Here is a 56,615-nt window from a genome sequence, read left to right as displayed (position 1 = left end):
GGCCCGCGCGGCCAAGGCGGACGGCCGCACGGAGATCGGCGGCGAGGACGCGTTCAAGCTATACGATACGTTCGGCTTCCCGTTCGACTTGACGGAGGACTACGCCAGCGAGAACGGCCTCGGCGTCGACCGCGGCGGCTTTGACCAGGCGATGGAGGCTCAGCGCAGCCGCGCCCGCGCGGCGCGCCAGGAGACGGGCGGCATGAGCGTGCAGGGCGGCGCCCTGTCGGAGTTCACGGAGCCGAGCGAGTTCATCGGCTACTCCCGCCTCGTCGGCGACGCCGTCGTCACCGGCATCGTCCTGGACGGCGAGCTTGTCGACATCGCCGGCGAAGGCAGCCGCGTGCTCGTGCTGCTCGACCGCACGCCGTTTTATGCCGAGAGCGGCGGCCAGGTCGGCGACAAGGGCCTCCTGCAAGCGCCGGGCCTGAAGCTGCAGGTCGAGGACGTCACCAAGGCACCGCACGGCCAGCCGGTCCACCATGCGCTCGTCGTCGAAGGCGCCCTGCGCAAGGGCGGCCAGGTGGCGGCCGAGGTATCCTCCTCCTCGCGCGGCGACACGGTCAAAAACCATACCGCGACGCATCTGCTGCACAAGGCGCTCAAGGAAACGCTCGGCGGACATGTCAACCAGGCCGGCTCCCTCGTCGAGCCGGACCGGCTGCGCTTCGACTTCTCCCACATCGGCTCGATCTCGGCCGCGGAGCTGGCGGAAATCGAGCGCCGCGTCAACGAGCAGATCTGGGCCGGCACGCCGGTCGTGATCGAGAGCAAGCCGATCGCCGAGGCGAAGGCGATGGGCGCGATGGCGCTGTTCGGCGAGAAGTACGGCGACGTCGTGCGCGTCGTGCAGGTCGGCGACTACAGCATCGAGCTGTGCGGCGGCTGCCATGTGGAGAACACGTCGCAGATCGGACTGTTCAAAATCGTCGGCGAGACCGGCATCGGCTCGGGCGTGCGCCGCATCGAGGCCGTAACCGGCCGCAGCGCCTACGCGTATCTCGAAGGCCGGCTCGAGCTGCTGGAGCAGGCGGCGAGCCTGCTGAAGGCCGGCGCGGCCGACGTGCCGCGCCGCTTGGAAGCTCTGCTCGGCCAGGTGAAGGAGCTGCAGCGCGACAACGAATCGCTGCAAGGCAAGCTGTCGCGCATCGAGGCGGGCCAGCTGGAGAGCGGCGTCAAGACTGCGGGCGACGTCTCCGTGCTGGCGGCGCAGGTGAGCGCGCCGACGATGGACGCGCTGCGCGGCATCGCCGACGAGCTGCGGCTCAAGCTGCCGGCGGCGGTCATCGCGCTCGGAGCTCCGGCGGACGGCAAGGTCAACCTCGTCGTATCGGTGCCCCAGGAGCTCGTCAAGAAGGGCTTCCACGCCGGCAAGATCATCAAGGAAGCGGCAGCCGCTTGCGGCGGCGGAGGCGGCGGCCGTCCGGACATGGCCCAGGCGGGCGGCAAGGATCCGTCGAAGCTCGGCGAAGCGCTGCGCCTTGTCGAAGAACTGGTTCTCGCCCAGGCAAATGTGATATAGTGAGGATGTATCTTTAATCGCGCCCTTACGATCCGGGCCAGAGGAAAGCGAGGTGCTGGCGGTGAGCTCCATGGACAAGACAATGAAGTTCGACGTGGTTGCAGACGGTCCTGAGGCTTCCTCCAAGGAGATCCTGCTGACGGTGTATGACGCGCTGGTCGACAAGGACTACAATCCGATCAACCAGATCGTCGGGTATCTGCTATCCGGAGATCCCGCCTACATCCCGAGGCATAACAACGCACGAAGCCTGATCCGCAAGAAGGAACGAGACGAGCTGATCGAGGAGCTGGTCCGCTCGTATCTGGCCGCTCACCGCTGATCAGGCCCGCGACAGGAGAATGCAGACTGACTAGACTTATGGGCTTGGACTACGGCGACCGCCGCATCGGCGTTGCCCTCAGCGACCCGATGGGCTGGACCGCCCAAGGGCTCGAGGTGCTGCAGCGCAAGGGCGGCGGCGAGCTGCAGCGAATCGCGCAGCTTGCCGCGGAGCACGAGGTGTCCGAGATCATCGTCGGGCTTCCTAAAAATATGAACGGCACGATCGGTCCGCGTGGCGAAATTTGCATCGCATTTGCCGAGGAATTGAGGCAAGCAGTCCACTTACCTGTACACCTATGGGACGAACGACTGACGACGGTATCCGCGCAGAGGACGCTGCTCGAAGCGGATGTCAGCCGCAACAAACGCAAGCAGGTCGTCGACAAGATCGCGGCCGCGCTGATTTTGCAGAATTATCTCGACTCTAAGATGAAAAGGTGAGGGTAAACGATGGCAAAGGACGACATGCAGTTTGAAGAGCCGGAAATCATCTACATTCCGGACGAGGAAGGCAACGAGGAAGAGTTCGAGGTCATCATGAAGTTCGAAGTCGACGGCTCGGACCAGAAATACATGATGGTCGTTCCGCTCAGCGCGGAGGAAGGCGAGGACGAAGAGGAAGACGAAGTCTACGCGTTCCGCTACGAGGAGGACGGCGACGACCTCAAGCTGTACACGATCGAGGACGAGGAAGAGTGGAGCATGGTCGAGGAGACGTTCAACACGCTTCTCGGCGAGCTGGAGGACGGACAAGGCTGATGAGCGCAGGACTTCCGCAGCGCGTGTCGCTGCTCAAGCAGGCTTTTGGCCGCGAAGTGCTCCTCGTCGACGAGGACGGGGCTGAGATCGCCTTTGTCATCCTTGCCGAATTTGAGCTGGACGGCTCGCATTACGCGGCGCTCCAGTCTCCGGCCGGACGCAAGGAAGGCGAGGTCGAGATGTTCCGGGTCGCCGCGCATGGCGGCGAGCCGCAGCTCGAGACGATCGAGGACGACGAGGAATGGGAGCTTGCCGCCGAGGCTTACGACGTTTTGCTTTTCGAAGAATCGGGCAAGGAATAGCAGGCGGGTTGGGGCGGGCAATTGCCGCCCCTTTTCTACTGCCCGGGCGCGCCGCGAGGGCGGGCTGCGGAATTCAGGTACAGTCGGAAGCGGGGGACAGAAGCCAGATGCGAAGGAACGATCGAGTCGAAGGGGACGCGCAGCAGCCTGCAGGACCTTCGAGAAGCCGGATTACGGTATGGGTATTGCTGACGCTCGTCACGCTGCTGCTGCTTACGGCAGCGGGGCTGGGCGGCTATATATGGAACGGCCTGAGGCCGGCGGAGGCGGGCGAGGCCAGGCAGGTCGCCATCGAGCGGGGCATGTCCCCGAACCGGATCGCCGACCGGCTGGAGCAGGAGGGCATCATTCGCGATGCCTTCATTTTCAAGTACTACCTGAAATTCCGGGAGCAGGGCGGCGCGTTCAAGGCCGGCACCTACGAGCTGTCCCCCGGCATGGAGCATGACGCCATCATCCGCAAGCTGAACGAAGGCGATACGGTCAAGGAGGAGACGATCCGCTTCACGATTCCCGAAGGCTTCACGCTGCTGCAGATCGCGGACAAGCTGGCGGCGGAGGGCTTCATCGACAAGACCCGCTTCCTTGCCCTTGCGGACGAGAAGAGGGACTGGGAGGCGGAGGCGGTCAAGTCGATTCCGGACGACGCCAGGCTGCGCCACCGGCTGGAGGGCTATCTGTTCCCCGAGACGTACGAGCTCAAGAAAGGCAGCACCGAGGAGGACATCCTGCAGCGGATGCTCGCCGAGACCGACCGCAAGCTGGCCGAGCTGGGCGAGATCGACGAGCCGCTGGCAGAACGCGGGCTGACGCTGCATGAGCTCATGACCGTCGCCTCCCTCGTCGAGCGCGAGGTCGTCGTCGACCAGGAGCGCGCGGCCGTGGCCGGCGTCATCTACAATCGGCTCGCCAAGCCGATGCGGCTGCAGATCGACGCCACCGTCCAGTATCTGCTCGACAAGCCCAAGGAGCGGCTGTTCGAGAAGGATCTGGAGGTCGAGAGCCCGTACAACACCTATCGCAGCGACGGGTTGCCGCCGGGGCCGATCAGCAGTCCGAGCCTGAAGTCGATCGAGGCGGCGCTGCAGCCGGAGAAAAACGACTTCTATTACTATGTGACGAAAAAAGACGGCTCGAGCGAGCATCTGTTTGCCGTCACCTATGACCAGCATCTGAAAAACATCCGCGAAAGCGGCAAGCAATAGAAGCAGGAGCAAGGAGGAATCAATGGTGGCGACAAAACCGGAATTGCTGGCGACGGCCGCTTCCCTGGAGGAGCTTAGCCTGCTGGCGGACGCCGGCGCGGACGCCTTCGTCATCGGGGAATCCCGATTCGGAGCCAGGCTGCCGGGAGAATTCGGGCTGGAGCAGATCGGCGAGGCCGTGCGGATCGCTCGCGGCTCGGAGCGCCGTCCGCGCATCTACGCAGCGGTCAACAACCTGATGGACAACCGCACGGTGGGCGAGCTGCCCGCTTATCTGGGCCGGCTCGCGGAGATCGGCGTCGACGCGATCGTTTTCGGCGACCCGTCGGTGCTGATGGCAGCGCGCGAGGCGGCGCCGCAGCTGCGGCTGCACTGGAACGCCGAGATGACGTCGACCAGCTACGCGCAGGCCGACTATTGGGGTAAGCGGGGGGCGTCGCGCATCGTGCTCGCCCGCGAGCTGAACATGGAGCAGATCGTCGAGGTCAAGCAGCGCACGTCGCTGGAGGTCCAGGTTCAGGTTCACGGCATGACCAACATCTACCACTCCAAGCGCTCGCTCGTGGACAGCTACCTCGGCCATCTGGGCAAGGCTCCGGAGCAGGTGGACAGCGCGCTCGGGCAAGGCCTCTTCCTGATGGAAGCCGACCGCCGCGACGAGCGCTATCCGATTTACCAGGACGCGTACGGGACGTACATGATGAGCTCGGACGACATCTGCATGATCGAGAACCTGCATGAGCTGCTGGAGGCCGGCATCGACAGCCTGCGCGTCGAAGGCCTCATGAAGACGCCGGCGTACAACGAGACGGTCGTGCGGGCCTATCGCGCCGCGATCGACGCTTATGCCGCCGATCCGGCCGGCTACCGCTTCGACCCGTCCTGGCTCGCCGCGATCCGCCGCGTGCAGGATTCGTCCCGCGAGCTGAGCTACGGATTTTTCTATAAGGAGCAGGTCTATTGACGGCCGAGCTTCAGGAGGTGAACGAACGATGGGCATGACGATGAACAAGCCCCGCTATCAGGGGAAACGATACCGGCTCGACCGGCCGGAGCTGCTTGCGCCCGCAGGCAATCTGGAAAAGCTGAAATTCGCCGTCCATTACGGCGCGGACGCCGTCTACATCGGCGGACAGAAGTACGGCCTGCGCTCCGGCGCCGACAACTTCAGCTTCGAGGAGATGCGGGAAGGCGTCGAATTCGCCGCCCGTTACGGCGCCAAGGTGTTCGTCGCGACGAACATCTACGCCCACAACGAGGACATCGACGGCCTGGAGGCTTATTTGCGCAAGCTGGAGGAGGTCGGCATCGCGGCGATCATCGCCGCCGATCCGGCGATCGTCGAGACGGCGCAGCGGGTCGCTCCGGGCCTCGAGGTGCATCTGAGCACCCAGCAGTCCGTGCTGAACTGGCGGACGGTGCAGTTCTGGAAGGAGGAAGGGCTGCCGCGCGTCGTGCTGGCGCGCGAGACGAGCCTGGAGGAGATCGCCGAGATCAAGTCCCATGTGGACATCGAGATCGAGGCGTTCATCCACGGCGCGATGTGCTCCTCCTTCTCCGGCCGCTGCGTGCTGTCCAACCACTTCACCGACCGCGACTCCAACCGCGGCGGCTGCTGCCAGTCCTGCCGCTGGAAGTACGACCTGTACGTCGACGGCGACACGATCGCCGAGGGCGAGGAGCAGATGTTCACGATGGGCTCCAAGGATCTGTGCATGATCCGCCACATCCCGGAGCTGATCGACGTCGGCGTGGACAGCTTCAAGATCGAGGGCCGGATGAAGAGCCTGCATTACGTCGCGACGGTCGTCAATGCGTACCGCCAGGCGATCGACGCCTACTTCGCCGACCCGGACGGCTACGAGCTGCGGCCGGAATGGCTCGAAGAGGTCCACAAGGCGGCCAACCGTCCGCTCAATACCGGCTTCTTCTTCGATACGCCTGGCACCGAGGACCACATCTACGAGCCGGAGGAAAAAGCCGCGCCGTACGATTTCGCCGGCGTCGTGCTGGAGTATGACGAGCAGACGGGACTTGCCGTCGTCCAGCAGCGCAACCACTTCAAGCCGGGCCAGGAGATCGAGTTCTTCGGCCCGGGCGGCACGTTTTTCAAGCAGACGGTCGACGAGCTGCGCGACCGCGAAGGCAATCGGCTCGACGCGGCGCGCCATCCGCTGCAGGAGATCGTGCTGCGCGTCGCCGAGCCGGTGCGCCCGATGGACATGATGCGCAAGCGCATCCGCTGATCGCCGAAGCGAGACAGTCCGGACCTTTACACAGGTCCGGGCTTTTTTTTGCGCGATTGAATACGGTTACATGAATTTCGATTGATTTCTTTATTGCCTTATCTCGTTAACGAGTGAAAGAAAATATCGCAATCACTGGATAATGGAATTAAAATCCAAAATAATTCATGAATATAAAGCTGACATAGGCATAAAGGACCATCTCGGACGATCCGATACAAGGGAATACAAGGATACTAGCAAACGGATGGAGTGTGGCTGTCATGCGGAATGGATGGAAGAGCCGATGGGAGCGGGCGAGGAGCAAAATCAAGCCGGACGATGGACGCGAGCAGATCGGGGAGGCCGAGCGGCATCAGGCCGTCGCGGGCCGTCCCCCGTCCGTTTCCCCGCCCAGGCGGACGCTGTCGATCGGATTGAAGCTGTTCCTGACGGTATTCGCCAGCATCCTCATCTGCGTGCTTGCGATGGGGCAGCTGTCCTACAGCATCTCCAAGTCGATCATCGAGCAGCAGGCGACGGACTCGTCCAGCCGGACCTTGAAGCAGCTGGCCGAGAAGCTGGAGCTCGTCTTCGGCAAGTTCAACGACATCGCCGTGCAGTTCGTCTCGGACACGACGCTGCAGAACATGATCGGCAGCACGCTTTACGCGAGCAGCGAGACGGCGCTCGCGAACGCGCAGCGGGAGCTGAACAACAAGATCCAGAGCATGGTCATCGGAATGTCCGGCGTCGAGAATCTGAACCTCATCCCGCTGCGGGAAAGCCTCGGCAGCAAGGTGCTCGGAACGGGCAGCCTCGACAAAGCCAAGCTGGAGCAGCTGGACTGGTACCAGGCGGCCGTGAAGACCGAGAACAAGTCGATCTGGATTCCGACGCAGACCGCCGGCTTCCAGGACGGCGGCAAGCCGACGATCGGCCTGGCGCGCGCGCTGCGGGAGCCGGGCGGCACGGACGCGGTCTACCTGCTGCTCGTCGAAATTCAGGATTCGGCGCTGCAAGATCAGCTCAAGGGCGCCGAGCTGGGAGAAGGCAGCGGCATCTCGATCGTCGACGAGACGGACCGGGTGCTGCTGGACAGCTCCGGACGGGAAGCGATCGGCAAGCAAGCGCGCGTGAAGGTGGCGGCGGAGGCGGCAGCCCGTCCGAGCGGCTCGCTGGTCAAGGAAGAGGAAGGCGGAAAGGCGCTGGCGATCTACGACCGGCTTCCTTCCAACGGCTGGGTCCTGACCGGCGTCGTTCCGGTCGGCCTGCTCGTGCAGGAAGCGGACGCGATCTACCGGATGACGTTCCTCGTCTCCGCGGCGGCGGCCTTGCTGGCCGCGCTCATCGGGCTGTTCGTCATGCGCCTGGTCGGCCGCCCGCTGCAGCGGCTGCGGAGCTTGATGCAGAGGGGCCGCGAAGGCGATCTGACGGTACGGGCGCAGCCGCGCAGCACCGACGTGATCGGCCAGACGGAGACGAGCTTCAACGATATGATGGCGCAGATTACGGAGCTGGTCCAGCAGGCGCGAAGCGGCTCGGTGCAAGTGCTGAGCACGGCGGGCGAGCTTGGAGGGGCCTCGCGGCGGACGGCCGAGGCGGCGCGAGAGATCGCGACCGCATCGGAGGAGATTGCCGGCGGAGCGACCAGCCTGGCGGCCGACGCCGAGCGCGGAAGCGATCTGACGGCCGACATGAGCCTTGGGATGGAGCAGCTGCGGCGGAGCAACAGCCAGATGGGCGAGACGGCCGCTCTGGTGGAGGCTTCCAGCCGCCGCGGGACCGAATGCATGACGCAGCTCGTCGAGAAGACGGCGCTTACGGAATCGGCGACAAGCTCGCTGGCGGCGCAGGTCGAATCGCTGCAGGAGAGCACCCGCTCCATCCGCCAGATCATGGACGTGCTCGGAGGCGTCGCCAAGCAGACGAACATCCTCTCGCTCAACGCCTCCATCGAGGCGGCCCGCGCGGGAGCGGCCGGCAAAGGCTTCATGGTCGTGGCGGCGGAGATCCGGCAGCTGGCGGAGCAGAGCCGGCAGTCGATCGCGCTGGTCGAGACGATTACCGGACGGATCCAGCAGCAGATGGCCCAAACGGCCGCTTCGATCGGCGAGGCGAAGCCGATGTTCCAGGAACAGATCCAATCGGTCAAAGAGACGAGCCAGATTTTTCTGGAGGTGCAGGGCCGGATGGGCGAGTTCACGGAGTCGCTCGACCGCGTAAGCGAGTCGGTCCGTCTGCTGGACGACGTCCACGCCCAGCTGAGCGAAGCGATGAGCAGCGTAAGCGCCGTCTCGCAGCAGGCATCGGCTACATCCGAGGAGGTGGCCTCGCTCACCCAGGAGCAGCAGGGCGTGAGCCAAGGCCTGGTCGAGCTGTCCGCGCGGCTCGAAGGCGTCTCGCAGTCGCTGCAGGCCGCGCTGGAGCGTTTCCGCACCGAATGATTCGATCCCGCAAGCCCGAGTTGACGAAGCGTCCCGCCGGCCCATGCAGCCGGCGGGACGCTTTCGTTCGCTCCGCTCGGAGGAGGGGGAGGCGTCTCGATCCGTCGGAACGAGGCTTGTCAAGAGCCGTCAGCCTTGTTTATTTTTAAGATGGGTTAAACTTCGTCGCCGCAGACTCCGATATGGATAGGGAAAGCCTTCATGAGTAGAGGATGGTGTATACAGATGCAGAATCCATTCCAACGCCGTATGCGCAAGTCGGGCGGCGGAACAAGCACGGAGCCTTCCCTGTCGGACAAGCCCTCCGGCGCCAAGGCAGATGCGCGGGCCCGGCTCCGCAATCCGCTACATCTTTTAAGCGTGAGGCTGTTCCTGATCGTTTTCGTCAGCATCGTCGCCTGCGTCGCCGTCGTCGGCACGCTCAGCTTCCAGATCTCCAAGGGCGTCATCGAAAAGAAGGTGACCGCCGCTTCCAACGAGACGATCGATCAGATCCGCGGCAAGCTGGATCTGATTCTGGGCAACTACGAGAACTTCTCGATCCAGTTCATTACGGACAAGTCGCTGCAGGACAACATCCGTGAGCTCGGGAGCAGCGCTTCCGACGAATACGCGATTTTCGAGAATCAGCGCGCTTTGTCGACCAAGCTGAGCGCGATGGCGATGTCCAACGCGGAAGTCATGAACGTCAACTATATTCCGCTGCAAGAGAAATACGGAACGAACGTGCTCGGCACGGGCAATCTGAAGTACGAAACGGTCAAGGACGCGCCTTGGCTCAAGCAGGCGGTCGAGCTGGGAGGCAAGTCGATCTGGATCCCGATCCAGGAAAAGGGCTTCCAGGGCAACGACCAGAGGTCGTTCGGCCTGGCCCGGACGATCCGGGATACGTCGGGCAGCTACGCGTACGCGCTGCTGATCGAGCTCAAGGCCTCGCTGCTCGAGCAGCAGCTGCAGAACGTCAAGATCGGAGAAGGCAGCCGCATCCGGATTCTCGATGTCGACAATACGATCCTGATCGACAATATCGAGTCCGGCCTCGCCGGGGAGAAGTCCGTCATCGACTTCGCCGGCAGCGGCGCGTCAGCCGATAGCGGCAGCTTCATCACGGAAAGCAACGTCGGACAGGTGCTGGCCGTCTACCAGACGCTGGAGACGGTCGGCTGGAAGGTGCTCGGCATGATTCCGACGTCAGAGCTGGTGCGCGATGCCAAAGAAATCGAGAGAATGACCTGGCTGATCGCCGCGGCTGCCGCCCTGATCGCGATCCTCGTCGGCGTCTATGTCGTCGCGAGCGTCGGCAGGCCGCTGCAGAAGCTGCGCAATCTGATGGGGGAGGCCAAGGACGGCAATCTCGCCGTCCGCTCCGACATCCGCTCGCAGAACGAGATCGGCCAGCTGTCGGAGAGCTTCAATGACATGATGGGCCAGATAACGGCTCTCGTCGGCCAGACGAGGGACAACGCCCAGCATGTCCTGCATACCGCCTCCGAGGTCGGAGAAGCCTCCCGTAGGACGGCAGGAGCGGCGCGGGAGATCGCGGTCGCGACGGAGGAGATCGCGGGCGGAGCGACCAGCCTCGCGATGGAAGCCGAGCGAGGCAGCGATCTTGCCGGCGGCATGGATCAGAACATGCGCCAAGTGAAGGCGATGAGCGACGAGATGCGGCTGTCGGCCGAGCAGGTCGACCAGGCGAGCCGGCAGGGCACGGAGCATATGGCTGCGATGATCCAGAAGACGGGAGAGACCGAGCAGATGGTCCGCGACATGACCGAAAAAGTCGGCCGCCTCCAGGAAAGCACCAGCTCGATCCGCAAGATTCTGGAAATGCTCGGCGGCGTCGCCAAGCAGACGAACATCCTCTCGCTCAACGCGTCGATCGAAGCCGCCCGGGCCGGCGAGGCCGGCAAAGGCTTCATGGTCGTCGCCGGAGAGATCCGCCAGCTGGCGGAGCAGTCCCGTCAGTCGATCGGCATGGTAGAAAGCATCACGACGACGATCCAGACGGAGATCGAGGAGACCGTCGAGGCGCTCGGCAAGGCGCAGCCGGTATTCCAAGAGCAGATCGGTTCCGTGAAGGAAGCGAACGGCATCTTCCATGAGGTCCAGGCTCGCATGAATTCGCTTGCGTCGACGCTAGAGAACGTAGCCGAGTCGATCCGTCTGCTCGATGAGTCGCAGCAGCAGATCGGCTCCGCGATGGGCAGCGTCAGCGCCGTAGCGGAGCAGTCGTCCGCCACCTCCCAAGAGGTCGCCTCGCTCAGCAGCGAGCAGCTCGGCGTAAGCGAAAGCCTCGTCGGACTCGCCGGCCAGCTCGAGCAGGTCTCGCAGTCGCTCCAGCGATCGCTCGACCGCTTCAAGGCATGACTTCTGACTCCTTCCTGCTTCGACCCAGCCCCGCCTCCGGCGGGGCTTTTCGCGTGTAGGCGGGGAGCGGCAGGGGAATACTGGATTCCAGAACAACCGCGACATCTGGAACCGAAGGAGGAACGGCCCATGTCCGCTTCCCGAATGAAGACGGTGGCGGCTCTGATCGCCGCTTTGCTGCTTGTCGCTCTGCTCCGCCTCGGCTGGGTGATGCTTTGGCCGTGGAGTCCCGCTTCCTCGGCCCGCCATGCGACAGCGTCCGAGACAGCGGTTAGGCAGCGCAGCCACCGCCTGCTGCTGGACGCCGGAAGAGGCGATTTCGTCGACCGCTCCGGGCTGCCTTTGACAGGCTTCGCTTATGAGGCGCTGGCGATCTTTCCGCATCCGTCCGGCCAGCCGCGCGGCAGCGGCCGGGACATGGCCGAGCTGGCGCGAGTGCTGCAAGCCGGCTCCGAGGAGCTGCGGCAAGAGCTGGAGCGGAGGAAGGAGCCGGGCTTCTGGATGGATGCGAAAAGCGGCCTGCCGCTGCGGCTCAGTCCGCGGCAGCGGACCGAGCTGGCGGGCCTGAAGCTGGAAGGCGTGGCCATCCTGCCCTACCGCGCCCGCCGCGATCCGTCGTCCGCTGCCGTCCAGGCGATCGGATATGTCAGCGAAAATCCCGAACGGATCGCCGCCGCATACGGCAAGCGGCTGGCCGCAGGCAAGGCGAGCCTGCGCGACGCAACGGGAGGCGGCGGTCTCGAGCTGTCGCTGGACGGGCTTCTTCGGGGGACGGGGCCGGCCTATGCCAGCTATATGACCGATGCGGCCGGCCTGCCGCTCAAAGGGCTCGGCCTGACCGTGGAGCGCCCGGCCAACCCGCGTTATCCGCTGCAGGTGCGGACGACGCTCAGCCTGCCTCTGCAAGTCGAGCTTCAGCGGTATGCGGGCGAGGCCGGGCTGAAAAAAGGCGCGGTCGTCGTGCTGGATGTCCGGAACTCGGACATTTTGGCGATGGTCTCCAAGCCCGACATGGAGCTTCCGGCACGAGGAGAAGCTTTTTTTGACGGAGCGGCCAATCGGGCCGTGCGCGCCTATGCGCCCGGCTCGATCTTCAAGCTTGTCACCGAGGCGGCAGCGCTGGAGGCCGGAGCGGCCGAGCCGGGCGAGGAATTTTATTGCGGAGGCGAATACGGCCATCATGGCCTGTCATGCTGGAAAGAAGGCGGCCACGGCCGGCTCACGCTGGAGCAAGGGCTGGCGCAGTCCTGCAACATCGTGTTCGCCGCTCTGGCGGAGCGGCTGCGGCCGGATGAGCTCGCCGCGGCGGCGGACAAGCTCGGTCTCGGCAGGCGCATCGGCTGGCATCTCGAGGCAGGCCGCAGGGAAGGCGCGCTGTCCGGACCGCTGCGCCTGATCGGCGAGGAAGAAGCGGGCACGGTATTCGGCGCGGCAAGCCCTTGGAGCCGGCTTGAGCTGCTGCGCAGCGGCAAGCTGGCCCGCAGCGGCATCGGGCAGGAGGATGTGCGGATGACGCCGCTGCAGGCGGCGAACTTGACGGCGACGATCGTTAATGGCGGCAGGGTGGCCGAGCCGGCGCTCGTAAAGGAAATCGACTTTGCCGACGGCCAGCGTCTCGCCGCGCTGCGCAGCCATGCCTCGCCCTCCGCGCACGGGCAAATCTCGCCGCGCACGGCCGCCATGCTGAGGAGAGGCATGGAGCAGGTCGTAGCCAGCGGAACCGGACGCGGCCTTCACCGAGCCGCCTGGCCGCTGGCCGGCAAGTCGGGGACGGCGGAAAGCGGCAGGCCCGGAGCGGGGAACAGCCAGTGGTTCATCGGCTACGGGCCTGCCGACCATCCCCGCTATGCCGTCGCCGTCCTGGCCGAGGAACGTCCGGAGGGAAGCGCCAACCTGGCGGCGCGGCTGTTCGGCGGCGTCATGGATCGGATCGCGGCCTGGGAGCGCGCCGCCTTGGCCTCGTCCGCCCAAGAAAAGTGAAAAAGAGCCCTTTGTTAATAAAAATATCCCCTCTACGTTCCGATAGGTATAAAGACACCCCTTTTTCGGAATTGGAGGCGATTTCAATTGAATCAATTTGTTTCGAAGTGGATCCTTCGCCCTTTTCGCCTCATCAGCGTAAAGCTATTCCTGATCATTTTCGCCAGCATCGTCGCTTGCGTGCTCGCCATGGGCTTCATCTCGTACGGAATCGCCAAATCGGTGATCGAGCGCAAGGTGACGGAATCGACGGTGGAGACGGCCAATCAGGTCGCGGATCGGCTGGACATCGTGCTGGACGACTACCTGCGCTTCTCCATGCACTTCCTGACGGACAAGATCGTTCAGGAATCCGTCAGCGAGCTGGTATTCGCCAATAAGGAAGACAACGTATTCGAGCGCTTCAAGGCGCAGCGGACGCTGTATGACCGCATCTCCTCGATGGCGATGGCGAACAAGACGATCCGCCATATCGCCTTCATCCCGATCGACGACCGGCTGCAGACTGAAGCGGTCGGCACGTTGACGCTCGACGTGAAGCTGGCGAAGGAGGAGGCCTGGTACAAGGAGGCGGTCAGCCTGGACGGCAAGCCGTATTGGACGCCTTACCAGCCGGGAGGCTTCGATGCGAAAAGCCCGCCGTCGATCGGTCTGGCGAGAGTCATCAAGTCGATCTCGGGCGATCCGGCCTTTCTGATGCTGCTGGAGCTGGATGCTGACTTCGTCGGCAGCCAGCTGGAGGGCATCCGGCTCGGATCCGGCGGCGAGATCAGCCTGATCGACGAGCGGGGAATCGTGCTTTCGGATTCGAGCGGAGGCCAGCGGGCCGGCCAGGCGAGTCCGCTGCAGCTCAAGGGCTCGGAAACGCCCATCCATTATTGGAGCGGCTCGCTGCTCATGATCGAGGATCATCTCAAGAACAGTCCATGGACCGTGGCGGCCTCGATTCCGGGCGGAGAGCTCGTCAAGGATGCCAAAAGCATTTTCGTCATGACGGTCTGGGTCGCGGCGGGAGCCGCCCTGCTGGCGGTGCTCGTCGGCGCGTTCGTCGTCTGGAGCGTCGGCAGGCCGCTGCGCAGCCTGCGCTCGCTCATGCGGCGGGGCAAGGACGGGGAGCTGAGCGTCCGGTCGAGCCACCGCTCCAAGGACGAGATCGGCCAGCTTGCGGCGAGCTTCAACGGCATGATGGAGCAGCTCGGCCAGCTTGTCGGCCAGACGAGCCGCATGGCCGCCCAAGTGCTTGATACCGCCGGCCAGATGGCCGATCAGTCTCGCCGAACCGCCACGTCCGCGCGGGAGATCGCAGCCGCCACGGACGAAATCGCGGCCGGAGCCTCCAGCCTCGCCGTCGAGGCCGAGAAGGGAATCGAGCTGACGGAAAAGATGGATGAAGGCATGGAGCGGATGAAGCTCAGCACGGACGAGATGCGCGCATCGGCCGGCCAAGTGGAGTCCGCGAGCCGGGAAGGGACCGGCCATATGGAGAAGATGCTCGGCAAGACGGAGGAAGCGGATCGGATCGTAAGCGACATCTCCGCCAAGATCGCCCGCCTCTCCGACAATACGCGCTCGATCCGCGGCATCCTGACGCTGCTGTCGGGCATTGCCAAGCAGACGAACATCCTGTCGCTCAACGCTTCGATCGAGGCGGCCCGCTCGGGCGAGGCCGGCAAGGGCTTTGTCGTCGTCGCCGGCGAGGTGCGGGAGCTGGCGGATCAGTCCAAGGCTTCCATCCAGCAGGTCGAAGCCATTCTCGCCGCGCTTCAGAGCGAGGTGGGCGAAACGGTCGAGACACTGGCGACGGCTCGCCCGGCATTCCGGCAGCAGCTCGATTCCGTGCAGGAGGCGGGCAGCCTGTTCCTCCAGGCGCAGTCCCGGATGGCGCTGCTCGGGGAGAGCCTGGCGCGCGTCGACGAGGCAATCGTCGAGCTCGGTGCTACGCAGCTGCAGATCGGCCAGGCGATGTCCGGCGTGAGCTCGGTCTCGGAGCAGTCGGCCGCCGCCTCCCAGCAGGTCGCTTCGCTGAGCAGCGAGCAGCTCGGCGTGAGCGACAGCCTGGTCGGCTTGTCCGCCCGCCTGGAGGAAGTCGCCTCGTCGCTGCGCGCTTCGCTGGGGCATTTCCGGCTGGAGGAGGAAGCAAGCCCATCCTTCGGCAAGGACGGACCCGCCGCCGGATAGGTGGGATAAAGCAGGCAAAGGGCCGCATCCGCTGTCGTCATGACAGCGGATGCGGCCCTTTGGGCTTGGCGCGAGGCAGGAACGGCGTCAGCCCTTCTCCGCCAGCTCGACGTCGTACTCGTCCTTGGGAGGAGTGATCCAGCGGCGGAAATAGCCCTGGTCGTACAGCGCCTTGACGAGAATGACGAGCACCGGAGAGAGGATGACGCCGGCGACGCCGAACAAGGACAGCGAGATGACCATGAATGCGAGCATCGTGAAGGCGGAGACGCCGAGCGTGTCGCCGGTGATGAGCGGCTCGAGAATTTGCCGGGCGGCGACGATGACGAGGAACAGGATGCCGAGCCAGATCGCCAGGTTGTAGTCGCCGACGACGAGCAGGTAGGCGATCCACGGGACGAACACGGTGCCGACGCCGAGCAGCGGCAGCACGTCGAACACGGCGGCGATGGCGGAGATCGTCAGCGCGTTGTCGACGCCGAGCGCCAGCAGCGAGACGAAGATGACGACGAAGGTGATCGAGATGAGCTTCATCTGGGCTTTCAGGTAGCCGACGATGCCCGAGAAGACGTTTTCGCGCAGGAAGACGAAGGCTTTCTTGAACGTGCGGGGCGTCTTGCTCGCGGCGATCCGCTTCCAGTCGGCGATCTCGATGCTCAGGAAGTACGCCAGGATGACGCCGAGCACGAAGTTGAACATGAACGTGGAGACCGAGTTCAGGTAGCCGGCGGCCTTCATCAGGAAGCCTTCCGCGACCTTTTGCCCCCAGCGGGTCAGGGCGTCGATGTAGTCCTGGATCTTGTCCACCGTATCGGGCGGCAGCGCGCTCGTCTTGTCCTTGAGCCAGGTGGACCCTTGGGCGAGCTGCTCCTGCAGGATCGCCTGGTATTGAGGCAGCTTGTGGGCGATCGAGTTCGCTTCCCGCACCATGATGTAGCCTGCGCCGAAGAAGATGCCGAGCACGATCGCGGAGAAGAGCAGGATCGAAAGCGCCGAGGCGATCGACTTCTTGAGGCCGAGCCGGTGGAGCAGCCTCGCGAGCGGCTCGATGACGGCGAAGATGAGCAGGGAGAGGAAGATCGGAGCGGCGATGGAGTAAAGGAAGCTGAACGCGAGCATAATGAGGTACACGGTCAGAGCGATGAGAGCGATATCGAATGCGGTGCGCCAATATTTGCGGTAAAACATCAGCATGAGGGAAATCCGGCTCCTTTGCAGCGTCAATTGGAAATCGATTCATATTTCCGCTTTGATTGTACTATAGATTTTAAAGATGCAGGCGGTTTTTTGAAACTCGTTTATGCTACAATGGGTGGTAGACTTCTAGAGAATATGGTGGGGAACAGAAACATGGAGAATTTGCTCGTCTGGGGATTCTACTTCCTATCGCTCTATGCGTTTATCCCGGGACTGATCAGCCGCCTGTTCGGCTTCCGCGTGTTCAAGCGCGGACTCGCGGACAAGGAGATCGCGCTTACCTTCGACGACGGCCCGGATCCCGTCTACACGCCCATGCTGCTCGATCTGCTCGCCAGGCATCGCGCCAAGGCGACTTTTTTTGTCGTCGGGTCCCATGCGGAGCAGCATCCGGAGCTGCTTCGGCGGATGAGGGACGAGGGGCATACGGTCGGCATCCACAATTACGTGCACAAGAGCAACTGGATCATGCGGCCGAAAACCGTCAAGCGGCAGATCGCCCTGACGAGCGCGGTCATCGAGCAGGCGATCGGGGAGACGCCCGTTTATTACCGGCCGCCCTGGGGAATCGTCAACCTGTTCGATTTCTCCAAGAAGGGCCAGTACAAGATCGTGCTCTGGTCGGGCATTTTCGGCGATTGGAAGGCTCATGAAACGTCCGACAGGCTGAAAAGGCGCCTGCTCAAGAAGCTTCGTCCCGGCGAGGTGATGCTGCTGCATGACTGCGGCCGCACGCTCGGAGCGGACGAGGACGCGCCGGCCCAGATGCTGGAGGCGCTGGAGGTGTATTTGGAGGAGGGCGGCCGCAAGGGCTTCCGCTTCGTCGGCGTGCCGACGCTCATGGAGCTGACCGAGAAAAACAAGGCGAAGCGTCCGACGGCGTTCAACCGTCTGCTGGCGGGCGCCTGGCTGCAATACGAGAAGCTGTTCCATCTCGTGTTCCGCTTGAAGCCGGTCGCCAGCGAGAAGGGCGGCAGGCCGGTCTTTCACTATCGCAAAGTCGCCTACAACGGTCCGCCGATCGAGCTGAGCGAAGGCGAGCGCATCGTCAAGGGAGATCCGCTCGCCGAGATCCATCTCGACAATGAGATGCTCCGCCAGGCGGCGGTCCGCTCCTCCTCTCCGCTCGCGGTCATCATCCGCCTCCTGCGCGAGATGGAGTCGGCTCTCCCGGCCCTGTCCGCCGCGGTGCTGAACGATCCTGCGATGGACAAGGTCAAGGCGCTCTACGGAGTGACGATGATCCACAACGGAACCGACAAGCTCGGCTTCCAGGTGTTTGACCTGCCGGAGAACCTGTTCGCCAAGGCATCCCGCATTTATTTGAAGATCCTTTTCCGAATTCTATCCGCCAAACCGCGCGCCAAGTCCCGCAAGCCTCGCGGAGCGCAACCGCGCGGCGAGGCCAAGCCGATGTATCCGCGCATGCTGTTCCTCTCCCGCAGAGACATGGAAAGCTATACGAGCACTTCCGCCCCGGCTCCGCGCCAGCCTGTCGCGGCCAAGCCGGAAGCCGCTTTGGCCGCTCTGGCGAGCGAGCCTGCGGCTGCTCCGGGCATGCTGTCCTGACCTTGCCGGCCGGTCCCCTTACGGGAGGACCGGCTTTTGTTTTTGCGGCGGATTGGACTTTTATCCCCTAGGGGATATGATAGATAGGAAGGGAGAGGAACACATGACCGAGGCAGACTGGGAGGAGCATCTGATGCTTCAGATCGCCTCCCGGAGCAGCGATGCGCTGGAGAAGCTATACGATCGCTACGAGAAGCCGTTGTACTCGTTCGTCTACCGAATCGTGAAGGACAGCATGGCGGCGGAAGAGATCGTTCAGGAGCTGTTCCTCAAGCTCTGGAACCATGCCGAGGCGTATGTATCGAACGGCCGCTCCGGGAAGGTCAGCACCTGGATCTTCACGATGGCGCGCAACGGCGCGATCGACTGGCTGCGCAAGCGCGACCGCCGGCCGGCCGCCGGCGGCCAGGACGGCATGGATGAGCTGCGCGACCCGGTCACGACGGAGCTTACCGTCGAGAACCGGATGCTGGCGGAGCAGATGAGGCAAGCTCTGTCCGGACTCAGCCAGGAACAGCAGCAGGTGATCGAGTGGGTTTATTTCGGCGGGTATACCCAGCAGGAAATCGCGGACAGGCATGACATCCCGCTAGGCACGGTCAAAAGTCGGATCCGCCTCGGTCTTCGCCAGCTGCGCAGTCAGCTGGGCGAATCGTGGAGGGGGGAGGTTCGATCATGAGGGAAGGACATGAGGAGGAAAATCGCAAGCCATGCTCGGACATCGATCTGTATGCGATGGGCTTGCTGGAAGGCGAAGAACGAGAGCGCATGGAGCGGCATATCGCAGGCTGTAGCGATTGCCGTGAGGAGCTGGCCCGGATCGAGGAGCTGCTCGGCCTGCTGCCGCTAGCCGCCGAGCCGGCCGAGCCGCCGCAGGGAATGCGCGAGCGCGTGCTGGGCCAGGTGCTGGGCCGTCCTCAGGCGGACCGCTTGGAGGAGGACGCGGCCGAGCGCTCCGAGCCGGCGCTGCCTCCGGACGTTTTTGCGCTTCGCCAAGACGAGGACGGAACGGACGCGAGGCAGCAGCTTGCGGACCGCAACGAGCGTTCGTCGGCCGCGCCGCTCTCCGGAGCGGACCGGACCGAGCGCCCGGCCGAGCGCGCGCAGGAAGCGCCAGCCGCGGAGGGGACCGGGAGGAGAAGGCGGCTCGCGGTCGGAGCGCTGGCCGGTGCGGCAGCGGTCATGCTGCTCGTGACCGGAGTGCTGGCCCAGCGCATGGACAGTCTCGGGCGCGAGAACAAGCGGCTCTCGGCCGAGCTGCATGCGTCGACGCAGACGCTGGACAGCACGATCGAGCAGCTGCGCAAGACGGAGCAGCCTTTTGCCGGCGCGATGGTCAGCCAGATCGTCTCGCTCAAGCCGGTCAAAGATCTCGTCGCCAGAGGGCAGGCCTATCTCGTCGTGGACGATCGCGGCACCCATCTGATCGTGCAGGCGAGCCGGCTTCCGGAGCTGAAGGACGAGCAGGCGTTCCAGGTGTGGCTGATCAAGGGCGACAAGCCGGTCAATGCCGGCACGTTCATGCCGACGGGCAACGCCGGCGCGGTCACGTTCACGTTCCCCGGCGGCTCGTACGACCAGGTCGCCATCACGCTGGAGCCGGACGCCTTCGGCCAGGAGCCGCGAGGCAGCATCGTGCTCGCCGGAGCTCTCAAGACATAGATGGACAGCACGGCGACAATTCAACCTGTAAACCAAAAGCTCCCCGGCGCTTCGAGCGCTGGGGAGCTTTTTGGGTAAGGAATCAGATCTTCATGACGCCGCCGGTGCTGGCGGAGGTGACGAGATGAGCGTAGCGGGCGAGGTAGCCGCGCTTGATCTTGAGCTCGAAGCCGGTCCATTCGGCGCGGCGCTTGGCCATCTCCTCGTCGCTGATCTCGAGCTGGATCGTGCGGTTGTTCATGTCCAGCTCGATGATGTCGCCGTCGTGGACGAACGCGAGCGGACCGCCGTCCGCCGCCTCCGGCGAGATATGGCCGATGCTGATGCCGCGCGAGGCGCCCGAGAAGCGGCCGTCGGTGATGAGGCCGACCTTGGCGCCGAGGCCCATGCCGACGATCTGCGACGTCGGAGCGAGCATCTCCGGCATGCCGGGGCCGCCCTTCGGCCCTTCGTAGCGGATGACGACGACATGGCCTTCCTTGACGAGGCCTTTGCTCAAGCCTTCCAGCACGGCGTCCTGCGAGTCGAAGCAGATCGCCGGGCCGCGGTGGTAGCCGCCCACGGACTTGTCTACGGCGCCGACCTTGATGATCGCTCCGTCCGGAGCCAGGTTGCCGAACAGGACAGCGAGGCCGCCGCGCTCGGAGTGCGGATCGTCGATCGGGCGCACGACGTCGCGCCGCTTGATTTCCGTATTTTCAACGTTCTCGCGGATCGTCTTGCCGGTGACGGTCATGCATTCGGTATGCAGGGCGCCCGGCTTGTTGAGCAGCTCGCGCAGCACGGCGCTGACGCCGCCGGCCTCATGCACGTCCTCCATGTGAAGGTCGGACGCCGGAGCCAGCTTGGACAGATGCGGCACGCGGTTGGCGACTTCGTTGATGCGGGCGATCGGGTACTCGATGCCGGCTTCATGCGCGATCGCGAGCGTATGGAGGACGGTATTGGTCGATCCGCCCATCGCCATGTCGAGCGCGAACGCGTTGTCGATCGCCTCCGCCGTGACGATGTCGCGCGGACGCAGGTCCATCTCGATCAGCTTCATGAGCTGGCGGGCGGACTCCTTGACGAATTCCTTGCGCTCCTCCGCTACGGCGAGGATGGAGCCGTTGCCCGGCAGGGCGATGCCGAGCGCCTCGGCGAGGCAGTTCATCGAGTTGGCGGTGAACATGCCGGAGCAGGAGCCGCAGGTCGGACAGCCGAACTGCTCGAGCTCGGTCAGGCCGACCTCGTCGATCTTGCCGGCCATGAACTGGCCGACGCCCTCGAACACGCTCGTCAGCGAGATCGCGCGTCCGTCGCTCGTGCGGCCGGCCTTCATCGGGCCGCCGCTCACCATGATGGACGGGATGTTGACGCGCAGCATGCCCATCATCATGCCGGGAGTGATCTTGTCGCAGTTGGGGATGCACACCATGCCGTCGAACCAGTGGGCGTTGACGACCGTCTCGACGGAGTCGGCGATGATCTCGCGGCTCGCCAGCGAGTAGCGCATGCCGATGTGGCCCATCGCGATGCCGTCGTCGACGCCGATCGTATTGAACTCGAACGGCACGCCGCCCGCTTCGCGGATCGCTTCCTTGACGACCTTGCCGAATTCCTGCAGGTGGACGTGGCCGGGGATGATATCGATATAGGAATTGCAGACGGCAATGAACGGCTTGTCGAAGTCTTCTTCCTTGACGCCGGCAGCGCGCAGCAGGCTGCGGTGCGGGGCTCGGTCGAAGCCTTTTTTGATCATGTCAGAACGCATCTTCTTCGGTGCCATGCTTGTCCCTCCCAGGATTAACATCATTCCAATTAGTGTACCATATGTGCCCTGGATTGACTACCGATTGCCGCATTCCTGCATTAAAGTGGAATGAATCCTATCGGCATCGCAACTTCTTGATATCGTCAGCGTTTAAGTCGTTCGGGAAGCGGTTTAATGAGAATCAAATCCGCTCCGAGGAGGCATGTTCATGAGTACATATCGAAGCAAGAAAGCGGCCGGCCTGCTGCTGGCCGGCATCCTGATCGCCGGCGCGGCCGCGCCGGCCGCAGAAGCCGCCAAGGAGGCGCCGAAGGTGCTGGTCAACGGCGTGAATTACGCGCTCGACAAGGAGCCGCTGGTCAAGGACGGACGCACGCTCGTGCCGCTGCGCGGCATCTTCGAGGCGCTCGGAGCGACGGTCGACTGGAACCAGTACGAGCAGACGATCACGGCGACGCGCGGCAAGAACGAGATCTTCCTGCAGGTGAACAAGACCAAGGCCAAGGTCAACGACATGGAGATCGAGCTGTCGGTGCCGGCGCAGAACATGAGCGGCACGACGATGGTGCCGCTGCGCTTCATCGCCGAGGCGCTGGGCACGTACTGCGTCTACTATGCCGACCAGAACCTCATCACGATCACCGATCGCGTGGAAAGCTAGCTTTCCCGCAAGACGCGGCGCTGCCCCCTTCCGGCCGGAAGGGGGCTTTTCGCGCCTCCGGCTTCGGAAAAAGCCGGTCCGGCGCCGGCTTTTCTGAAGAAAGCCTGAAGATTCCTTAAACGGCCCTTTCGATCGGGCGCGCGCGCTTCCAAGGCCGGCGGCCGTGCGGTATAGTGGCTGTAAGGAGTGGTAATCGGTGAAAAAGCTGCTGATCGTAGACGACGACCGCGAGATCGCGGAGCTGATCCAGATCTATCTGGCCAACGAGGGCTATGCGACCGTGCTCGCCCATGACGGGGAGGAGGCGCTCGCCATGGCCGCCGCGGAGCCGTTCCATCTGATCGTGCTCGACATCATGATGCCCAAGGCGGACGGGCTTGAAGTATGCCGCCAGCTGCGCCGGGAGGGCTCCGCCCAGGTGCCGATCCTCATGCTGAGCGCCAAGGCGGCGGACATGGACAAGATCATGGGGCTGATGACCGGAGCGGACGACTATATGGTCAAGCCGTTCAACCCGCTGGAGCTCGTCGCCCGCGTCAAGTCGCTGCTGCGGCGGGCCTACCAGTTCCCCAAGGCGGGCGGCGGGTCCGACGCCGGCGGGGCGGTGGAGCTCGGGCCGATCGTCATCGACAAGTCGACCCATACGGTCACCTGCCGCCAGGACGGGCGGCAGCTGCATCTGACGAGCACGGAGTTCGGCATCCTCCATCTGCTCGCCTCGCATCCGGGCAAGGTGTTCAGCGCGGAGGACATTTTCCAGCAAGTGTGGAAAGAAAAATTTTACGAATCGAACAATACCGTCATGGTGCATATCAGCAAGCTGCGGGACAAGCTGGAGCAGGAGACGGGAGACAAGTTCATCGTGACGGTGTGGGGGGTCGGCTACAAAATTGAAGGATGACAACGTCGTCAAGGACATGACGTTCCGCCTGCTGCTCCATCTCGCGCTGAGCGCCGCGCTCTCGGTCATCTCGTCGGTGCTGCTCGTCGTCGTCGCGGAGCGGCTGGCGAGCGAGCTGCCCGCGCTGCGCTGGATCGCGCATCTGCTGATCGACCAGTTCGGCGACTTCACGCTCGTCATTCTCGCGATCGGGCTGTTCCTCGTCTTCCTGCTGCTGCTCCAGCAGCGCCAGTTTCGCTATTTCCGCGACGTCAGCCGCAGCGTGCGGTACATCGCCGACGGCAACTTCGACTACCAGGTGCCGGTGCGGCAAAAAAACGAGCTCGGCGATCTCGCCGCCTACATCAATTATCTCGTGCACAAGCTGCAGCTGTCGCTCGACGACGAGCGGCGGGCCGAGCAGACCAAGAGCGAGCTCATCACGAACGTCTCGCATGACCTGAGGACGCCGCTCACCTCGATCATCGGCTATCTCGGCCTGATCGAGCAGGACCGCTGCCGCGACGAGGTGGAGGTGCGCCAGTACGTGCATATCGCTTATGAGAAGTCGAAGCGGCTCAACGTGCTGATCAACGACCTGTTCGACTATACGAAAATGCGGTACGAGACGTCTCCGCAGCGCATCCATACGTTCAATCTGACCGAGCTGCTGCGCCAGCTGCTCATTCAATACCGGGTGCCGCTCGAGGAGGCGGGACTCGTCGGCGCGCTCCATGCCCCGTCCGGCAAGCTCGCCGTCACCGGCGATCCGGACAAGCTCGTGCGCGTGTTCGAGAACCTGCTCGCCAATGCGATCCATTACGGCAAGGACGGCGGCAAGGTCGATCTCCATGCCTCGGCGGAAGGCGAGGAGGCGGTCGTGGAGGTCGTCAATTACGGCGAGATGATTCCGTCGGTCGACCTGCCGCATCTGTTCGACCGGTTCTACCGCGTCGACAAGGCGCGCGGCCTCGACAGCGGCGGCTCCGGCCTCGGCCTGGCGATCGCCAAGAGCATCGTCGAGCAGCACGGGGGCGGCATCTCGGCCGCGAGCGATCCGTATCTGACTTCGTTCCAGGTGAGGCTGCCGCTGGCGCAGGATCACGATCTTTAGACTTTCTTAAGGTTTTTTTAGGATTGCTTTACGGCATGAACGATCCGTCCTGCGGTACAATGATCCTATCGAAACCAAGCGGAAGCGGAGGGACGTCCATGAGATACCTGTGGATGATGGTCATGGCATGCGCAGTGATGCTGATGGCCGTCTTGCTGATCGGCAGCCAGGAAGGGGAGTCCGCCGGACTCGTCGACCTGCTGCTGCGCATCTGGTAGCGCCGGCTGCCGGCGCCCTTTTTCCCGGACCCTGTTCCGACTCGCCTGCCCCGTCGTCCTTCTGGACGGCGGGGCTTTTTTCGCGCTTCCCGGTTGCTTTATGTCAGATAATCTCACATAACTCATTTACTTTCCTGCGGCAGCGCGCCTATAATGGAGCTATTCCGGAGAAGAGGTGAAGGGCATGCAGTTGACCGAACGCGAGAAAGAAAAGCTGCTCATCACGGTGGCGGCCGACGTCGCCCGCCGCAGGCTGAACCGAGGCGTGAAGCTCAATTATCCCGAGAGCATCGCGCTGATCACGTCCGAAATCATGGAGGGCGCGCGCGACGGACAGACCGTCGCCCGCCTGATGGAATACGGCACGCGCATCCTGACCCGCGACCAGGTGATGGAGGGCGTGCCGGAGATGATCCACGAGGTGCAGGTGGAAGCGACCTTCCCCGACGGCACGAAGCTCGTGACGGTGCATCATCCGATCGGCGGCTAGAGAGAACAGGCCGTTCGGCGGCCATGAGGGAGGAACAGTCATGATACCGGGGGAATACCGCACGGCACAGGGGAGCATCGTGCTCAATGAAGGACGCCGCACGGCGGAGCTGATCGTCGTCAACGGAGGAGACCGGCCGGTGCAGGTCGGCTCGCATTACCATTTCTTCGAGGTGAACCGCGGCCTCAGGTTCGATCGGGAATCGGCCTTCGGCATGCGGCTGGACATCCCGGCCGGCACGGCGGTCCGCTTCGAGCCCGGCGAGGAGAAGCCGGTCCAGCTCGTCGAGCTCGGCGGCAGCCGGCTCGGCTACGGCCTCAGCGGGCTGACGAGCGGCCCGGCTCCGGCCGGCGCGATGCCGGACGACGTGCGGCGCAGGCTGGAGCAGTGGGAGGGCGGCCGATCATGAGAGAGATGGATCGGAGCAGCTACGCCGGCATGTTCGGCCCGACGACGGGCGACGCGGTGCGGCTGGCGGATACCGAGCTGTGGGCCGTCATCGAGCGCGACCACACGGTGTACGGCGACGAGTGCAAGTTCGGCGGAGGCAAGGTCATCCGCGACGGCATGGGCCAGTCGAGCTCGGCGCTGCGCAGCGACGGCGTGCTCGACACGCTCATCACCAATGCCGTCGTCATCGACCACTGGGGCATCGTCAAAGGCGACATCGGCATCCGCGACGGGCGCATCGTCGCCATCGGCAAGGCGGGCAATCCCGACATCATGGACGGCGTGACGCCGGGCATGGTCGTCGGCGCGAGCACGGAGGTGATCGCGGCCGAGGGCAAGATCGTCACGGCGGGCGGCATCGACGCGCATATCCACTACATTTGCCCGCAGCAGATCGAGACCGCGCTCTCGTCGGGCGTGACGACGATGATCGGCGGCGGCACGGGCCCGGCTACGGGAACGAACGCGACGACCTGCACGCCGGGCGCCTGGCATATGCGGCGCATGCTGGAGGCGGCGGAGGCGTTCCCGATGAACCTCGGCTTCACCGGCAAAGGCAACGCCAGCTTCATGGAGCCGCTGATCGAGCAGATCGAGGCGGGGGCGATCGGCCTCAAGCTGCATGAGGACTGGGGCACGACGCCGGCGGCGATCGACGCCTGCCTGCAGGCGGCCGACCGGTACGACGTGCAGGTCGCCATCCATACCGACACGCTCAACGAATCGGGCTTTCTCGAGGATACGCTGGCCGCGATCGGCGGCCGCACGATCCACACCTACCATACCGAGGGCGCCGGCGGCGGCCACGCGCCGGACATCATCCGCGCGGCGGGCGAGCTGAACGTGCTGCCGAGCTCGACGAATCCGACGCGTCCGTTTACGGTGAACACGATCGAGGAGCATCTGGACATGCTCATGGTCTGTCATCATCTGGACTCGCGGATTCCGGAGGACGTCGCGTTCGCCGACTCGCGCATCCGGCCGGAGACGATCGCCGCCGAGGACATCCTGCACGACATGGGCGTGTTCAGCATGCTGAGCTCCGACTCGCAGGCGATGGGACGCGTCGGCGAGGTCATCCTGCGCACATGGCAGACCGCGGACAAGATGAAGCGGCAGCGCGGCCCGCTCGCGCCGGACACGGAGGGCGGAGACAACTTCCGCATCAAGCGCTACATCGCCAAGTACACGATCAATCCGGCAATCACGCACGGCGTCTCCCATCTCGTCGGCTCGATCGAGCCGGGCAAGCTCGCCGACCTCGTCGTCTGGAGCCCGATGTTCTTCGGCGTCAAGCCGGAGCTCGTGCTCAAGGGCGGCATGATCGCCTACGCCCAGATGGGCGATCCGAACGCCTCGATTCCGACGCCTCAGCCGGTGTTCGGCCGTCCGATGTTCGGCGCGTTCGGCAAGGCGATGCAGCGCACGAGCATCACCTTCGTCTCTCAGGCGGCGTACGAGGGCGGCATCGCCGAGCGGCTCGGGCTGCAAAAATGGGTCGAGCCGGTCAAGGGCTGCCGCTCCGTCACGAAAAAGGACATGATTCTCAATGACGCGACGCCGGAAATCGTCGTCGATCCGGAGACGTACCGGGTGACGGTCGACGGCGAGCCGGCCGTCTGCGAGCCGGCCGAGGTCGTGCCGATGGCGCAGCGGTACTTCCTGTTTTGACGGGGGCGATGCCGCCGCGGGGCGGGGCGCCGCTCGTGCCGTGGCTCGTGCTGCAGCAGCTGCTCGACTCGGCGCTGCCGATCGGCGGCTTCTCGCATTCGTTCGGCCTCGAGACGCTCGTCCAGGAAGGCGACATCGCCCGTCCCGACGAGCTGGAGGCGTACTTGCGGGCGATGCTGCGGCAGAGCTGGACGACGACCGACGCGCTCGTCGTCCGCGCCGTCTACCGAGACGCGCCCGTAGAGGCGTGGGAGCGGCTGTGGGCGGCCGAGCGGCTCGTGCATGTCGGCCGCATGAGCGCCGAGACCCGCTCCGGGATGGAAAAGATGGGCCGCCGCCTGCTCAAGCTCGCGGGCAGCAGCTATCCGGAGCTTGACCTTGCCCGGCTCGAGGCGGCTTATCGGAGCGGCGACTGCCTGCTGACCCATCCGCTCGTGTTCGGCTGGATCTGCTGGCAAGCCGGCATCGGCGAGGAGCAGGCGCTTCAGGGCTGGCTGTACGGCTGCCTGAGCAATGCCGTGAACAGCGCGCTGCGCCTGATGGCGATCGGCCAGACCGAGGCGCAGCGGCTGCTGGCGCTGCTGTCGGGCGAGACGGTCCCGGCCGCGCGCGCGGCGCTGGCGATGGAGCCGGAGGACGCCTGGAGCGACATGCCGGGCTCGGAGCTCGGCATGATCCGCCACGAGACGCTTTACTCCCGGCTGTTCATGTCCTGATCGAATTCATTTATTCCAAGGAGGAATTCCCCATGTGCCAAGGCCAAGGACATACCCATATCGAGTGGAACACGAATCCGATCCCGCAAGGACGTCCGGTGCGCATCGGCATCGGCGGCCCGGTCGGCTCCGGCAAGACGAAGCTGGTCGAGACGCTGTCCCGCGAGCTGAAGGACCGCTGGAGCCTCGCCGTCATCACCAACGACATCTATACGAAGGAGGATGCCCGCATCCTCGCGGCGACCGGCGTGCTGCCGGAGGAGCGCATCATCGGCGTGGAGACGGGCGGCTGTCCGCATACGGCGATCCGCGAGGACGCCTCGATGAACTTCGAGGCGATCGAGGAGCTGGAGGAGCGCTTCTCGCCGCTTGACCTGATCTTCATCGAGAGCGGCGGAGACAATCTGGCGGCGGCGTTCAGCCCGGAGCTGGTGGACCGCTTCATCTATATCATCGACGTGGCCCAAGGGGAAAAGATTCCGCGCAAGGGCGGCCCGGGCATCATGCGCTCCGACCTGCTCGTCATCAACAAGATCGACCTCGCGCCGCATGTCGGAGCCAGCCTTGCGGTCATGGAGGAGGACTCGCGCCGGATGCGCGGCGATCGGCCGTTCGTCTTCACCAATCTGTTCGGCGGGAACGGGGTGGCGGAGATGGTCGACTGGATCGAGCATGAGCTCGCCCATGCCAAAGGGATCTCGCATGGCCACGGAGCGGATGCTGCCGCGCTGAGCCCGACCTTGACGCCGCTCCGAATGGCCGGTTCGGGCGGCGCGCTCGCTTGAGCCGCACCGCCCGGGCCGGCGGCGGTGCGGGCGCGTCTGCGGGCGCATCTGCGGACGCAGCGGAGAGGAGCGCGCTCGGCGGCGTGTCCGCTGAGCGCGCCTTCTCCCACGGGGGCGCGGAGCATGCGAAGGCGCGAGCCGTCTCCGCCGGCGAGCTGACCGGCGCCGAGACGGCGGCGCGCGGAGCCTCCGTCCTGCAGGCGCGCTTCGAGGAGCGCGGCGGCCTGACCCGGCTCGTCTCGCGCTACCACACGTCGCCGATCAAAATCGCCAAGGCGTTCCCGCTCGGCTCCGGCGCCGGCGTGCTCGTCATGGACGTCTCTCCGGGCATGCTGAGCGGCGACCGCTACGAGCTCGACTGGAGCCTCGGCGCCGGCGCTTCGGTGCAGATCTCCAACCAGAGCTTTCTCAAGGTCCATCCTTGCGAAGAGGAGGGAGGCGCGTCGCTGCGCCAGCGCTTCGCGCTGGAGAACGGCGCCGTATGCGAGCATCTGCCGGAGCCGGTCATGCTGTACGAGGACGCTTCGCTGCTGGCGGACACCGAGGTGCGGCTCGCTCCGGGCGCCGTCTGGATGCAGACGGAGGTGCTGTGCCCGGGACGCACGCTGCGCGGAGAAGTGTTCCGCTATCGTCGGCTCGACAACCGGCTGACGGTGTACGCCGACGGCGAGCTGATCTTCCGCCAGCGCCAGCGGGTCGAGCCGCGCGCGCAGCAGCTCGCGGCTCCCGGCAGCTGGCATCGGTTCACGCATTGGGGCACGTTCTGCCTGTTCGGACGCGGCGCGGACGCGGAGCTGGAGCAGCGGCTGCGCCAGCTGCTGGACCGGCTGCCGCAGCTGCCTGGCCGGAAGGTGCGGACGGGCGTGTCGCGCACATGGCGGAGCGGCATCGTCGTGCAGGCGGCCGGCCATGCGGCATGGACGGTGCAGCGCGTGCTGGAGGAAGTCCGGCTCGAGTCGCGCAAGGCGCTTTGGAGCGAGCCGCCGCCGCCTTTCGTCAAGTCTGTCTGAATAAAAAATGAAACCCGATCCCTGCCTTCGGCGTAGGAAGCCTCTAAGGATGCTTCCGTCATGCGCGGAGCTGCCCGAGGATCGGGTTTTTGTCTTTTTTTGCTTTACCTACAAGAAGTTGACCTTATAAGGTTATCCTACATCAAGATTGCGAGAGAAGAAGCAGGAGGCGAAAGCATGGTACAGGATGGGGCATTGGAAGAGCTGACCAAGCAGCTGGATGACCGGTTCCGGCTGGTGCGCAAGCTGATCACATCGGAATGGAACCGGGACAACGAGCACGGGCTCGGCCTTACGCATGCCCGCATACTGACCTTGCTGGCCACGGAAGGGCCGCAAAAAGCGTCGGTACTCGCGGACAAGCTGCTCATCACGTCGGGAGCGGTGACCGGTCTTGCGGACCGGCTCGTCGAGCTCGGCTATATCGCGCGCGAGCGCGGGGAGTCGGATCGGCGCGTCGTGGTGCTGAGCATCGACAAGAAAGGCCTCAAGCTGCTCAAGCAGATCGACGAGACTCGGCATGCGCTCATGCTGAAGCTGTATCGCGGCATGGAGAAGCAGGAGATGGATATGATGCTCAAGCTGTTCGACCGCATGATCGCCAATCTGCAGAAAGAGTAGGCCGAAGCTGCAAGGGCGGTCTGCGGGAAGTGCCGGGCGTGATGCGCGGCATGAAGCGGACGGGAGCTATGGGAGCCGAGGAAGCGTTCAGACCCGCAGGCGGGCTTGGACGCTTTTTTTGTCCGCAGCGCCAAGGTTTAGGCGAGCCGCAGCCGCAGCCGCCCTGCGGTTGACAAGCCCTGGCCGATTGCCTATTCTAGGCACGAATGGAATCGAGGAGGAACGGGAGGGTTCGCGATGAACGAAAGCAAGAAGGAGCGGCCGGACGCGCTGCGCATGGAGGAGACGCTGTCGCTGCTGGAGCGCCACCGCTCGATCCGCCGCTATGCGGACGAGCCGGTGACGGCCGAGCAGCTGGACCGGATTCTCGGCTGCGCGCAGATGGCCTCGTCGTCGAGTCATATGCAGGCTTACAGCGTCATCGGCATTACCGATCCGGAGCTGCGCGGAGGGCTCGCAGAGCTGGCCGGAGGCCAGCGCCATGTGCGCGAGGCGCCGACCTTCCTCGTCTGGTGCGCCGATTTGAGCCGCTTCGCGGAAGCGGCGGGCATGCACGGCGCGCAGCTGCAGACGTCGACGGAGTATTTCCTCGTCGCGACCGTGGATGCGGCGCTGGCGGCGCAAAATGCGGCGATCGCCGCCGAGGCGCAGGGCCTCGGCATCGTCTATATCGGAGGCATCCGCAACGACATGCGCGCCGTCTCGGAGCTGCTGGAGCTGCCGCCGCTCGTCTACCCGGTGTTCGGCATGTGCATCGGCGTGCCGGCCGAGGAGCCGGACCTCCGGCCGCGGCTGCCGCTCTCGGCGGTTTATGCGGAAAACCGCTATCCGGCGGGCAGCCGTGCCGAGCAGCTTGAGGCATACGACGACGAATACCGCGGCTACATCCGCGGCCGCTCCGGCGGCGGCCGCGATACGACGTGGACGCAGGAGATGAGCGGGCGGACGGCGTATCCGCCGCGCACGTTCACCGGGCTGCTGCGCGAGAAGGGGTTCCGGCTGGAGGATTGACGCTGCCGCGGGCGGCGGGGCGAGGCGGTGGAAGAAGAATCGGAGCCCCGCAGCTAGTGAACCGAGGGAACAAGGGAAGAAGCTCCCTTGTTGGAGCGCCGCAGCACGCGAAGCCGTGGAACAAGGGAAGAAGCTCCCTTGTCCCCTCGGCAGCATTCCGCAGCGAACCAAAAAAGGGACGGAGCCGAAGCTTCGTCCCTTTTCGCGTTGCAACAAATCAATCCGCGCCGCGCATGGCGTTGCGGCTTGCTTGCTAGCGGCTTTCCTCCTGCGGAGCGGAGCCGACGCCGTTCAGCAGGTCGGTGCCATGGAATTCGTCGGGCGGCGCGACCGGATCGACCGGCGTGCCTTCCGTCAGGTCGAGCTCGGCGTCGGAGCTCGGCCTGGCCGCCGCCCGGCCCGGCTCGGCGTCCGCCTCGACGCTTGTCGGCGCGGGCGCCGGCGAATCTCCTACCGGCGTCTCGACGGCATAGTCGCCGCCTTCGCGCTGGCGGGCATAGTCTCCCGGGTCAGGGCCTTCCGCATAGGCGATATCGTCCGCGAGGCGCTCGTTCGCCTCGGCGGAAGCGATCGTGTAGCGGTCGACCTGCACGCCGCCGTAGGTGCCTTCTCCGGACGGATACGTGCGGAGAAGCTCCTCCTCGGCGCTGGGGACGCGGCTGCCCTCCGCCTGATCCTCGAACAGGCCGTGCCGCGGATCGATGTCCTTTTCCGTCGAGAGTCCGTGATCGTTGTCGTTGCGCTTCATGAAGATTCCTCCTCCGTCGAATCGAGCTTGGCTACTCGGATACGTTGATCTTACCCTCCTGCAAGGGTTTCCAATCGCCGGCGCGTCCATACGCCGGCAGGGGAGCAGGACGATTATCCGTGCGCAGCCAAATCGAGTATAATAGGTTCATTATGGTTATACCGGAAGGAGCTTTCACGCATGACCCTGATCAGCACGCTGACCGACAAGCAAGAGGTGACCGGATTCTTTCTCGTCAAGGAGCTGGATGTCAAGCAGACGAACGCGACTCCGCCGAAGGATTACTGGGATCTCGTGCTTGCCGATTCAAGCGGCCAGATTACGGCCAAATACTGGGATCTGAAGCCGGCCGAGAAGGAGTCGCTGCAGTCGCTGCAGGTCGCCAAGGTGCACGGCATCGTGCAGCTGTACCGCGACCGGCTCCAGCTGAAGATCATCCGCATCCGCCCGACGAGCCCGGAGGACGGCGTGCAGCTGACCGACTACATCCGCGCCGCGCCGGTCGAGGCCAAGGAGCTCGTCGCGCAGATCCGCGCCAAGGTCGACAGCATCGGCGACGCCGATATCCGCAACATCGCCGCTTATTGCGTCGTCAAGGCCGGCGACCGGCTGGAGCATTACCCCGCCGCCAAGAGCCATCATCATGCCTACTATGCCGGTCTCGCCTACCACACCGTGCGCATGCTGGAGATCGGCGAGTTCCTGTGCGCGCAGCGTCCGTTCCTGAACCGCGACGCGCTCATCGCCGGCATCGTCCTGCATGACCTGGCCAAGCCCGAGGAGATGAACGCGCAGCTCGGCATCGTATCCGAATACAGCGACCGCGGCCGCCTGATCGGCCATCTGGCGCTCATCTCGGGCTGGATCGTCGAGGCGGCGCTCAAGCTGGGCGTGCCCGCCGACTCGCCGAAGGTGACCGTGCTGCAGCATCTCGTGCTGTCGCATCATAATCTCGGCGAGTGGGGCAGTCCCGTGCAGCCGCAGATGGCGGAGGCGGTGGCGCTTCATTATATCGACTCGCTGGACGCCAAGCTGCAGATGGTCGAGGACGCGCTCGGCTCCATCCCGGAGCAGGAGGCTTGGACGCCGATGATCCGCGGCCTGGAAAACAAGGCCGTCTATCGGACGAGGCTCTAGAGCGGACAAGGACGAGCCGTCCTCCGACGAGCGGCGCGGCCGCGCCGGCTTGCCGGAGCAAGCAGTTCCAGCCGAGGCATCATCTACCCTGACTAGAGGAGAGTGGCGGCCATGACGGGTCCAGACTATCGCGAGGCGATCGGCCGCAGCCGGCGCATCGTCTTTTTCGGCGGCGCCGGAACCTCGACCGAAAGCGGAATTCCCGACTTCCGCTCGGCCGGCGGCCTGTACGAGCAGCGCACGAGCAAGATGTACGCGCCGGAAGAGATTTTGAGCCGGGACTTCTTTTTCGACCATCCCGGCGACTTCTATGCGTTCTATCGGGAGCATATGCTGCATCCGCAGGCGCTGCCGAACGCGGCGCATCTCAAGCTCGCCGAGCTGGAGCGGGAAGGCCGGCTGAAGGCGGTCGTCACGCAGAACATCGACGGACTGCACCAGCGCGCGGGCAGCGTCAACGTGCTGGAGCTGCACGGCTCGGTGCATCGCAACCGCTGCCTCGACTGCGGCCTGTTCCATCCGCTGACGGCGGTGACGGGAGATCCGCGGCCGGTGCCGCTCTGCTCGGAATGCGGCGGCATCATCAAGCCGGATGTCGTACTGTATCAGGAAAACCTTGACTTCGAGCTGCTCGAGCGCGCCGCCGAGCAGATTCGGCAAGCGGACACGCTGCTCGTGGCGGGCACCTCGCTGACCGTGCAGCCGGCGGCGGGCCTCGTCTCGCTGTTCCGCGGCGACAGCCTCGTCATCATCAACCGCACGGCGACGCCGCTGGACCGGATGGCGACGCATCTCGTGCGCGGCAGCATCGGCGAGGCGCTCGGGTCGCTGTAGCCGACCTGGGCCGCCCTTGGATCGTGAGGACGGACGAAGGCGCTTCACGACAAAAGGCCGGCCGATTCGGGTCCGTCCAAATGCAGGCGCAGGAACAGATCATAACGAGCCGCCTCGCCAGTCCAACGACTGGCGAGGCGGCTTTGCGCGCTTGGCAGGAAGGATCGCGGCCGAGCGGGCGGTTTTTTTGTCCATGCAAAAGGGGCAATGCTCTCCATAGCCTCGCCGGCGCAGGCACGGTTATGCTAGGACATGCGGGCGGCAAGCCGCTCCGCAGCTCGAGACGGAGGTAGCCATGGAACTGAACGAATTGATTCGCGGACGGCGCAGCGTGCATGTATTCGAGGATCGCGAGGTCGATCCGCAGCTCGTCTCCGACCTGCTCGATACGGCGGTGTGGGCGCCCAATCATCGCATGACCCAGCCGTGGCGGTTCATCGTCGCCGCAGGCGAAGGGCGCCGCAAGATCGCCGACGCCTGCCGCGCGATGAACGAGCGCTGGGAGCGGGATCCGGCCAAAAAGCAGGAGACCGGCCAGAAATATTACCGCAAGATCATGAGCAATCCGCTGATCGTCACGGTCGTCATGAAGGAAAATCCTTACCTGCAGGTGAGGGAGGAGGATTATGCCGCGACGGCGACGGTCATCCACAACTTCAGCCTGCTCGCCTGGGAACAGGGGATCGGCATGGTATGGGAAACGTACGAGTGGCTGCACGAAGACGTCTTCCGCGAGGCGGTCGGCATCCGGCCCGGCGAGCGGGCCGTCGGCAACCTGCATGTCGGCTATCCGAAAGCGATCCCGAAGGCCGAGCCGAGAATCCCGGCCGCGCAGCTCATCACCTGGCTGTAGCCGGCGGAGGCGGCCAGGCGCGAGGCTCGAGCCGGATCAGCGCACGCGCGCGGCTCCGCGGGGCATGCCGCTGAAGTAGCGGGCGCAGTCGTAGATGGCGAATTCCCGCCCCGAAGGTCCCCATGGATCCCATTCGCGGCTGTCAGGCACATGCAGCCGGCCTTCGCGGACGGCGCGCAGCTCCCTCCAGGCCGGGTGGGCGCGCAGCCGGGCCAGCTCGCGCGCGTCGCTCCATACGACGAGGATGCTGTCCGGATCCATCGACAGCAGCTCCTCGAACGCATGGCTGCGGTAGAAGCCGTGGCGGATGCGGCTGTGCGGGCAAAAGCCGAGCGCTCGATAGAACAGATCGCTGAAGGCATGGCCGTCGGCGCCGAACAGGCGGAAGTCGCCCGGCAGCACGCGCACGATCGCCAGCTCTCCGGCCGCTTCGGCGGCGGAGGCGAGCTGGCCGCGATACGCGAGCTCGATGCCTTGCACGCGGCTTACGGCGGCTTCCGCCTCGGCTTCCCGGCCGAGCATGGAGCCGAGCGATTCGAGGTAGGCCTGCCAGCCGCCGAAGCCGTCCATGCAGACGGTGTTCGGCATGCCGCGCCACGGGCCGTCGGTCGGATTGCCGCCGAAATCCATCTTGATGATGAGGTCGGGCGACAGGCTCTGCACGTCGCGCGGGAGGATGGAGGTCTCGGCGTTGAGCGGCTTCGTGCCCTCCAGCTGCGGCTGCAGATAGTCCGGGAATCCCGAGGGCGTGCGATAGACGCTCGGAAAGGCGGGCGCGGCGACCGGCTTGATGCCGAGCGCAAGCAGATGATCCTGCAGGAACAGATGGCTGACGATCGCGACGCGCGTCGCGCTGCGTCCGGCGAAGGCGCTGGGCGAGACGCCGGCCGTCTTTTTGAACAGCCGGCTGAAATACAGCTCGTCCGCGTAGCCGACGCTGGCGGCGATGTCGCGCAGCGTCGGCCGTCCCGGCTGCCGCAGCAGCTCCTTAGCCTGGCGCATGCGCAGCTCCGTCAAATAGGCGGTCGGCGACTGCCCCGTCGCTTTTTTGAACGAGCGGCAGTAGGCGCTCGGCGTCAGGCTGGCCATCCGCGGCAGCTCCCCGACCTGGATCGGCTCCATATAGTGCGTCTCCAAATAACGGATCGTGCGCTGGACCGCCTCCTGAGCGCCGTTCTCCTCCTCGCCCGGCATGAGGCTGACCCGGTGCAGCAGCTCGTAAAGCAGCGCCTGCCGCCGGAAAAAGGCCGAGGGCGTCCGGCTGCGGCCAAGCTCGAGCATGCCGCCGAGCAGCGTGAGCACGGAGCTCGGGGCGGCGATGCGGACGCTGCGTCCCGGCAACTCGGGAGTGCCCGGCCGAGGCTTGGCCGCGGCGCACAGAGGGAGCACGGACGGCCCGCTGCCGTCGTACTCCAGCACATAGGCGTCGAGCGGCCGATCCGGCTGCAGCTCCGCCTTGATCCAGGTGCCGGGAGCGAGCGCCCAGCAGCTTTCGGGCTCGAGCGGGCAAGGCTGTCCGTTGAGCTCGAGCCGGCCGGAGCCGTCGAAGAGGAAGATGAGGGCATGGCGGAGCAGGCGGAACGGCTGGACCGGCGATCCGCCCTCGAGCCGATGGCGTTTCAAGGAGACGAACGTATAAGAAGAAGCGCGCTTCGTGACGCTGGGCATGGAAAGCTCCTTTTTTTTGTGGATTTAATGAGAATGATTATCATTATTATAATCGTTCCTTCCTGATCCTGGCAAGCCGCCCGACCAAAGCGGATGCCTGAATAAGTTGAACAAGGGGGTCTATTATGAACGAGGCCAAATCGGTCGCGGAGCGGACAGCTCTGCAGGCGATGGTCAACTGTTATGCCCGCGAGGCGGGAGCGGACGCCGAGCTGCGGCTGCCGCAGGAAACGCCGGCCGGCGCGCAGCCGGGCCGGGCCGGCATGCTGGAGCTGCAGCTGAGCGCGCAAGGCATCGTGCTGTGGGTCGGGCTGGACTACCATTCGCCGACCGGCCGGCATGCGGCCAGCGGCAAGGCCTGGTACCGGCCGGAGCTCGGCGGCGCGCTGGCGGAGGCCGACTACATCACGGCGTCGGCGCTGCTCGTGCAGGAGCTGGCGCTGACGAGGCCGGGCCTCGCGCGACGCGACGAGCTGCTGCTGCGCATCATCCAGAGCTGCCGCAACGTGGAGGAGATCGTCGCCGCCGCGCTCGCCCGGCCGGAGCCGGAGTCCGGCGGGAACGACTTCCTGTCCGCCGAGCAGTCGCTCGTCTTCGGCCACGGCTTCCATCCGACGCCGAAAAGCCGCCAAGGCATGAGCGGCGCGGAAGCGGGCGTCTACTGTCCCGAGCTCGGCGGGCGCTTCCGGCTGCATTATTTTCAGGCGCATCGGTCGATCGTCAAGGAGCGGTCGGCTGCCGGCAGCCCGGCCTCGGAGCTGCTGCGCGGCGAGCTGCTGGCCGATCCCGAGGCCGCGCCGGAGCTCAAGAAGCGCTGCGCCGAAGCCGGCTGGACGATGCTGCCGGTGCATCCGCTGCAGGCGCGCTGGCTGCTGGAGCAGCCGCGCACGCAGGACTGGCTGGAGCGCGGGCTGCTGCGGAGCCTGGGGCCGGGGGGCAGAGAGTATTTTCCGACCTCCTCCGTCCGCACGGTGTATCATCCGGATGCCGCCTACATGCTGAAGTTCTCGCTGCGGGTGAAGCTGACCAACTCGCTGCGGGTGATGAAGATCAACGAGCTGGAAAGCGGCATCGAGATTCGGCGGCTGCTCGATACGCGCATCGGCGAGGCTTGCCGGGCGTACCCCGGCTTCGCGGTCATGACGGATCCGGCCTACGCGACGCTCGGGGAGGAAGAGGGGCCGGCGAGCGGCTTCGAGGTCGTGCTGCGGGACAATCCGTTCCGCAGCGGCGGCTCCTGCCGCGCCGTCACGCTCGCCGCGCTCGCCCAGGAGGCGCTGCCGGGCCGGCGCTCGCCGCTCGGCCGCCTGATCGGCCGGCTCGCCGAGCGGACGGGCCTCGCCGAGGCCGAGGCGTCGAGGCGCTGGTTCCGCCGCTATCTCGAGCTGTCGCTGCGGCCGCTCGTCCGGCTGCATCTCGCGTACGGCATCGCGCTCGAAGCCCATATGCAGAACAGCCTCGTCGAGCTGGACGGCGACGGCTGGCCGGTGCGGTACTGGTTCCGCGACAACCAGGGCTATTATTTCAGCCGCTCCATGCTCGGCGCGCTCGAGCGCGAGCTGCCGGGCATCGGCAGCAAGAGCGGCGACGTGTACGCCGACGAGGTGACGGACGAGCATCTGATCTACTATTTGATGGTCAACCATCTGTTCGGCCTCGTCGGCGCGTTCGGCGTCGAGGGCTTGGCGAAGGAGGAGGAGCTGCTGATGGACATCCGGCGGGAGCTGGAAGCGTTCCGTCCGCTGGACCGGGAGGGCTCGCGCTTCCTCGAGCGGCTGCTGCAGGCGGAGGAGCTGCCGTGCAAAGGCAATCTGCTGACGCGGCTCCATGACATGGACGAGCTGGAGCTGCCGCTGGAGCGGCAGTCGGTCTATGTGCCGATCCCCAATCCGCTGCTCGCCGCGGCAGGGCTCGGACGAAGGAGCGGCGGGCGCCGGGCGCTCGCCGAAGCGATGGGAGGAGGAGCTTCATGAGGCCGGACAGGCGGGAGGAAAGAACGCGGCAGGACGAGCTCGTGCGGAAGAACGAACGATCGACGCAGGACGAGCCGTCCGGGCAGGGCGAGCTCGTGCAGAAGGACGAACGATCGACGCAGGACGAGCCGATGCCGCAGGACGAGCTCGTGCAGCGGGCGCTGCGCTCCGCCGCTTACGACGAGGTCGGCGAGCGGATGCGCCGCCAGCTGGTCGAGTCGATGCTGTTCGAGCGGCTCGTGCCGTTCGAGGAGCTGGAGGCGGCAGGACATGCGGAAGGAGAAGGCGCGGCAGGACGCGGGCGGCTAAGGTTCGCGCTGCGGGCAGCGGACCGGGACGGCGCCCCCGTCCGCTATGAAGCGGAGGGGCGGCGGACGGCGACGTTCGGCCGCATCCGGCTGGACGGGCCGGTACGCCGCAGATCGGCCGGCGGCACGGCGGAGGGAACGCCGCTCGGCATGATGATGGCGGAGCTGCTGCGCGGCACGGAGGTCGAGCCGGACAGCCTCGCCGCGTTCATCCGCGAGCTGGAGGAGACGCGCCTCAAGGACGCTGTCTATCGCTGCCTGCATCCTTCGCCGGTCGCCGAGCTCCGCGAGCTGCCGTACGGCGAGCTGGAGACGGCGCTCGGCGAGGGCCATCCTTATCATCCCTCGTACAAGTCGCGGGTCGGCTTCGACTACGCCGACAACTTCCGCTACGGGCCGGAATACCGCCCGCAGCTGCGGCTGCTGTGGGCGGCGGTGCGGGACGACGGCTGGCTGCATCTTGCCTGCGCGCCGGAGCGGACGCTGGAGAGCCTCGCCCGCGAGGAGCTGGGGGACGAGACGCTGGAGGCGTTCCGCTCCAAGCTGCGCGGGCTCGGGCATGATCCGGACGCCTACGCGCTGCTGCCGGTCCATCCTTGGCAATGGCGGCGTCAGATCGCGCGGGCGCTGGCGGACTGCATCCGCGAGGGCACGGTCGTGCTGCTGGGCGAGGGCGGGGACCTCTATGCGCCGCAGCAGTCGATCCGCACGATGACGAACCGGTCCCGGCCCGAAAGGCCGTACGTCAAGCTGGCGATGAGCCTCGTCAACACGTCGGCCTCGCGCTATCTCAGTCCGCACTCGGTGGCGAGCGCGCCGCAGACGTCGCGCTGGCTGAGCGGCATGATCGGGCGGGACGCCTATCTGCGCGACGAGGCGAGGCTCGTGCTGCTGGAGGAATTCGCCGGCGTCGTCTACGATCCGCCGCCGGCGGACGAGAGCGTCGAGCCGGACATCTACGGCGTGCTCGCCTGCCTCTGGCGCGAGTCGCTGGAGCCGAAGCTGGAGGAGGGCGAGCAGGCCGCGCCGTTCAACGCTTTGTTCGCGGAGGATGCGCGCGGCACGTTCGTCGGCCCCTGGCTGGAGCGCTACGGCGCCGAGCGCTGGGTGCGCCGGCTGCTGGAGGTGTCGCTGCTGCCGGCCGCGCATCTGCTCGTCGTCCATGGCGTCGCGCTGGAATCGCACGGCCAGAACATGGCGCTGCTGCATCGCGGCGGCTGGCCGGAGCGAGCCGCGCTCAAGGACGTGCACGAAGGCTTCTACTACCATCCGCCGCTGCTGGCCGAGCCGCAGGCGGTTCCAGACTACCGCTCGATCCACGAGAACTTCCGCCTCGCCGCGCCGAACGCGCTGTTCGAGCAGGACGATCCGGCGGCTGTGCGCGATACGCTGCTGGACGCGCTGCTGCTGTTCAACCTCGGCGAGCTGAGCTGGATGCTGGAGCGCCGCCACGGCTTCGCGGAGGAGGCGTTCTGGGAGCTGGCGGCAGAGCTGCTGGACGCGCATTTCGAGCGCTTCCCGCAGCCTGCGGAGCGGATGGAGGCGTTCAGCCTGTTCCGTCCGCTCTGCCAGGTCGAGGCGCTGACCAAGGGCCGCCTGTTCCCCGATCCGACGGTGACCTACTGCCACGAGGCTCCGAACCCGCTGCTGGCCGCCCGCAGCCGAATTCAGGAAAGGAAGGCGATGCTCCATGTCCAGCCGATTTGAATCGCATTGGTCCGGCTTCCGCCGGCTGCCGCATCTCGCGCGGCCGTCGGGGAGGCTGTACGCGCTATGCCTCGAAAGCCGCGAGGAAACGGCCGCGCTCGCGCTCTATTTGCGGGAGGAAGGCGGGTCCGCGCTGCTGCTGAGCGAGGACATGCCGCTGGACGCGGCGTTCGAGACCTCGCTCGAGAGCGGCTGCTGCGGCCTCGTCTACGGCCGCGCGGAGCAGTTCCTGGCCGGTCCGCAGCCGCAGGAGCGGACGCCCTGGGAGCCGTCGCTGCTCCAGCACTCGTCCGGCACGACCGGCCGCTCCAAGCTGCTGCGGCGGACATGGGCCGAGATCGCCGAGGAGACGGCCGACTACAACCGGGCGCTCGAGCAGGCCGGCGCCGGAGCGGACAGCGGCCTGACGACGGTCGTGCTCGCGCCGGTATCGCATTCGTTCGGGCTGCTGTGCGGCGTCGTCGCCACGCTGGCGCGGGGAGCCGAGCCGGTGCTTGCTCCGGCCCGCAATCCGAAGGCGATGCTGGCCGCGCTGCGCGAGCATCCGCGCCATCTCGCCTACGGCGTGCCGCTGCTGTTCCATCTGATTTCGTCGCTCGCGGGAGAGGGCATGCGCTTCCACCGGCTGCTCTCCTCCGGCGCGCCGATGACGGAGCCGCTGTTCGAGCGGCTGCAAGCCCAGGCGGATACGCTGATGCAGCAGTACGGCTGCACCGAGCTCGGCTGCGTCTCGCTGTCGGCCCGCATGGCCGGCGTGCAGGACATCGGGACCGAGCTCGGCCGCTTCGAGGCGCGGGCGGGCGGCGGCCCGGACGAGCCGGCGGAGCTGACGCTGCGCCGCCGGGGGCCGCTTGCCGCGAGCTCCAGCGAATACGGGCGCGGGGTCGGCGCATCCTGGCGGCCGCTGTCTGCGGCGGAGAAGAGAAGCGGCGAGCGTCGTCCGGACGGGATCGTGCTTCCGGATCCGGGAGGACGCCTCCCGGAGCGCGGAGCTGCCGCCGCGCAAGCGGAGTTCCGCACCGGCGATCTGGCCTACCGCGCCGAAGACGGCGGGCTGCGGCTCGTCGCCCGCGTCGACGACGTCATCAACATCGGCGGACGCAAGGTGTATCCGGCCGCGGTCGAGCGGGCGCTGCTGCAGGTGGCCGGCGTGCGCGAGGCGGTCGTCTACGGCAGCCGCCATCCGGTCATGGGCGAGCGCGTGAGCGCGCGCGTCGTCGCCGACGGCAGCGTCGGCGACGAGGCGATCCGCGAGGCTTGCCGCAGGCTTTTGCCCGCCTACCAGGTGCCGGCCGCGATCGCGCTCGTCTCCAGCCTGCCCGCTCTGCCCTCGGGCAAGATCAGCCGCGCGCGACTGCGCCGGGAGGAGGAATCATGATGCCGAGAGAAGCGAGAAGGAGCGGGCTGCGCGGCCTGATGGAGCAGGACCTCGGCCTCGGACAGCTGCCGGAGCGGCTGGACGACGAGCTGCGGCTCGCCGAGGATCTGGGGCTCGACTCCATCCTCGTCATGCAGCTGATCGTCTGGATCGAGGTGCGGCTCGGGCTGGCGGTGCCGGATGCGGAGGTCGATCCGCGCGTTTTCGCGACGGTCGAATCGGTGCTGGACTTCATGGGGGAGCTGCGCCCGCTCGCAGCGGAAGGGAAGGGTTGACATGAGCATCAAGATCCATTGCCTGATGAGCTGCCTGTGCGAGATCGTGAAAAGGCGCGGAGAGGCCGACCACCGGCCGTTTTATTTCGGCGTGTGGGATGCGGAGTTCGACGTGACGGACGACGGCCGCCTCGCCTATCATTCCGAAAGGCTGTCGCATCAGCGGCGCTTCGACGACTACGAGCGGCTGTTCGGCCTGCGCGCGCAGCGCTGGCATGACCCCGGCCTCTCGCCGGAGCGCAACGTGGAGCGGCTGCTGGAGCTGATGGAGGAGCAGCCGGAGCATCGCTACCTGCTCGTCATGCTCGACATGAGCCGGCTGCCGGACCGCGAGACGAAGGCGAGCATGAGCCCGTTTCCTCATTATCTGATGGTGTCGAAGACGGATCGCGACGATACGTGGTTCGTGTTCGACCCGGACTTCCGCTGGGAGGGCGAGGCCAAAAAGGACGACGTCGTGGCGGCCATCCTGGCGATGGGCGAGGACGGGGCCGGCTACTCGATCGATGCGCAGGCCGTGGGCGCGCCGAGCCTGGAGCTCGTGGACGCGTACTTCCGCGAGACGTTCCGGCCGGAGCGCAACGAGCTGACGGAGCAGGTGCGCGCCATCGTGGCGAGAGCGGCCGGAGCCGGCACGCCGGAGGCGCTCGCCCATCTGCTGCCGGCGCTGAAGCAGCTGAAGGTGCTCGCGATCCGCAAGTACGGCTACGAATACGCCTTGATGTATTTTCAGGATACGCTCGGCTACTCGCGCGACCGCTTCCTGAAGTGGGCGAACCAGATCGAGGACCTGTGCCAGACGTACTCGACCGCCCACTACTTGTCCGTGAAGATCGCCATGACCGGCAAAAAAGCGCTCGTCGAGACGCTGCTCGAAAGCCTCGACGAAGCCGACGCGATCGAACGCGGCATCAAGGAGGAGATCTGGCTTCAGTACGACGGCTGGCGGCAGGCGACGCTCGGCGAGCCGGCCCCGCCGCTGCGGGGGCAGGCGGAGGTGCCGGCATGAAAACGGCGCTGTGCACGATCTCGTTCCGCCACCAGCTCGTCTCGTTCCGCGAGCTGGCGGAGCTGGCTGCCGGGCTCGGCTATGACGGCATCGAGCTGTGGGGCGCCCACGCCGCCCAGCTCCATGAGCTGAACCGCCGGCAGGCGGAGGAGGATCTCGCGCGGCTGCGCGCGCACGGCCTCGGCATCTCGATGGTGAGCCACTACGTCGACATCTCGCCGGAGGCCGACTTCGCCGCGAGCCGCGACAGCTGCCAGCGGCTGATCGAGCGCGCCCTTTGGTGCGGGGCTCCGCGGCTGCGCATCTTCGCCGGCAGCCGCGGCAGCGCCGAGCTGGACGGCGGCGAGCGCCGCGTCGTCATCGAGCAGGCCTGCGAGCTCGGGGCGCTCTGCCGCGAGGCGGGCGTGCAGCTGCTGCTGGAGACGCATCCGGCGACGCTGCTCGACACGCCGGCGATGGCGGCGGAGATGATGCGGCTGGCCGATGCGCTGCGGCCGGGAGCGGCGCTGCTCAACTTCGACGCCCTCCATCTGTGGGAGGCTGGAGGCGAGCCGTCCGCCTGCTGGCGGGAGCTGAAGCCGTGGATCGGCTACCTGCATCTCAAGAACATCGACCGGCTGGAGCATGTCGGCGTATTCCGGCCGGACATCGTTTATGCGGCCGGCGGCAGCCGCGAGGGCATGGTCGCGCTCGGCGACGGCGCGATCGACTACGAGCCGCTGCTGGAGCTCGCCGCGGGCGAGCCGGAGCTGTACGGCTCGGTCGAATGGTTCGGCGGCGACCCCGCCGGCATGCTCGCCCGCGAGAGCGTCTGGCTGCGCGGCCGAATCGCGCGGGCGCAAGCGGCGGCCGCAGGCGCTCTGCGCTGAGGCTTTCTTTAGGGTGAAAAAAAGCTGCTCCGCCAAGTCCGTCGACTTGGCAGGGCAGCTTTTTTGCGGCTAGCTTCCGCTCGCTACGATCAGTGCGCTCAGCATGGAAATGGCGAGTCCGACGCCGATCAGGATCAGGAAAAGCAACAGGTAGGCGCGGCTCAGGTTGCGCTTGTTGACGTTGGCGTTCTCGCCGAACGCCCATACGAAGAGCAGGATGAGGCCGACGATCGGAATCGCCAGGAGCAGCTGGGTGACGAACCAGTTGCCGGTCGTCATGACCGAGCTGGGGCCGCCCCCGTGATACGGATCGCGAGCCGAACCGGAATAAGGCTGTGCGTTCATGTCGAAATTCCTCCTTTAGACCGGCATTTCGCTCAACGCGCTGATCATGACAGCGCCGAAGATCGCGAATAGGACGAGGTAGAATGCAATGCCGATGAGCGCCCAGAGCAGATAGGCGCGCGAGAAATGCTTGCGGTTGAGATTGGCGCTGTCGCCGAACGCCCAGACGAACAGCATGACGATGTTCACGATCGGAATCATCAGGATGACGAGCGTGATCAGCCAGGATTTGACGCTGACGGGCTCGTCGCTGCGATAAGGCGCGTAAGGATTCGGGCCGGACGGGCTTCCGTCAAGCGGTTGGATGGTCGTTTCCATCGGTGGACTCTCCCCTTGTCTATAATCGAACCCAAAGATTATCGGCAGGAAGATATGGGAAGTTGAGTGTTTTTTGTAAAAAGGATGGAATTTCGAGACTCGACGTGTTCGTGCCGTGATCGGTCATTCCGGCCCGGTTTCTCCGCCCGAGCCGCCCGGGTTGCCGGAGCCAACCGGGCCGCCCGAGCTGGCCGAGCCGTCCGAGCCAACCGAGCCGCTCGAGCCTCGCTCGTGGTGAAGCGAACGGTACTCCAGCGGCGAAAGCCCGAAATGCGTCCGGAAGACGCGGTGGAAATAAGAATAGCTGGCGAAGCCGCATGCTTTCGCGATCCGCTCGAGCTTCAGCTCGCCGTATTTGATCTGCTCGACGGCTGCCTGCAGCCGGATCTCGATGGCGTACTGGATCATCGTCTTGCCGAACTGCTCCTTGAACAGCCTCACCGCTCGGGAGAGGCTCAGTCCGGCATGCCGCGCGGCTTCCTCGAGCTTGAAGGTGGAGAAGGCCTGCTCCTCGATGAACCGCTTGATCTTGAGCGCCGCCGTTCCCGGCGTCCCGCTCGGCGCGCTTTCGGCGATCGCCCGGTCGATATACAGGCAGAGGCTGCGCAGGAGCGCGTCCTTCAGCTCCGCATCCTCGTCGAGGGCATGGCGGCGCTTCTCCAGCAGAAGGCTGCGCCAGAGCGTGATGAGCTGCTCGTCGGCTCCGACGCGGCTGACCGTCGGGCGCTCTTTGCGGCTCCACCAGGCGTCGATCCAGGGACCATGGCAGAACAGATAATAATCGCCGCTCGACAGCCGTCCCTTCCTGGCCGGCTCGCTTACGCTCAGATGATAGTCGTCGCCGGGCCGCAGCAGGAGCAGGTCTCCTCCCGCAAGCCTGTAGGAGGCGCCGCCCGAGGCGACCTCGCAGGTGCCTTCGGCCTGCAGGCGAAATAGGTAATGCTGCAGGCCGCTCCTCACATCATGGAGAAACGGCTTGTAATGGCTGGAATAATCGCAGATCAGCAGGGAAGTTTCCACCGGGAACGGCCTCCGTCTTCAGATTTCCAAGCAAATCGTTCATGTTTTGCCGGAATTGTATATGTTCATTCTAGAGGGGGATCGCCTAGAATGAAACCTGAGCCTAAAAATCCTTTCCGCAGAGGAGATTGACTACCAATGACCAAGATCAGCATCGGCCTGCAGCTGTTTACGCTGCGCGAGGAGACCGCATCCGACTTCAAGGGCACGCTGCGCAAAGCGGCGGCGCTCGGCTATCAAGGCGTCGAGTTCGCAGGATACGGAGACCTCTCCGCCGAAGAAATGAAAGCGACGCTGGACGAGCTGGGGCTGAAGGGCTTCAGCAGCCACGTCTCGCTGCACGCGCTGCGCCAGAACCTGCAGAAGGAGATCGACTATCTGAAGACGATCGGCGCGACCTACATGATCTGCCCTTATCTGATGGAGGAGGACCGGCCGCAGACGGGCGAGGGCTGGACCGCTCTGTTCGCCGAGCTGCAGGCGATCGGCGCCGAGGCGGCCAAGCAGGGACTGGTCTTCGGCTATCACAACCATGACTTCGAGTTTCACGGTCAGGTCGGCGAGGAGAATGCGTTCGACGCCATGTTCCAAGCGACGGCGCCGGAAGCGGTCCAGGTCGAGATGGACGTCTGCTGGGTGCAGTTCGCCGGACGGGATCCGGTGGCGTACATCGGCAAGTATGCCGGCCGGCTGCCGCTCCTTCATCTCAAGGACTTCGCCCTCGACGAGCAGGGCGGCATGAAGACGCTGGAGCTCGGACAAGGCGGCGTGGACCTGCCGGCCGTCATCGAGGCGGCCGAGGCAGCGGGCGTGCAGTGGCTGATCGTGGAGCAGGACCATTGCCAAAATCCGCCGCTCGAGAGCGTAGCGAACAGCTACGCCTGGGTGCAGCGCCATTATTTGACCGTTTGAACGCTTGATTCCAATTTCGATTTCGATTCCAATTCCGAAGGGAGAACCGATCCGATGAGCAAAATCAAAATCGCGGTCTTCGGCTGCGGCGCGATCGCCCAGCGCAGACATATTCCCGAGTATGCCGAGAGCGAGCTGGCGGAGCTGGTCGCCTTTGCCGATCCGATCCTGGAGCGGGCGCAGGCGATGGCGGACCAATACGGCGGCAAGGCTTACGCCAGTTATGAGGAGCTGCTCGCGAGCGAGGACGTCGATGCCGTGAGCGTGTGCACGCCGAACCATCTGCATGCCTCGATGGCGATATCTGCCGCGAACGCGGGCAAGCATGTGCTGGTAGAAAAGCCGATGGCTGCCACGGCAGAGGAAGGCGAGCAGATGATCGAGGCGGCGCGCAGGAACGGCGTTTTCCTCATGATCGGCCACAATCAGCGGCTGATGCCTCCGCATGTCAAGGCCAAGGAGATCCTCGACTCCGGCGAGCTCGGCCGCGTGCTGACGTTCCGCACGTCGTTCGGCCATCCCGGTCCCGAGGGCTGGAGCGTCGACGGCGCGGGCAGCTGGTTTTTCCGCAAGGACGAGGCCGTCATGGGCGCGATGGGCGACCTCGGCGTGCACAAGTCGGACTTCATCCGCTATCTGCTGAACGATGAGGTGGCGGAGGTCGCCGGCTTCATCGGCACGGTGGACAAGAAGGATACGGACGTGGACGACAACGCCGCCTGCCTGCTGCGCATGAAAAGCGGCGCGATCGGCACGCTGGTCGCGAGCTGGACGCAGTACAAGGGCGGGGACAACAGCACGGTGCTCTGGTGCGAGCGCGGCGTCATGAAGATCGGCACGGTCGACGGCGACGAGGTCATCGTCGAGCCGACCGAGGGCCTCACCCAGACGTACAAGGTCGGCGCCATGGCGACCAACGAGAAGCAAGTGCCGAGCGGCGTCATCGACGCGTTCCTGGAATCCGTCTCGACCGGCACGCCGCCGGCGATCTCGGGCGAGGAAGGCTTGAAGTCGCTGAAGGTCATCCTCGCGGCGTTCGAGTCCCAGCGGACCGGGCAGTTCGTCAAGCTGTAGCGACGGGGCCGGACGGCAGCAGCGGGCAGCGGGGCGGGGAAAACAACGGTGGCAGGCGATCGTGATCTATGCGAGAATGGACCCAACTCCTGCGAAGAAAGAGGTTCATGACCATGCAGATCAAAGTCGGCCTGATCGGCCCGGGGGCGATCGTCGAGCGCATGCTCCGGGTCATCCAGTCGTTTCCATCGTTCCAGCCCGCGGCGCGCGCGGCCGATACGGAGGAGGAGGCGATCGAGGCCGCGCTTGAGCTCGGCCGGTCGGCGGAGGCGCTCGTGCTGTCCGGCGCCCCCTCGCACCGGGCGCTGAAGCTGAGCAAGGAGCTGCAAGTTCCGGCCTATTTCGTTCCGCTCAACGGATCGGGGCTGTACAAGACGATCTTCGCTGCGCATCGCGCCGGCAGGCTGGCGGGAGGCATCGCGGTCGACTCGCTGACCGAGGCGATGGCCGCGCGGACGCTTGCCGACCTCGGCCTGGAAGACGTGAAGCTGACCGTATACGACGGTCCCGCCTATGCCTCCGCGGACAAGCTTGTCGCTTTTCACCGCGAGCTGGCCGAGGCCGGCCGCTGCGGCGTCTCGTTCACGGGCGTCTGGCAGGTGGCGGAGCAGCTCGGGCGGCTTTCCCTGCCTTGCGAGCTGATCGTTCCGTCCGACCAGGACATCATCGTGACGCTGGAGAGGGCGCTGCTCTCGACGGAATCCCGGCGCAGCAAGGAATCGCAGATCGTCGTCGGCATGCTCAGCGTCGACCGCTTCGAGCAGATGGCGAGAATCCGCTCCAGCGAGCATGAGCTGCAGAAGCTCAAGCTCGACATCCATCGGATGGCTCTGCAGTACGTGGAGCTGCTGGACGGCTACTTGACGCCGGTCGGCAGCGACGAGTACTTGTTCTTTACGACGAGAGGCATCTTCGAGAAGGAGACGGGAGGCTACAAGACGATCCCGCTCTCCAAGGACGTGTACCAGTCGTTCGGCCTGTCGCTCAGCGTCGGCATCGGCTTCGGCACGACGGCGGGCGAGGCCGGCACCCATGCGCGGAGCGCGCTTCGCAAGGCCAAGGAAGCCGGAGGCAACGCCTGCTACATCGTCCGGGAGGACGAGACGCTCATCGGGCCGCTGGAGATGGCCGATCCGGTGCAGGCCATCCTTGCTCCGACCGACGCCTCGCTCATCCGGCAGGCAGAGGAGGCCGGCATGACGAGCGCCTACCTGAGCAAGCTGCTCTACCATATGGCTCGCCACCACAAATACGAGTACAAGGTGCAGGAGCTCGCCGAGCTGCTCGGCATCACCGTGCGCAGCGCGCATCGCCTGCTCGGCCAGTGGATCGACGGCGGCCTGGTCGACGTCGCCGCCTACGAGAAGGTGCCGCGCGGCAGGCCGCGGCAGATTTACCGCTTCACGTTTCTCGCCGGCAAGTCGCTTTGACCCTTGCCTTCTGCAGAGGCGCTTCTTGTAGCCGCTCCGTCCCGTTCAAGCGGGTCGCGGAGCGGTTTTTTTCGTTTAATTAAAGACGAATTTATGTCCTGTCTTTAATTAAGCGGCCGACGTATGCTGGAAGCGAAGCACAGCGACGAAGGGAGCGGAAGAAGATGAATACCGTGGAGCAACTGGAATGCAAGCTGGCCGAGCCGACGGAAGCGCTGGTCAAGGAGCTGCAAGCGATCGACGGCGATATCGCGCTGCTGGGCGTAGGCGGCAAGATGGGACCGAGCCTGGCGAGGCTCGCCATGAACGCGATCCGCGAAGGCGGACTGAACAAGCGGGTGTACGGCATCTCGCGCTTCTCGAACGCGCAGGCGCGCTCGGAGCTGGAGGAGGCGGGCGTCGAGACGATTTCCTGCGAGCTGCTGGACGACGAGGCGCTGCGCGCCTTGCCGGACGCGGCGAACGTCATCTATATGGCGGGCAACAAGTTCGGCACGAAAGGCCGCGAGCATTTCACCTGGGCGATGAACGCGTACCTGCCGGGCCGCGTGGCGGAAAAGTACAAGCATTCGCGCATCGTCGTCTTCTCCTCCGGCAACATCTATCCGTTCCTGCCGGTGTCCGGCGGCGGAGCAGGCGAGGACGTCGCGCCGGAGCCGATCGGGGAGTATGCCCAGTCGACGCTGGGGCGCGAGCGCATCTTTGAGTACCATTCGCATAAAAACGGCACGCCGATGGCCATGTACCGCCTGAACTACGCCATCGACATGCGGTACGGCGTCCTGCACGAGCTCGCCCGGGCGGTGAGCGAGGAGCGCGAGATCGACCTGACGATGGGCTTCGCCAACGTCATCTGGCAGGGCGACGCGAACGCGATGGCGCTGCGCTGCCTCGGGCATTGCAGCAGCCCGCCCGCCGTCATCAACATCACCGGTCCGGAAACGCTGTCGATCCGCTGGGCCGCGGGCGAATTCGCCAAGAGGCTCGGCAAGGAGGCGCTCTTCACGGGGAAGGAAGCGGATACCGCCCTGCTGAACAACGCCGCCAAGTCGCATGGGCTGTTCGGCTATCCGACCGTCACGCTGCGGCAGATGATCGACTGGACGGCGGAATGGGTGCAAAGCGGCGGCCCGTCGTGGAACAAGCCGACGCATTTCCAGCAGCGGAAGGGGGACTTCTGATGGCGGCTAAACAAGCAGGCGCGACGCTCTCGCCGGAGCTGCTGGACGCGCTCAGGGACGGATTGGCGATCCCGGCGCATCCGCTAGCCCTGGACGAGAGCCGCCGGCTCGACGAAGCGAGCCAGCGGGCGCTGAGCCGATACTACATCGCTTCCGGCGCAGGCGGCATCGCCGTCGGCGTGCACTCGACCCAGTTCGAGATCCGCGATCCCGAGCACAGCCTGCTCGAGACCGTCCTGAGGATGGCGGCGGAGGAGGTCGAGCGGGCGAGGCTGGACCGTCCCTTCCTGATGGTGGCCGGCGTCTGCGGTCCGACGGAACAGGCGCTGCGGGAGGCGGAGCTGGCGCGGAGCCTCGGCTACGGCGCCGCGCTGCTCAGCATGGGCGGACTGGCCGGCTGGAGCGAGCGGGAGCTGCTGGAGCGCACGCGCCAGGTGGCCGAGCGCATGCCGGTCATCGGCTTCTACCTGCAGTCCTCCGTCGGCGGGAGGCGCTTGAGCTATGCGTTCTGGCGCGAGTTCGCGGACATCCCCAACGTCGTGGCGATCAAGATGGCGCCGTTCAACCGCTACCAGACGCTCGACGTCGTCCGCGCCGTCTGCTCCTCTCCGCGGCGGGACGAAATCGCGCTCTACACGGGCAACGACGACAACATCGTCGCGGATCTGCTCACGACGTTCCGGTTCACCATCGACGGCGAGATCGTGGAGAAGACGATCGTCGGCGGCCTGCTCGGCCACTGGGCCGTCTGGACCCGGAACGCGGTGGAGCTGCTGGAGGAGATCAAGCGCGTCCGCAAGGGAGCCTCGATCTCCAGGGAGTGGCTGACCTGGGCCGCTCAAGTGACGGACGCCAACGCGGCCTTCTTCGACCCGGCCCACGGCTTCGAGGGATGCATTCCCGGCATCCACGAGGTGCTTCGCCGCCAAGGGCTGATGAAGGGGATCTGGTGCCTCAATCCGCAGGAGACGCTCTCTCCGGGACAGCGGGAGGAGATCGACCGCGTGTATGCCCAGTATCCGCATCTGAACGACGACGCCTTCGTGGCCGCGCACCTCTCCGACTGGCTGGACGAGGCGTGAGCGCCGTGCGGTTCAAGGATGTGTTCTCGATCATCGGTCCGGCCATGATCGGGCCTTCGAGCTCGCATACGGCCGGCGCCGCCCGCATCGGACGGGCCGCGCGCCAGGCGCTCGGCGAACCCCCGCTGGAGGCGGACATCGCGCTGTATGGCTCTTTTGCCGACACCTATCGGGGCCACGGCACGGACAAGGCGCTCGTGGCCGGCCTGCTCGGCCATGCCCCCGACGATGAGCGGCTGCGCGATGCGCTCGCACACGCGGAGCTGGCCGGCCTGCAGGTGTCGATCCGCACAGGGCGGGAGCTGGAGCCGCATCCCAATACGGCGAGCATCGCGCTGCGCGGACGCGCGTCCAGCGTCACCGTCAAGGGACGCTCCATCGGCGGCGGCAGCATCGAGCTGATCGCCGTGGACCGGTTCGACGTCCGATTCGCGGCTGCGCAGCCGACGCTGCTCATTTTCCATGAGGACCGGCCGGGGACGGTCGCCCGGATCGCCGCCATTCTGGACCGGGCGCAGGGCAATATCGTCTCCATGACCGTCGGCCGGCAATCGCGCCAAGGAGCGGCGCTGACCGTCATGGAATGCGATCAGGCCGTTCCGGAGGAAGCGGTCGCGGAGATCGGCCGCGTCGCGGGCGTCAGCCGGGTGCGAACCATCGACCTGTCGGCGGAGGAGGCGGACACATGAGGATGTCGAGCTTGGCGGAGCTGGTCGCGCTGTGCCGGGAGGAAGGGCTGACGATCGGGGAGCTCATGCTGCTGGAGCAGGCCCGCGAGTCGGGCGAGCCGCCGGAGCGGATCCGGCAGCAGATGGCCGATTACTACGGCATCATGAAGGAAGCGGTGCGCAAAGGACTGGATGCCCGCGTCCGCTCCGCCAGCGGCTTGACCGGCGGGGATGCGGCGCGCGTGAAAGCCTATGCCGAAGGCGAGCCGTCGCTCGGGGGCGGCGCGGCCGACGCGATGGCCTACGCGCTCGCCGTGTCGGAGGTCAACGCGTCGATGGGCCGGATCGTCGCGACGCCGACAGCCGGCTCCTGCGGCGTCATTCCGGGCGTATTCGTCCATTCGCAGGAGCGCTTCGGCTGGGAGGACGACAAGCTGGTGTCGGGCTTGTTCGCGGCCGGAGCGATCGGCTACATCATCGCCAACCGATCGTTCGTCTCGGGGGCGGAGGGCGGCTGCCAGGCGGAGATCGGCTCGGCGATCGGCATGGCCGCGGGCGCGCTCGCAGAGTTGCGCGGCGGCACGCCCGAGCAGGCGGTGCATGCCGTCGGTCTCGCGCTTAAAAACTCGCTCGGCCTGATCTGCGACCCGGTCGCCGGGCTCGTCGAAATCCCCTGCATCGTGCGCAACGGATTCGGCGCGGTCACGGCGCTGGCGGCGGCCGATATGGCGCTGGCGGGCGTCATCAGCGCGATCCCGACGGACGAGGTCGTCGGCGTCATGCTGGAGGTCGGCTCGGCGATGCCGTCCGAGCACCGCGAGACGGCGCGCGGCGGGCTCGCGCAGACGCCGACCGGCCGCCGGATCATGGAGGAGCTGTATGGAAAGGAGGAGCCGACATGAGCCTGCTGAAGCAAGCGGAGGAGATCGGACCGCGCTGGATCGAGTTCCGGCGGGAGCTGCACCGGCATCCGGAGCTGAGCCTGCAGGAGAGCGGCACGGCGGCGAGAATCGCGCGGGAGCTGGACCGCCTCGGCATCCCGTACCGCTCCGGCGTCGGCGGGCATGGCATCGTCGCCGAGCTGGCCGGAAGCGGGTCCGGCAAGACGATCGCCCTGCGCGCCGACATGGATGCGCTGCCGATCGAGGAGCGCACCGGGCTTCCGTTCGCCTCGGAGCATGCGGGCATCATGCATGCCTGCGGCCATGACGCCCATGCCGCGATGCTGCTCGGCGCGGCCGAGCTGCTGCGCGGGGAAGCGCTGGACGGCACCGTCCGGCTGCTGTTCCAGCCAGCGGAGGAGATCAACGCGGGAGCGAAGGCGATGCTGGAGGAGGGAGCCTTGGACGGAGTCGAGGAGATCTACGGCTTGCACAACCTGCCGACGCTGGCGGCAGGCCGGGCTGCTACCCGTCCCGGTCCGATGATGGGCTCTGTCGACCGGATCGAGCTTGAGGTGAAAGGCAAGGGAGCGCATGGCGCGCTGCCGGAGCAGGGCGTCGATCCGATCGTCTGCGCCGCGGCCATCGTGCAGGCGCTGCAGACGATCGTCAGCCGTGAGCTGTCTCCGTTCGCGAGCGCGGTCGTCACGATCGGCAGCATCCACGGCGGCGAGGCGAACAACGTCATTCCGGACAGATGCCGCCTGACGGGGACCGTGCGCGCGTTCGATCCGGACGTGCGGGAAAGGCTGCGGGCCGCGATCGGCCGCGTGGCGGAAGGCATTGCCGCGAGCCATCGCTGCCAGGTCCGCCTGGCGTACATCGGCCAGGTGCCGGTGCTGGCCAACGACGTCCGCGCCGCTTCGCTGGCCGAGCGGGCGATCGACGGCATTCTCGGAGCGGAGCGCCGCGACGAGGCGGAGCCGGTGCTGGCGGGAGAAGACTTTTCCCTGTACCTGGGCGCCGTTCCGGGCTGCTTCTTCTGGATCGGCTCCGGTCCCGAGCGGGATGCGGAACGCGCGTACGGGCTGCATCACCCTCGCTACGAGCTGAACGAAGCCTGCATTCCCGTCGGCATCGCGCTGCTCGCAGGCATCGCAAGGGAGAGCCTGAAGGCGCCGCCGCTGGAAGGCTTCTGAGGCGAAATCTGCTGGACGATCCGCTGCGGCGGCGGCAAGGCCGGAGTCTCGGCGACGGGGCAGCGGCGGCGTCCGGCTCGGCGCGCCGAATGTCTAATTTTGCGGCTCGATGGCGGAGTACAGGCATTTCTGGGCGGCCTCGTTCAGCGGCAATTCATGGCGCCCCTGCAAGCCGCGCAAACGCGGCGGAGAAGCCAACTACATAGCCTAAAAATAAAAACAGACCCTCCTGAAAAAATGGATGCGCTATACAGCCATTTCATAGGGAGGGCTTATTGTGGTTGAGCAGGGCATGACGCCTGGCAGTAAAAGCTGCGCCAACTCTCAGCGAGCCAGCAGCTCTACCGTATCCTTCAGCGTGGAAGCCGATCCGACATTGCCCGGAAAAATCACGTAATAAAGTCCGGGGAATTTGCTTTCGTCTCCCGTAATCCAGACCGGAACGCCTGGCTGGATCTGCCCGGCGACAGTGGCGCGCTGCACGCGCAGTCCCTTGGTCCCGATATCGCTGGACGTAATGCCGCCTTTGGCAATGATATACTGCGGCCGCACGTTCAGCCGCTGCACGATGCTGGTGACGGCATCCGATATTTTGACCGACTGCTGCAATTCTTCCTCCTGCTTTCCTTCCCCAAGGTCCAGACGCTCGCGGCGCGTATAGACGGTGACGGTTCTGCCAGCTGCAATAGCGGCTTCAGTCTCGGCGATTACACGGTCAACCTCAGCTTGGAAAGCTTCCGGCTGTGTGACCAGATGCACATCAAACTCGATAAAGGTTACAAAGCCGCAGGTCTTCAACTGTTCAAGCTGCTCGGTTGTTTTCTTCACATGCGAGCCGACAAGGATCAGTCCGCCGGTACCCGGCTGTCCGCCAACAACCTCTTCCTTCGTCAGGAGCGGTCTGTCGCTGACGCCGCCAATTACCTTAGTGAAGGCTGCGGCCGTCCGGAACATAAAGGTTTTGCCGCGTTTCATTGCTCGTACGAGTGCAATGGAGAAAATTTTCACATCTATATCGTCGACGGCATTAACGACAACCTTGTTGAAGCCGCTAACCTTCATGAGCTGTTCCTCGATCGCTTCAATCTGAAGCGCGCGCAGGCTGTCCAGGGAAATAGAAGTCGTATCGGCTGCCGAGTAGGCGCCGCCGGATTTCTCTTCGACCCATCTGCCCAGATCGGATTCGGCATAGCCGAATGTACGATCTCGCGCGAACTCGGTCTCGCCTGCGGGAACCAGCTCCTCGCCGTATTGGACGTAGTGGATGTTGTTGATCGTATAGCGTCCGCCCGCTTTGAAGAAGGGGAGAATAACTTCGCCATCGAACGGAACGCCGGAAGCCGCTTCCGTTGCCTTGCGCAGCGTCTCGGTCTCCAGCGGATAATGTCCGCGAAGAGTGGAGTCGCCGCGGCTGACGATCAGATAAGGCTTGCCGCCAAGCTCCTTGGACGCTTCTGCCGCGTGTCGCGCGATGTCGCGATGAACCGCCTCGGTCTCGCTGGCGATCAGGCCGCGAGAGTTGGTCAGGATAAAGAACATCGATCCTTCCTCGCGGAAGCCCTTCAGCATCGTCTCCGGGGACCAGTCGGTGTATACGGATATGCCGTGCACCGTCTGCACGCCGGTCGGATCATCGTCCAGCACAATGATTTTCCGGCCGAAGCTTTCCAGCTCCGCTTCAAGCCATTCATTCACTTGCCTGCTGTCCACAGCAGGCAAGCGGTCAAATACGTCTCTCGCCAATCGGTTTCCAATATGCATAGGTTTCACACCTTTATCTTTATCGTCAATAGAGCTTACAGTCCCGGCAGAATGCCGCTGAACAGGCTAAGGACATAGACGGAAGCCAGCGCGGTTAGACCCGCGATGAAGCCGCCAAGCGTCCATACTTTAAGCGTCTGCGTCACCGTCAGCTTGCCGAAGCGGTTCACGACCCAGAAGCCGGAGTCATTCGGCAGCGACAAGCCGATGCCGCCCGCACAGATAGCCAGGCCAAGCAATATTGGCGAGACGCCAAGGTCGACAATGAGCGGACCCATGATGCTGGAGGTTGTCACGAGCGCTACGGTTGAAGAACCAAGCGAAGCGCGCAGTATTTGCGAGAATATAAAGGCCAGCAACAAAACAGGGATGCTCCAGCTCTGCATGGTTGTAATCAGGTAGTCGCCGATGCCGCTGTGGTTAATCACTGCGCCGAATGCGCCGCCGGCCCCTGTAATGAGCACGATCATGCCGGCAGTAGAGATCGATTCGGAATAAAGAGAGTTGTAATTATCCGAAATGTACGGGCGCAGCACAATAATGGCTGCAAGTACGCTAATCAACAAGGCAATGTTTTTATCGCCTACGAAACCGAAGAAGGTAGCTAGGCCTGTTCCGGGGAACAGCATTTTGGATATTGTATTCATAAGAATCAGCGCAATTGGCAGAATCAGCATGCCGAATGAAAGGCCTGTGCTAATTTCATTGCGGTTCGATGCCGCTTCTTCAGGCGCGGCGCTATCGTCTACGGTGACAGTCGATTGTACGCGTTTCCCGATGTATTTGCCGTAAAGAAAGCCGCCTACAAGCGTAGCCGGAATCGCGACAATAATTCCGTACAGGATAAACAAGCCAAGGTCTGAACCCG

At 65.2% G+C, this 56,615-nt stretch carries 52 protein-coding genes (2 of these 52 only partly in view); 43 read left to right on the top strand and 9 right to left on the bottom strand.

All coding sequences use genetic code 11. The features are described 5' to 3' along the window. The 12 genes from alaS to GE073_RS17525 all read left to right on the top strand — a co-directional run. Positions 1 to 1,522, top strand: the 3' portion of a protein-coding gene (alaS, locus tag GE073_RS17580; protein ID WP_153783978.1) for an alanine--tRNA ligase. 1,115 nt of this gene lie to the left of the window's left edge; only the last 1,522 of its 2,637 coding nucleotides appear in the window; its start codon lies beyond the left edge, outside the window; it ends in the stop codon at positions 1,520 to 1,522. A 61-nt stretch (positions 1,523 to 1,583) separates the two neighbouring features. Continuing rightward, positions 1,584 to 1,844 (top strand): IreB family regulatory phosphoprotein, encoded by a 261-nt coding sequence (locus tag GE073_RS17575; RefSeq protein ID WP_028597553.1) that lies wholly within the window; start codon positions 1,584 to 1,586, stop codon positions 1,842 to 1,844. 38 nt (positions 1,845 to 1,882) lie between these two features. After that, positions 1,883 to 2,287, top strand: a complete 405-nt coding sequence (gene ruvX / locus GE073_RS17570) for a Holliday junction resolvase RuvX (protein ID WP_043110901.1) — start codon at positions 1,883 to 1,885, stop codon at positions 2,285 to 2,287. A 9-nt stretch (positions 2,288 to 2,296) separates the two neighbouring features. Continuing rightward, a complete protein-coding gene (locus tag GE073_RS17565) occupies positions 2,297 to 2,605 on the top strand; it encodes a DUF1292 domain-containing protein (protein ID WP_028597555.1) in 309 nt (102 codons plus the stop codon). Continuing rightward, complete coding sequence (locus tag GE073_RS17560; RefSeq protein ID WP_101807912.1) at positions 2,605 to 2,907, top strand: DUF1292 domain-containing protein; 303 nt, start codon at positions 2,605 to 2,607, stop codon at positions 2,905 to 2,907. The genes GE073_RS17565 and GE073_RS17560 overlap by 1 nt, the downstream gene beginning before the upstream one ends. A gap of 107 nt (positions 2,908 to 3,014) precedes the next feature. Further along, on the top strand, positions 3,015 to 4,112 hold the full coding sequence (gene mltG, locus GE073_RS17555; RefSeq protein WP_174817669.1) for an endolytic transglycosylase MltG: 1,098 nt from the start codon (positions 3,015 to 3,017) through the stop codon (positions 4,110 to 4,112). 25 nt (positions 4,113 to 4,137) lie between these two features. After that, complete coding sequence (locus GE073_RS17550) at positions 4,138 to 5,076, top strand: peptidase U32 family protein (RefSeq protein WP_153783977.1); 939 nt, start codon at positions 4,138 to 4,140, stop codon at positions 5,074 to 5,076. A 28-nt stretch (positions 5,077 to 5,104) separates the two neighbouring features. Further along, positions 5,105 to 6,358: a peptidase U32 family protein gene (locus tag GE073_RS17545; protein ID WP_194843398.1), complete on the top strand. Its 1,254-nt coding sequence runs from the start codon at positions 5,105 to 5,107 to the stop codon at positions 6,356 to 6,358. A gap of 263 nt (positions 6,359 to 6,621) precedes the next feature. Then, complete coding sequence (locus GE073_RS17540; RefSeq protein ID WP_028597560.1) at positions 6,622 to 8,784, top strand: methyl-accepting chemotaxis protein; 2,163 nt, start codon at positions 6,622 to 6,624, stop codon at positions 8,782 to 8,784. A gap of 225 nt (positions 8,785 to 9,009) precedes the next feature. Continuing rightward, the gene (locus tag GE073_RS17535; RefSeq protein ID WP_228551613.1) at positions 9,010 to 11,151 is read left to right on the top strand and encodes a methyl-accepting chemotaxis protein; all 2,142 of its coding nucleotides are present in this window, start codon (positions 9,010 to 9,012) and stop codon (positions 11,149 to 11,151) included. A gap of 129 nt (positions 11,152 to 11,280) precedes the next feature. Beyond that, positions 11,281 to 13,131: a peptidoglycan D,D-transpeptidase FtsI family protein gene (locus tag GE073_RS17530; protein WP_153783975.1), complete on the top strand. Its 1,851-nt coding sequence runs from the start codon at positions 11,281 to 11,283 to the stop codon at positions 13,129 to 13,131. 87 nt (positions 13,132 to 13,218) lie between these two features. Further along, positions 13,219 to 15,309, top strand: coding sequence for a methyl-accepting chemotaxis protein (locus GE073_RS17525; protein WP_153783974.1), 2,091 nt, complete (start codon positions 13,219 to 13,221; stop codon positions 15,307 to 15,309). 87 nt (positions 15,310 to 15,396) lie between these two features. Here GE073_RS17525 and GE073_RS17520 read toward each other — a convergent pair whose 3' ends face one another. Next, positions 15,397 to 16,503 (bottom strand): AI-2E family transporter, encoded by a 1,107-nt coding sequence (locus tag GE073_RS17520; protein WP_153783973.1) that lies wholly within the window; start codon positions 16,501 to 16,503, stop codon positions 15,397 to 15,399. A gap of 156 nt (positions 16,504 to 16,659) precedes the next feature. Between GE073_RS17520 and GE073_RS17515 the strand changes: the two genes are divergently transcribed. From GE073_RS17515 to GE073_RS17505, 3 genes are all read left to right on the top strand, one after another. Beyond that, positions 16,660 to 18,075, top strand: coding sequence for a polysaccharide deacetylase family protein (locus GE073_RS17515; protein ID WP_028597564.1), 1,416 nt, complete (start codon positions 16,660 to 16,662; stop codon positions 18,073 to 18,075). A 103-nt stretch (positions 18,076 to 18,178) separates the two neighbouring features. Next, a complete protein-coding gene (locus GE073_RS17510) occupies positions 18,179 to 18,754 on the top strand; it encodes an RNA polymerase sigma factor (RefSeq protein WP_028597565.1) in 576 nt (191 codons plus the stop codon). Continuing rightward, positions 18,751 to 19,737, top strand: a complete 987-nt coding sequence (locus tag GE073_RS17505) for an anti-sigma factor (RefSeq protein WP_101807908.1) — start codon at positions 18,751 to 18,753, stop codon at positions 19,735 to 19,737. The genes GE073_RS17510 and GE073_RS17505 overlap by 4 nt, the downstream gene beginning before the upstream one ends. An 82-nt stretch (positions 19,738 to 19,819) precedes the next feature. Here the strand turns inward: GE073_RS17505 and ilvD are convergent, their stop codons facing one another. Next, positions 19,820 to 21,505, bottom strand: coding sequence for a dihydroxy-acid dehydratase (gene ilvD, locus GE073_RS17500; RefSeq protein ID WP_028597567.1), 1,686 nt, complete (start codon positions 21,503 to 21,505; stop codon positions 19,820 to 19,822). Between the two features lie 193 nt (positions 21,506 to 21,698). On the opposite strand from ilvD, the gene GE073_RS17495 reads away from it, so the two are divergent. The 11 genes from GE073_RS17495 to nfsA all read left to right on the top strand — a co-directional run bounded on the left by GE073_RS17495 (position 21,699) and on the right by nfsA (position 31,117). Further along, positions 21,699 to 22,151, top strand: coding sequence for a copper amine oxidase N-terminal domain-containing protein (locus tag GE073_RS17495; protein WP_052332954.1), 453 nt, complete (start codon positions 21,699 to 21,701; stop codon positions 22,149 to 22,151). Between the two features lie 196 nt (positions 22,152 to 22,347). Then, positions 22,348 to 23,052 (top strand): response regulator transcription factor, encoded by a 705-nt coding sequence (locus tag GE073_RS17490; RefSeq protein ID WP_028597568.1) that lies wholly within the window; start codon positions 22,348 to 22,350, stop codon positions 23,050 to 23,052. Then, positions 23,042 to 24,145 carry a sensor histidine kinase gene (locus GE073_RS17485; protein ID WP_228551611.1) on the top strand — a complete coding sequence of 368 codons (1,104 nt, stop codon included), beginning with the start codon at positions 23,042 to 23,044 and terminating at the stop codon, positions 24,143 to 24,145. The genes GE073_RS17490 and GE073_RS17485 overlap by 11 nt, the downstream gene beginning before the upstream one ends. A gap of 402 nt (positions 24,146 to 24,547) precedes the next feature. Next, a complete protein-coding gene (locus GE073_RS17480; RefSeq protein ID WP_028597570.1) occupies positions 24,548 to 24,853 on the top strand; it encodes an urease subunit gamma in 306 nt (101 codons plus the stop codon). A 40-nt stretch (positions 24,854 to 24,893) separates the two neighbouring features. Continuing rightward, positions 24,894 to 25,262 carry an urease subunit beta gene (locus GE073_RS17475; protein WP_028597571.1) on the top strand — a complete coding sequence of 123 codons (369 nt, stop codon included), beginning with the start codon at positions 24,894 to 24,896 and terminating at the stop codon, positions 25,260 to 25,262. Then, entirely contained in the window at positions 25,259 to 26,974 is a 1,716-nt protein-coding gene (ureC, locus tag GE073_RS17470; protein WP_028597572.1) for an urease subunit alpha, read from the top strand. The genes GE073_RS17475 and ureC overlap by 4 nt, the downstream gene beginning before the upstream one ends. An 8-nt stretch (positions 26,975 to 26,982) precedes the next feature. After that, positions 26,983 to 27,690 (top strand): urease accessory protein UreF, encoded by a 708-nt coding sequence (locus GE073_RS17465; protein WP_153783972.1) that lies wholly within the window; start codon positions 26,983 to 26,985, stop codon positions 27,688 to 27,690. Positions 27,691 to 27,722: 32 nt separating this feature from the next. Beyond that, a complete protein-coding gene (gene ureG / locus GE073_RS17460) occupies positions 27,723 to 28,475 on the top strand; it encodes an urease accessory protein UreG (RefSeq protein WP_052332955.1) in 753 nt (250 codons plus the stop codon). Beyond that, positions 28,472 to 29,485: an urease accessory protein UreD gene (locus GE073_RS17455; protein ID WP_153783971.1), complete on the top strand. Its 1,014-nt coding sequence runs from the start codon at positions 28,472 to 28,474 to the stop codon at positions 29,483 to 29,485. The genes ureG and GE073_RS17455 overlap by 4 nt, the downstream gene beginning before the upstream one ends. Positions 29,486 to 29,662: 177 nt before the next feature. Then, positions 29,663 to 30,106, top strand: a complete 444-nt coding sequence (locus GE073_RS17450; protein WP_164820097.1) for a MarR family winged helix-turn-helix transcriptional regulator — start codon at positions 29,663 to 29,665, stop codon at positions 30,104 to 30,106. A 237-nt stretch (positions 30,107 to 30,343) separates the two neighbouring features. After that, on the top strand, positions 30,344 to 31,117 hold the full coding sequence (gene nfsA, locus GE073_RS17445; protein WP_228551609.1) for an oxygen-insensitive NADPH nitroreductase: 774 nt from the start codon (positions 30,344 to 30,346) through the stop codon (positions 31,115 to 31,117). Between the two features lie 253 nt (positions 31,118 to 31,370). Here nfsA and GE073_RS17440 read toward each other — a convergent pair whose 3' ends face one another. Further along, positions 31,371 to 31,865 carry a hypothetical protein gene (locus tag GE073_RS17440; RefSeq protein ID WP_153783970.1) on the bottom strand — a complete coding sequence of 165 codons (495 nt, stop codon included), beginning with the start codon at positions 31,863 to 31,865 and terminating at the stop codon, positions 31,371 to 31,373. A 180-nt stretch (positions 31,866 to 32,045) separates the two neighbouring features. Between GE073_RS17440 and GE073_RS17435 the strand changes: the two genes are divergently transcribed. The 3 genes from GE073_RS17435 to GE073_RS17425 all read left to right on the top strand — a co-directional run bounded on the left by GE073_RS17435 (position 32,046) and on the right by GE073_RS17425 (position 34,689). Continuing rightward, entirely contained in the window at positions 32,046 to 33,002 is a 957-nt protein-coding gene (locus GE073_RS17435; RefSeq protein ID WP_028597577.1) for a 3'-5' exoribonuclease YhaM family protein, read from the top strand. A 111-nt stretch (positions 33,003 to 33,113) separates the two neighbouring features. After that, on the top strand, positions 33,114 to 33,836 hold the full coding sequence (locus tag GE073_RS17430; protein WP_028597578.1) for an NAD-dependent protein deacylase: 723 nt from the start codon (positions 33,114 to 33,116) through the stop codon (positions 33,834 to 33,836). A gap of 295 nt (positions 33,837 to 34,131) precedes the next feature. Beyond that, positions 34,132 to 34,689, top strand: coding sequence for a nitroreductase family protein (locus tag GE073_RS17425; protein ID WP_153783969.1), 558 nt, complete (start codon positions 34,132 to 34,134; stop codon positions 34,687 to 34,689). A gap of 36 nt (positions 34,690 to 34,725) precedes the next feature. On the opposite strand, the gene GE073_RS17420 is transcribed toward GE073_RS17425, so the two are convergent. Then, positions 34,726 to 36,357, bottom strand: coding sequence for an AraC family transcriptional regulator (locus GE073_RS17420; RefSeq protein ID WP_153783968.1), 1,632 nt, complete (start codon positions 36,355 to 36,357; stop codon positions 34,726 to 34,728). 125 nt (positions 36,358 to 36,482) lie between these two features. Here GE073_RS17420 and GE073_RS17415 point away from each other — a divergent pair, with 125 nt between their 5' ends. Genes GE073_RS17415 through GE073_RS17390 form a run of 6 tightly spaced genes read left to right on the top strand, consistent with a single transcriptional unit; the run spans position 36,483 to position 43,876 of the window. Continuing rightward, complete coding sequence (locus GE073_RS17415; protein ID WP_153783967.1) at positions 36,483 to 38,330, top strand: IucA/IucC family protein; 1,848 nt, start codon at positions 36,483 to 36,485, stop codon at positions 38,328 to 38,330. After that, positions 38,327 to 40,345 (top strand): IucA/IucC family protein, encoded by a 2,019-nt coding sequence (locus GE073_RS17410; protein ID WP_153783966.1) that lies wholly within the window; start codon positions 38,327 to 38,329, stop codon positions 40,343 to 40,345. The genes GE073_RS17415 and GE073_RS17410 overlap by 4 nt, the downstream gene beginning before the upstream one ends. Then, a complete protein-coding gene (locus GE073_RS17405) occupies positions 40,329 to 41,723 on the top strand; it encodes an AMP-binding protein (protein ID WP_153783965.1) in 1,395 nt (464 codons plus the stop codon). Before GE073_RS17410 ends, GE073_RS17405 begins: the two co-directional genes overlap by 17 nt. Beyond that, positions 41,720 to 41,998, top strand: a complete 279-nt coding sequence (locus GE073_RS17400; protein WP_228551607.1) for a phosphopantetheine-binding protein — start codon at positions 41,720 to 41,722, stop codon at positions 41,996 to 41,998. The genes GE073_RS17405 and GE073_RS17400 overlap by 4 nt, the downstream gene beginning before the upstream one ends. Position 41,999: 1 nt before the next feature. After that, entirely contained in the window at positions 42,000 to 43,007 is a 1,008-nt protein-coding gene (locus GE073_RS17395; RefSeq protein ID WP_153783964.1) for a DUF6005 family protein, read from the top strand. After that, the gene (locus GE073_RS17390) at positions 43,004 to 43,876 is read left to right on the top strand and encodes a sugar phosphate isomerase/epimerase family protein (RefSeq protein ID WP_153783963.1); all 873 of its coding nucleotides are present in this window, start codon (positions 43,004 to 43,006) and stop codon (positions 43,874 to 43,876) included. The genes GE073_RS17395 and GE073_RS17390 overlap by 4 nt, the downstream gene beginning before the upstream one ends. 69 nt (positions 43,877 to 43,945) lie before the next feature. Here GE073_RS17390 and GE073_RS17385 read toward each other — a convergent pair whose 3' ends face one another. From GE073_RS17385 to GE073_RS17375, 3 genes are all read right to left on the bottom strand, one after another. Then, positions 43,946 to 44,221: a hypothetical protein gene (locus GE073_RS17385; protein ID WP_028597582.1), complete on the bottom strand. Its 276-nt coding sequence runs from the start codon at positions 44,219 to 44,221 to the stop codon at positions 43,946 to 43,948. A gap of 15 nt (positions 44,222 to 44,236) precedes the next feature. Next, positions 44,237 to 44,539, bottom strand: coding sequence for a hypothetical protein (locus GE073_RS17380; protein WP_219623309.1), 303 nt, complete (start codon positions 44,537 to 44,539; stop codon positions 44,237 to 44,239). A 123-nt stretch (positions 44,540 to 44,662) separates the two neighbouring features. Further along, complete coding sequence (locus GE073_RS17375) at positions 44,663 to 45,559, bottom strand: helix-turn-helix domain-containing protein (protein ID WP_153783962.1); 897 nt, start codon at positions 45,557 to 45,559, stop codon at positions 44,663 to 44,665. A gap of 138 nt (positions 45,560 to 45,697) precedes the next feature. Between GE073_RS17375 and GE073_RS17370 the strand changes: the two genes are divergently transcribed. The 8 genes from GE073_RS17370 (at position 45,698) to GE073_RS17335 (ending at position 53,986) form a co-directional block, all read left to right on the top strand. Beyond that, positions 45,698 to 46,471 carry a sugar phosphate isomerase/epimerase family protein gene (locus GE073_RS17370; protein WP_101807899.1) on the top strand — a complete coding sequence of 258 codons (774 nt, stop codon included), beginning with the start codon at positions 45,698 to 45,700 and terminating at the stop codon, positions 46,469 to 46,471. Positions 46,472 to 46,525: 54 nt separating this feature from the next. After that, positions 46,526 to 47,545: a Gfo/Idh/MocA family protein gene (locus tag GE073_RS17365; RefSeq protein ID WP_153783961.1), complete on the top strand. Its 1,020-nt coding sequence runs from the start codon at positions 46,526 to 46,528 to the stop codon at positions 47,543 to 47,545. Between the two features lie 113 nt (positions 47,546 to 47,658). After that, positions 47,659 to 48,975, top strand: a complete 1,317-nt coding sequence (locus GE073_RS17360; RefSeq protein ID WP_153783960.1) for a helix-turn-helix domain-containing protein — start codon at positions 47,659 to 47,661, stop codon at positions 48,973 to 48,975. Positions 48,976 to 49,139: 164 nt separating this feature from the next. Then, on the top strand, positions 49,140 to 50,156 hold the full coding sequence (locus GE073_RS17355) for an NAD-dependent epimerase/dehydratase family protein (protein ID WP_153783959.1): 1,017 nt from the start codon (positions 49,140 to 49,142) through the stop codon (positions 50,154 to 50,156). Beyond that, entirely contained in the window at positions 50,156 to 51,238 is a 1,083-nt protein-coding gene (locus GE073_RS17350; protein ID WP_153783958.1) for a dihydrodipicolinate synthase family protein, read from the top strand. Before GE073_RS17355 ends, GE073_RS17350 begins: the two co-directional genes overlap by 1 nt. A gap of 5 nt (positions 51,239 to 51,243) precedes the next feature. Further along, positions 51,244 to 51,927, top strand: a complete 684-nt coding sequence (gene sdaAB / locus GE073_RS17345) for an L-serine ammonia-lyase, iron-sulfur-dependent subunit beta (RefSeq protein ID WP_153783957.1) — start codon at positions 51,244 to 51,246, stop codon at positions 51,925 to 51,927. Further along, on the top strand, positions 51,924 to 52,808 hold the full coding sequence (gene sdaAA / locus GE073_RS17340; protein ID WP_153783956.1) for an L-serine ammonia-lyase, iron-sulfur-dependent, subunit alpha: 885 nt from the start codon (positions 51,924 to 51,926) through the stop codon (positions 52,806 to 52,808). Before sdaAB ends, sdaAA begins: the two co-directional genes overlap by 4 nt. Next, complete coding sequence (locus GE073_RS17335) at positions 52,805 to 53,986, top strand: M20 metallopeptidase family protein (protein WP_153783955.1); 1,182 nt, start codon at positions 52,805 to 52,807, stop codon at positions 53,984 to 53,986. The genes sdaAA and GE073_RS17335 overlap by 4 nt, the downstream gene beginning before the upstream one ends. A 324-nt stretch (positions 53,987 to 54,310) precedes the next feature. Here GE073_RS17335 and GE073_RS17330 read toward each other — a convergent pair whose 3' ends face one another. Further along, entirely contained in the window at positions 54,311 to 55,747 is a 1,437-nt protein-coding gene (locus tag GE073_RS17330; protein WP_153783954.1) for a four-carbon acid sugar kinase family protein, read from the bottom strand. A gap of 35 nt (positions 55,748 to 55,782) precedes the next feature. Continuing rightward, on the bottom strand, positions 55,783 to 56,615 hold the 3' portion of the coding sequence (locus GE073_RS17325; RefSeq protein WP_153783953.1) for a GntP family permease. Its footprint extends 514 nt past the window's final position; 833 of the gene's 1,347 nt are visible here — the last part of the coding sequence; its start codon lies beyond the right edge, outside the window; it ends in the stop codon at positions 55,783 to 55,785.

The sequence above is a fragment of the Paenibacillus sp. B01 genome, from assembly GCF_009649995.1.
GTDB classification, from domain to species: domain Bacteria; phylum Bacillota; class Bacilli; order Paenibacillales; family Paenibacillaceae; genus Paenibacillus_O; species Paenibacillus_O pasadenensis.
This window is presented reverse-complemented; position numbering and strand designations above follow the sequence as displayed.

What these genes read in the sequence shown, in the direction of transcription:
- GE073_RS17355 (WP_153783959.1), top strand. Translation starts at nt 49,140, where the DNA reads ATGAATACCGTGGAGCAACTGGAATGCAAGCTGGCCGAGCCGACGGAA.
- nfsA (WP_228551609.1), top strand. Translation starts at nt 30,344, where the DNA reads ATGAACGAAAGCAAGAAGGAGCGGCCGGACGCGCTGCGCATGGAGGAG.
- GE073_RS17495 (WP_052332954.1), top strand. Translation starts at nt 21,699, where the DNA reads ATGAGTACATATCGAAGCAAGAAAGCGGCCGGCCTGCTGCTGGCCGGC.
- GE073_RS17540 (WP_028597560.1), top strand. Translation starts at nt 6,622, where the DNA reads ATGCGGAATGGATGGAAGAGCCGATGGGAGCGGGCGAGGAGCAAAATC.
- GE073_RS17515 (WP_028597564.1), top strand. Translation starts at nt 16,660, where the DNA reads ATGGAGAATTTGCTCGTCTGGGGATTCTACTTCCTATCGCTCTATGCG.
- GE073_RS17380 (WP_219623309.1), bottom strand. Translation starts at nt 44,539, where the DNA reads ATGGAAACGACCATCCAACCGCTTGACGGAAGCCCGTCCGGCCCGAAT.
- ilvD (WP_028597567.1), bottom strand. Translation starts at nt 21,505, where the DNA reads ATGGCACCGAAGAAGATGCGTTCTGACATGATCAAAAAAGGCTTCGAC.
- GE073_RS17405 (WP_153783965.1), top strand. Translation starts at nt 40,329, where the DNA reads ATGTCCAGCCGATTTGAATCGCATTGGTCCGGCTTCCGCCGGCTGCCG.
- GE073_RS17335 (WP_153783955.1), top strand. Translation starts at nt 52,805, where the DNA reads ATGAGCCTGCTGAAGCAAGCGGAGGAGATCGGACCGCGCTGGATCGAG.
- GE073_RS17420 (WP_153783968.1), bottom strand. Translation starts at nt 36,357, where the DNA reads ATGCCCAGCGTCACGAAGCGCGCTTCTTCTTATACGTTCGTCTCCTTG.
- sdaAA (WP_153783956.1), top strand. Translation starts at nt 51,924, where the DNA reads ATGAGGATGTCGAGCTTGGCGGAGCTGGTCGCGCTGTGCCGGGAGGAA.
- GE073_RS17390 (WP_153783963.1), top strand. Translation starts at nt 43,004, where the DNA reads ATGAAAACGGCGCTGTGCACGATCTCGTTCCGCCACCAGCTCGTCTCG.
- GE073_RS17480 (WP_028597570.1), top strand. Translation starts at nt 24,548, where the DNA reads ATGCAGTTGACCGAACGCGAGAAAGAAAAGCTGCTCATCACGGTGGCG.
- ureG (WP_052332955.1), top strand. Translation starts at nt 27,723, where the DNA reads ATGTGCCAAGGCCAAGGACATACCCATATCGAGTGGAACACGAATCCG.
- GE073_RS17400 (WP_228551607.1), top strand. Translation starts at nt 41,720, where the DNA reads ATGATGCCGAGAGAAGCGAGAAGGAGCGGGCTGCGCGGCCTGATGGAG.
- GE073_RS17365 (WP_153783961.1), top strand. Translation starts at nt 46,526, where the DNA reads ATGAGCAAAATCAAAATCGCGGTCTTCGGCTGCGGCGCGATCGCCCAG.
- mltG (WP_174817669.1), top strand. Translation starts at nt 3,015, where the DNA reads ATGCGAAGGAACGATCGAGTCGAAGGGGACGCGCAGCAGCCTGCAGGA.
- ureC (WP_028597572.1), top strand. Translation starts at nt 25,259, where the DNA reads ATGAGAGAGATGGATCGGAGCAGCTACGCCGGCATGTTCGGCCCGACG.
- GE073_RS17530 (WP_153783975.1), top strand. Translation starts at nt 11,281, where the DNA reads ATGTCCGCTTCCCGAATGAAGACGGTGGCGGCTCTGATCGCCGCTTTG.
- GE073_RS17505 (WP_101807908.1), top strand. Translation starts at nt 18,751, where the DNA reads ATGAGGGAAGGACATGAGGAGGAAAATCGCAAGCCATGCTCGGACATC.
- GE073_RS17385 (WP_028597582.1), bottom strand. Translation starts at nt 44,221, where the DNA reads ATGAACGCACAGCCTTATTCCGGTTCGGCTCGCGATCCGTATCACGGG.
- GE073_RS17350 (WP_153783958.1), top strand. Translation starts at nt 50,156, where the DNA reads ATGGCGGCTAAACAAGCAGGCGCGACGCTCTCGCCGGAGCTGCTGGAC.
- GE073_RS17360 (WP_153783960.1), top strand. Translation starts at nt 47,659, where the DNA reads ATGCAGATCAAAGTCGGCCTGATCGGCCCGGGGGCGATCGTCGAGCGC.
- GE073_RS17415 (WP_153783967.1), top strand. Translation starts at nt 36,483, where the DNA reads ATGAACGAGGCCAAATCGGTCGCGGAGCGGACAGCTCTGCAGGCGATG.
- GE073_RS17450 (WP_164820097.1), top strand. Translation starts at nt 29,663, where the DNA reads ATGGTACAGGATGGGGCATTGGAAGAGCTGACCAAGCAGCTGGATGAC.
- GE073_RS17475 (WP_028597571.1), top strand. Translation starts at nt 24,894, where the DNA reads ATGATACCGGGGGAATACCGCACGGCACAGGGGAGCATCGTGCTCAAT.
- GE073_RS17410 (WP_153783966.1), top strand. Translation starts at nt 38,327, where the DNA reads ATGAGGCCGGACAGGCGGGAGGAAAGAACGCGGCAGGACGAGCTCGTG.
- ruvX (WP_043110901.1), top strand. Translation starts at nt 1,883, where the DNA reads ATGGGCTTGGACTACGGCGACCGCCGCATCGGCGTTGCCCTCAGCGAC.
- GE073_RS17510 (WP_028597565.1), top strand. Translation starts at nt 18,179, where the DNA reads ATGACCGAGGCAGACTGGGAGGAGCATCTGATGCTTCAGATCGCCTCC.
- GE073_RS17465 (WP_153783972.1), top strand. Translation starts at nt 26,983, where the DNA reads ATGCCGCCGCGGGGCGGGGCGCCGCTCGTGCCGTGGCTCGTGCTGCAG.
- GE073_RS17425 (WP_153783969.1), top strand. Translation starts at nt 34,132, where the DNA reads ATGGAACTGAACGAATTGATTCGCGGACGGCGCAGCGTGCATGTATTC.
- GE073_RS17535 (WP_228551613.1), top strand. Translation starts at nt 9,010, where the DNA reads ATGCAGAATCCATTCCAACGCCGTATGCGCAAGTCGGGCGGCGGAACA.
- GE073_RS17370 (WP_101807899.1), top strand. Translation starts at nt 45,698, where the DNA reads ATGACCAAGATCAGCATCGGCCTGCAGCTGTTTACGCTGCGCGAGGAG.
- GE073_RS17560 (WP_101807912.1), top strand. Translation starts at nt 2,605, where the DNA reads ATGAGCGCAGGACTTCCGCAGCGCGTGTCGCTGCTCAAGCAGGCTTTT.
- GE073_RS17435 (WP_028597577.1), top strand. Translation starts at nt 32,046, where the DNA reads ATGACCCTGATCAGCACGCTGACCGACAAGCAAGAGGTGACCGGATTC.
- GE073_RS17440 (WP_153783970.1), bottom strand. Translation starts at nt 31,865, where the DNA reads ATGAAGCGCAACGACAACGATCACGGACTCTCGACGGAAAAGGACATC.
- GE073_RS17330 (WP_153783954.1), bottom strand. Translation starts at nt 55,747, where the DNA reads ATGCATATTGGAAACCGATTGGCGAGAGACGTATTTGACCGCTTGCCT.
- GE073_RS17520 (WP_153783973.1), bottom strand. Translation starts at nt 16,503, where the DNA reads ATGCTGATGTTTTACCGCAAATATTGGCGCACCGCATTCGATATCGCT.
- GE073_RS17395 (WP_153783964.1), top strand. Translation starts at nt 42,000, where the DNA reads ATGAGCATCAAGATCCATTGCCTGATGAGCTGCCTGTGCGAGATCGTG.
- GE073_RS17545 (WP_194843398.1), top strand. Translation starts at nt 5,105, where the DNA reads ATGGGCATGACGATGAACAAGCCCCGCTATCAGGGGAAACGATACCGG.
- GE073_RS17430 (WP_028597578.1), top strand. Translation starts at nt 33,114, where the DNA reads ATGACGGGTCCAGACTATCGCGAGGCGATCGGCCGCAGCCGGCGCATC.
- GE073_RS17565 (WP_028597555.1), top strand. Translation starts at nt 2,297, where the DNA reads ATGGCAAAGGACGACATGCAGTTTGAAGAGCCGGAAATCATCTACATT.